This window comes from Allobosea sp. 05T422_2 (genome assembly GCF_056396265.1).
The window spans coordinates 1-53,479 of the sequence record NZ_JBFTLD010000014.1 but is presented as its reverse complement, the minus strand read 5'-3'; the positions used below and the strand labels follow the sequence as shown (position 1 = coordinate 53,479).

Genomic DNA, 53,479 nt, shown 5'->3' with positions numbered 1-53,479 from the left:
AAGGGCCCGGCTGCTCTCTTTCGACCCTTGGAGCTCGGCTCGAACACGCGCCGTCGTGCGGGCGCTGCCATGAAGAACGCTTCCCATAATGCATCCTCCTCCTGACGACTCAGGATCGATGATGCACCATCAGATTTCGGGACTACACACCTAGAAGAGGTCGCCCTGCCCGCTGCGCGGAACGTCCCGGCGCGGCGCACGAGCCGGCCGTGGCGACAGCCCTTCCCCGCCCGCGGTGACGGTGACATCGAAGCTGCCGTCGCTGACCTGAACGCTGAGCGCCAGGCCGGGCTTTGCCTGCTCCACGCCGCGAACGAGCGCTCCCGAACCATCGCGCACCAGCGCATAGCCACGCGCCAGAACAGCCTGGGGGCCCAGCGAGCGGACCAGGCTCCAGGCCGATTCGAGCCTGTCGCGACGGCGCCCCAGACCCTGGACAAAGGCGCGGCTCGCCCTCAGCGACAGCTCGTCGGTGCGCTCATGCGCCCGTTGGAGGCGCAGCCGTTCTGCCCTGAGCAAAGCATCCCGCCCAGCCCGCAGGCGGCTTGAGAGCCCATCAAGCCTTGCCACATAGGTCGCGAGCCGGACTGATGGAGATTGCCGCACGAGCCTCTGCGACAAAGCTGCAAGCCGTTGCTCGTAAGCCCGCGCGTTGCGCGCCAATGCCGGAGCAAGACGCGCCGCGGCCAGATCGAGCCGCTGCCGCGGGCCGGAAAGGACAGCCTCCGGCCCCGGCAAGGCCCGCGCAAGCGCACGCAGATCGCTGCGACGGCGATCCGAGAGACGGCGCATCGCCCCCGCCTGCCGACGGGAGAGATCGGCGATCAGCGCCATCAGATCGGCGCGGACCGGCACGACCTTCTCGGCGGCGCCGGTCGGAGTCGGCGCACGCAGGTCGGCGGCGTGGTCGATCAGGGTCCAGTCGGTTTCGTGGCCGACTGCCGAGACGAGCGGGATCAGCGAGGCGGCAGCGGCGCGCACCACGACCTCCTCGTTGAAGCCCATCAGATCCTCGAGCGAACCGCCACCGCGCGCGACGATGATCACGTCGGGGCGCGGGATTCGTCCGCCTTCCGGCAATGCGTTGAAACCGGCAATGGCGGCCGCCACCTCGGCCGCACTGGTCTCGCCCTGGACGCGGACCGGCCAGACCAGGACATGGCGAGGAAAGCGGTCCTCGAGACGGTGCAGGATGTCGCGGATGACAGCACCGGTCKGCGAGGTCACCACGCCGACGACGCGCGGCAGATAGGGAATGAGCTGCTTGCGCCCCTCGTCGAACAGGCCTTCGGCAGCGAGCCTCTTGCGACGCTCCTCAAGCAACGCCATCAGCGCGCCGACACCGGCCGGCTCGAGCGAATCGATGACGATCTGGTAGCTCGATTTGCCGGGGAAGGTGGTGATCTTGCCGGTGGCGATGACCTCCAGCCCTTCCTGAGGCCGTGTCTTCAACCGCCCGAAGACGCCCTTCCAGATCACCGCGTCGATCTTGGCGTTCTGGTCCTTCAGCGAGAAATAGACATGGCCCGAGGCGACCGGGCCGCGATAGCCCGAAATCTCGCCACGCACCCTGACAAAGCCGAAGGCGTCCTCCAGCGTACGTTTGAGCGCACCAGACAGGTCGGAAACCGACCATTCCGGCGCATTGGAGGGCTTGGTGTCGGGCGATTCGATATCCATTGCGCGACCATAACGGTCGCAGCGACGGAGCAGAAGCGTTGCCCCGCGCCGCTGCGAAGGCTATTGCGCGCGGAGCAAGCGGAGACGGCGCGATGAACATCCTTCTGATCGGTTCCGGCGGACGCGAACATGCGCTCGCCTGGGCGATATCCGGCTCGCCGCTCTGCGACCGGCTCCTTGTCGCACCCGGCAATCCCGGCACCGCGCAATGCGGCGAGAACGTCGCGCTCGACATCGCCGATCACGCCGCAGTCGTCGCCTTCTGCAAGCGGGAGAAGGTCGACCTCGTCGTGGTCGGGCCGGAAGGGCCGCTCGTCGCCGGCATCKCCGATGATCTCGTCGCGGCCGGCATCAAGACCTTCGGCCCCTCGAAGACGGCAGCCCAGCTCGAGGGCTCGAAAGGCTTCACCAAGGAACTCTGTGCCGAGTTCAACATCCCGACGGCCGCCTTCGGACGCTTCGGGGATGCAGCATCGGCCAAGGCCTATGTCAGGGCTCAGGGCGCGCCGATCGTGATCAAGGCCGACGGGCTCGCCGCCGGCAAGGGCGTGGTGATGGCACAGACCCTCGACGAGGCCGATGCCGCCATCGAGATGATGTTCTCGGGCGGCTTCGGCGCAGCAGGCGCCGAGGTGGTGATCGAGGAATGGATGATCGGCGAGGAGGCGAGTTTCTTCGCACTCTGCGACGGTAGCCATGCCCTGCCGCTTGCCTCGGCTCAGGACCATAAGCGCGTCGGCGACGGCGACACCGGCCCGAATACCGGCGGCATGGGCGCCTATTCGCCCGCCCCGGTGATGACCAAGGCCCTGGAAGACCGGGTCATGGCGGAGATCATCGCACCGACGCTCGCGGGAATGCAGAAGCGGGGCGCACCGTTCAAGGGCGTGCTTTTCGCCGGATTGATGATCACGGCGCAGGGGCCGAAGCTGATCGAGTACAATGTCCGCTTCGGCGACCCGGAATGCGAGGTGCTGATGCCGCGCCTGAAGAGCGATATCGTGCCGGCCTTCCTCGCCGCCTGCGACGGTGTGCTCAGCTCGTTCGACCTGCGCTGGCTGGACGAAGCCGCGCTGACCGTCGTTCTGGCGGCGCGGGGTTATCCCGCCACGCCCGAGAAGGGCAGCATCATTCGCGGCATCGAGAAGGCCGAGGCTATGGACAATGTCCTCGTCTTCCATGCCGGGACGAAGCAGTCCGGGACCGACATCGTTGCCGATGGTGGTCGCGTGCTCAATGTCGTTGGCCTCGGCAAGACTGTCAGCGAGGCCCAGCAACGCGCCTATGCCGCCGTCGACGCGATCGACTGGCCGGAGGGSTTCTGCCGCCGCGACATCGGATGGCAGGCGGTCAAACGGGAGCAGGAAGGCTGAACATCCGCGCTCGTCGGGGGTTAGGATTTCAGCCAGACTGATATCAGGCCAGCGGTTACGCCAGGAGCGCTCCTCCATGAGCAATCTCGATTCACTCTTTCCCGGCTTCACAGCCCATTGGGTCGACGGGCCCGTCGGCAAGATCTTTGCGCGTTCCGGCGGTGAAGGGCCGCCGCTCGTGCTCATTCACGGTTTCCCGCAGACCCACGCCGAATGGCACAAGATCGCGCCCGAACTGGCGAAGACCCATCGTGTCGTCTGCCTGGACTTGCGCGGCTATGGCTGGTCGGCGGCTCCCCATGGCGATGGCGGCAAGGAGACCTACACCAAGCGCGCCATGGGCGAGGACRTCGTCGCCGTSATGSARGCGCTCGGCCATATCCGCTTTGCCGTGATCGGCCATGACCGCGGCGCGCGTGTCGCCTATCGCCTCGCTCTCGACCATCCCGGCAGGGTCGAGCGGCTTGCCGTGCTCGACATCCTGCCGACGCTCTCGATGTGGGACGGCATGGACGCCGCCCGCGCCATGCAGGTCTATCACTGGACCTTCCTGGCCCAGCCCGAACCCGTGCCGGAAAACCTGATCAAGGCCAATCCCCAGGCCTGGCTCGATCATACGATCGCGAGCTGGACACGGGCCAAGGCGCTCGACGTATTCAACCCGCTCGCGCTCCGATCCTATGGGGAATCATTCGACGACCCGCATCGCATCCATGCGGCCTGCGAGGACTATCGCGCTGGCGCCACCACGGATCTCGCCCAGGACAGGGCCGATCTCGCGGCGGGAAAGACCATCCTCTGCCCGGTGCTGGCACTCTGGGGCGAAGCCGGAATACCCGCCAAGGGCGAAAGCCCGCTCGCGATCTGGCGCTCGACCTTCGCGCCCAAGGCCGAGGGGAAAGCGATCATCAGCGGCCATTTCCTGCCGGAGGAAAACCCTGCAGCAACGCTGGAGGCCTTGAAGCCGTTCCTTGCTGGCTCGGTTGCCTGAGCAGGGTTCAGGCCGCAGCATCGCACCATGCCAAGCTTCACGACGCCTGCCGAGCAACGATCCGACAGCGCCGAGCCCAGGCTCGCGCTCGTGCTGGGGGCCGGAGGGGCACGGGGCCTGAGCCATATCGCGGTACTGGAGGCGCTGGACGAACTCGGCGTGAGGCCCGGCCTCATCGTCGGTTGCTCGATCGGGGCGATCATCGGCGCGGCCTATGCGGCCGGCCTCTCTGGCAGCGAGCTGCGGGAGCATGTGTCACTGACATTCCGTGACCGGGCCAAGGTGATCGCGCGGCTGCTCGACGCCCGCGTCGGCAAATTCACCGATCTCATGCGCGGGCTCGGCAATCCCGTGCTGATCGACGGCGAGCGGCTGCTCGACCTGTTCTGGCCGCAAGCCGTGCCCGACCGGTTCGAGGAGCTCAGATTTCCCTTCGCCGCGATTGCGACCGACTACCATCTCCATGCAGAGGTCTCGTTGACGAGCGGGCCGCTGACGCCGGCCGTCGCCGCCTCGCTGGCTATTCCGGGTCTCGTACGCCCGGTGGTGCTCGGCGGCCGCGTGCTGATCGATGGCGGAGCGATCAACCCCCTGCCCTATGACAGGTTGCTGGCGCCGGGGCGCATCGTCATGGCGGTCGACACCAGCGCGCCGGCAACGATCAGCGACACGCGCGTGCCCGAGCCGCTCGAAGCGATGGTCGGCGTCTCGCAAATCCTGACGCGCACCATCGTACAGCGCATGATCGAGCGCCACCCGCCAGATATCCTGATCAGGGCCGGCATCGACGGCTATGGCGGGCTCGACTTCTTCCGGGCGCAAGCCATCCTCGACGCCTCCGAGCCGCTCAAGGACGAGGTCAAGCGAAGGCTGTCTCAGGCACTCCGGCAGGGCTGAGCGCCTCCGGTTCGTCGCAGCGAAAACCCGGCAATACCGAGATCAACGCGTCACGCCCCTCATCGGTCAGGATTACGGCACGACTGTCCTTCTTGCGCAGGACCCAGCCCGTCTCGAAGCAGCGGCATGCGAGGGCTGCGGCCAGGCTTCCCGCCAGATGCGGACGGCGCTCGCTCCAGTCGAGGCATGGCCGCAACGACGCGCGCCGGCTCCTGGCCGCCTGAGCGATGTCGATGCCGAGCGCCGCGAAAACGCCTTCCCCCGATGTCGCCAGGCCGTAGCCGCCATCGGCAACCGTCAGGTGCCCGCCCGCGACCAGCGCATCATGCAGGCCGATGCCGAGGCGCCCGGCGAAATGATCGTAGCAGGTGCGGGCCCGGCTGAGGTCGGCGCCGACCCGGGACGGCAAGCGGCGACTGGAGGACTGGCTTCCGGCGAGGACCATCAGCCCTTCGAGCGCCGTGGCGACCTCAGGCCCGGCGAGCCTGTAATAGCGGTGGCGCCCCTGGACGGCGACCGCGAGCAGGCCGCCCGCCATCAGGCGGGCGAGATGGCCGCTCGCCGTCTGCGGCGCGACGCCGGCAATATAGGCGAGTTCCTTGGCGGTCAGCGCGCGCCCGTCCATCAGGGCGTGCAGCATGTTGGCGCGGGCTGGATCCCCCATCAGATGGGCGATCTCGGCGAGATAGGGGCCATGCGTGCTCATGCAGCCATCTTGCTCCCTTGCTCAGCCGAGGCAACCTGGAACAGTACGCTCCCCACCGTAGCGTTCGGGCGCGACAGTCCGCATCGACACTGCCACAAACAGCCTCATGGAAAACGCAGATCTCATCCTCTTCATCGCCGCCACCTTTCTTCTGGCCGGCTTCGTCAAGGGCGTCATAGGGCTCGGCCTCCCGACCATCGCAGTCGGCATCCTCGGCGTGGTGATGGCACCGGCGCAGGCCGCGGCGTTGCTCGTCGTGCCCAATATCGTCACCAACAGCTGGCAGGTCGCAACCGGCCCGGGGCTGAAGGCGATCATGATCAGGCTCTGGCCGATGCTTGCCGGCATCTGCGCGGGGACTTGGGCGGGCGCCGGGTTGCTGCAACAGAGCAAGGGCGGCTCGGCCACCTTCTGGCTCGGCTGTGCGCTGGTGCTCTATGCACTGGTCGGGCTGAAGGCGGCGAAGCTGCGCGTCCCTTCCAGTGCTGAGGGTTGGCTCGGCCCCGTCATCGGCATCACGACGGGCATCGCCACCGCTGCGACCGGTGTCTTCGTATTGCCGGCCGTGCCCTATCTGCAGGCGCTCGGCCTGGACAAGGACGAGCTGGTGCAGGCGCTGGGCGTCTCCTTCATCACTTCGACGCTGGCCTTGTCGGTCGGCCTGATCGGAGCAGGCGCCCTGGATGTCGGCGTGGCGCAATCCTCGCTGCTGGCGCTGCTGCCTGCGCTTGCCGGCATGTCGGTCGGCCAGGCGATCCGCACGCGCATCTCCGCGGCCACCTTCAAGCTCAGCTTCTTCGCGGGGCTGYTGATGCTGGGATGCTATCTGGTGATCAGGACGCTCGCCTGAACGTCCTGCCAGCACCTTGGGGGTACGGCGCCAATTCGTTTGGGCGCGCCCTCAGCTTGCAAAGTCGAGCAGCGCTGAACGGCGCCGTTCGGCGTTCGCCAGATCCGCGATCGGCGACAGGATGCATTTGTCGAACGGCTCCAGCGCCCGCCCCTCGCGGAAACGCGTCGGCCAGTCGGCATGGGTCAGCGCGCCACGCCCGAGCGACACGAAGTCCGCCTCGTCGCCCTCGATCATGGCCGCAGCACGTTGCGGATCGTGCAGCGACCCATTCGCCAGAACCGGAAGCCGGGCATGCATCCGCGCCAAGGCCGCCAGACTTGGCCCGGTATCGCCGAAGGCCGGGCGCCACCCCTCGAATTCGGTCGTATGGATGTAGTCGAGGGGAAGCGTGCCCAATGCGCTGAACACCATCTCCGCTTCGCGGACACCTCCGACCCATTTGTGGAGGAAGTCATTCACCTTGGCCTGCGAGATTCGCATGCCGACGACATGATCCGCTCCCACGGCCGAGCGAACGGCTTCGGCAACTTCGACGAGGAGCTGAAGGCGGCCCGCAATGCTCCCGCCATAGCGATCCTGGCGTCGATTGATGCCCTCGGTCAGGAACTGGTCGAGGAGGTAGCCGTTGGCTCCGTGGATCTCGACACCGTCGAAGCCAGTCTCCCTTGCGAGCGCGGCCGCGCTGGCAAAGCCTGCCACCGCTTCACCGAGATCCACCTCCGACATCGCACGAGGAATGCGGTAGGGGCCATTGCCGCGATAGAACGCCATTTGCTCGCCCTTGGGACGCAGGGCGGAAGGGCCGATGCTATGGTCCCGATGGATGTTGCCTTGCGCCAGGGCTCCGGCGTGCATCAGCTGCGCAACAATCCGCCCGCCTGCGTCATGAACCGTGCTGACGACCTGTCGCCACGCCTCGACCTGTTCGGCATCAGCGAGGCCGGGCTGGTACTGGTAGCCMTGCGAGAATGCCTTGTCGGTGTAGATGCCCTCCGTCACGATCAGGCCGAAGCCGCCTTCCGCGAATGAACGGTAATAGGCGGCCATACCTTCGGTGGCACGGCCATCGACGGTTGCACTCACGCGCGTCATGGGCGCAACGACAAGCCGGTTGGATAGAGCGAGCCTGCCGATCCGGACGGGGGAGAAGAGACTCTCCTCCGCCCTCTGGCGAGGCAGGCCGGAAGCGGGGTTGCCAGTCATCTTACCGGCCCTCCCCTGGCACTGCCGCAATCGCCTCGATCTCGATCATCACCCTGGAATCGTAGAGGCCCTTGACCTCAGCGATCGTGTCGGCGGGATAAGGCGCGCTCCAGAACCTGCGGCGAAGCTCGACCACGTCCTTGAACTGAGCCTGCATGTCGGTGACGAAAATCGTCACCTTGACGACATCCTTCAGGCTGGCACCGCCCGCTTCGAGGGCACGCCGCAAATTGGAGAAGGCCTGCTCGCCCTGGGCTAGGAATCCGCCCTCCACGACCTTGCCCTCGTCATCATAGCCGGCCTGGCCCGATACGAAGAGAAGGTTGCCGACCTTGATGGCCTGCGACAACAGATACGGCTCGTAGGGGTCGGGCCGCGTGACAACTTGCTCGAACATCTTTTCATCTCATCTGTGAATGGACTGGCCGCGTCGCGAGATGAATTTCATTCATCCAATCGGTGTGCCCGTCCGGCGATGAGATGAATGTGTGCGTTCACGCCCAGGACAACAAACGCGAAATCCTCACTCGATAACTGAATCAAACTCACTCATAATCAGGCAAGTTGTGAGCTCAATCATTGGACCTCCGTGATGCGACGCCTGCCGCCCTTATCCTCGCTGCGGGCATTCGAAGCTGCGGCGCGTCATGGCAGCTTCAAACGAGCCGCCTCCGAGCTGCTGGTCACGGCCACTGCGGTCAGCCACCAGATCCGGACGCTCGAGGAGCACCTCGATGTGCGCCTGTTCGACCGCCAGACGCGGCGTGTCAGTCTGACCGAACAAGGCCGGGCGCTCTATCTCGTGCTGCGCGATGGCTTCGACGCCTTCGCCGCAGCGATCGAGCGCATTCGGTCAGAGCGGAAACGGCCGGTCATCACGATCTCGGCGACCGTAGCCTTCTCTGCGAAATGGCTGGTGCCGCGCGTCGCCGGCTTCCAGAAAGCCCACCCCGGCGTCGATCTGCGGCTGCACGCATCAGACGATGTTGTCGATCTGCACTCGGGCCAGGTCGACCTGGCGATCCGATATGGCCATGGCAGCTATCCCAATCTCGACGCGCGCCAACTCATCGCAGACCGGTTCGCCCCGGTGGTCAATCCGGTGCTGGACGTCCACCAGCCCGCCGATCTCGCGAAGGTGCCGCTCATCCATTTCGAATGGCGCAGCGCAGATCCCGATCATCCGACCTGGCCGATCTGGTTCGAGCGGACAGATATGCGGCCCGATGCGAAATCGGCCTTGCGCTTCACCGATGAAAGCCAGGCGATCCAGGCTRCAGTCGCCGGCCAGGGAGCGGCGCTGCTCAGCCTGGCGCTCGTGAGGGAGGAACTCGATGCAGGCCGGCTCATCCAGCCATTCGGCCCAACGCTACAGGGACTGACGTATTCCGTGGTGACCCTGCCGAGCCGCTCCAAGGAGGCGCTTGTGCACGCGGTTCGCGACTGGCTGATTGCGGAAGCAGCGCGTTAGCTCAATCACCCGGCTTCTTCTTGCCCGTGAGCAGGGCATAGATCGCCATGGCGTGGMCATGGCCGAGATCGAAATCCGATTTCAGCCAATCCACGACCTGCCCTGCCTTGACGCCCGGCCTGAGCCTGCCCGCTTCCGAGAGGCCCTTCGCGTCGGCAAGCGCCTGCAGCTCCTCAGGCCCCTTGCCGGTTTTCTGCTTGATGGTGTCGAGATAGGCCTGAAAGGACATTGCGCCTCGCGATGTTCATTTGTCGGGAGCGGAACCGTAGCGACGCTGGATGCATCCGCAATCCCCAGGGCGGGACGAGCGCATAATCCCCCCTAACGCCGCGCCTTGAAGAACCCGCGCAACAGATCCGCCGCCTCGCTTTCAGCGATGCCGCCATAGACATCCGGCGCATGGTGGCATGTCGGGCTGGCATAAAGCCTGACACCGTTCTCGACCGCGCCTCCCTTGGGATCGGAGGCGCCGAAATAGAGCCGCCTGATCCGGGCGAAGGAAATCGCGGCAGCGCACATCGGGCAGGGTTCGAGCGTGACGTAGAGATCGCAGCCGATCAGCCGTTCGCTGCCGATTTCTTCGCAGGCGCGCCGCAAGGCCAGCATCTCGGCGTGTGCGGTCGGATCCTTCAGCTCGAGCGTGCGGTTGCCGGCACTGGCCAGGATGGTTCCGTCCCTGACGACCACGGCTCCGACCGGCACCTCGCCCCTGGCACCTGCCGCCCGGGCCTCCGCGAGGGCGAGATCCATCCCCTCCAGCTCGGCACGCTTCGATTGCAGCATGAAACCTCTGCTTTGGCGCTCGCGAGGCATGATACGCTCTGCTACAAGCGCCGGCTGTGCAGGAGCGATGATGAGCGACGACAACAACCAGAAAAGCCGTGGTCCACGCAAGGGCGGTGGAGCTGGCGGCAAAGGCGGCGGGTTTGGCGGAGGCGACGGCAAAGGCCGTGGCCCGTCACGCGGCCGCCCACCTTCGGGCGGAGATCGCCCGCCATTCCGTGGCCGTTCGGGCGATGACAGGCCGCGCCGCGATGCCGGGAGCGAGGGCGAACGCCCCGCCCGTCGCTTCGACAGGCCCGCAGGCCAGCGTGACGGCGCACCGCGCCCGCCGCGCGAGGGCGGCGAACGGCCGTTCCGCAGCAGGACCGAGGGCGAACGCGCTCCGTTTCGTGCGCGTTCGGGAGATGATCGCCCTTCGCACAGGACATCCGAAGGCGGCGAACGCCCCGCCCGGCGCTTCGACAAGCCGGCCGGCCGACGCGACGACGCCCCGCGCCCGCCGCGCGAGGGCGGCGAAAGACCGTTCCGCAGCAGGACCGAAGGCGAACGCGCCCCGTTTCGTGGTCGCTCGGGAGATGATCGCCCTTCCCACAGGACATCCGAAGGCGGCGAACGCCCCGCCCGGCGCTTCGACAAGCCGGCTGGCCGACGCGACGACGCCCCGCGCCCACCGCGCGAGGGTGGTGAAAGGCCGTTCCGAGCCCGCTCCGAGGGCGAGCGCAGCACGAGCCGTCCGCCCCGCGAAGGTGCGGCCCCCCGCGGCAGGAGCTTCGGCGACCGGGATGCTGGCGCACCGCGCTTCGACAGGCCACGCGCCGAGCGGCACGACCGTCCGCGCGGCGACGACCGGGTTCATCGTCCGCGCCGCGAGGATGCCGAGCCCCAGGCACCGGGCGCAGTCCTCCTGCCCTCGATCGAGCCGGAGCGCATCGCCAAGGTGATGGCGCGCGCCGGCGTCGCCTCGCGCCGCGATTGCGAGGCGATGATCGCCGAAGGCCGCGTCAGCGTGAACGGCAAGGTGATCGAAAGCCCGGCACTCGATGTCGGACCGAGCGACGTGATCCTCGTCGATGGCGAGCCATTGCCGGCGCGCGAGCGCACTCGGCTCTGGCTCTATCACAAGCCGCGCGGGCTGGTGACGACGAACCATGATCCCGAAGGCCGCCCGACCGTATTCGAGGCCCTGCCCGAGGACCTGCCGCGCGTTCTCTCGATCGGCCGCCTCGACATCAACACCGAGGGGTTGCTGCTGCTGACCAATGACGGCGGACTGGCACGCGTGCTCGAGCTGCCGGAAACCGGCTGGCTCCGGCGCTATCGTGTGCGCGCCTTCGGCAGCATCACGCAGGACAAGCTCGACACACTGCGCGATGGCGTCACCATCGACGGCATCAGCTACGGGCCCGTCCTGGCACGTTTCGAACGCGAGCAGGGCTCGAACACCTGGCTCGTGGTCGACCTGAGAGAGGGCAAGAACCGCGAGGTCAAGACCGTCCTCGAGCATCTCGGCCTTGCCGTGAACCGGCTGATCCGGGTCTCCTTCGGGCCGTTCCAGCTCGGCGATCTGCCGGAGGGTGAGATCGACGAGATCCGCTCCCGCGTGATCAAGGACCAGCTCGGCGAAGAGCTAATGGCCAAGGCCGGCGTCGATTTCGAGGCACCGCGCCGCGATGAGCTGCCGGCGGCGCCCAAGCGCGCGCCTGCGGGCGAGGATCGCCCGCGCCGCCGCGAGGGTGGCGAGGAGCGTGGGGCGCGCGGCAGTGGACGTCCGGTTTCGCAGGACACCCGCAGCGAGAAGCCTTGGAAGCGCACCGTCTGGCGCGATGAGGAGGCCGAGCCGCAACGTGAGCGCCGCTCGGCCCCAAGGCGTGGCGCCGATCCGAAGGAGGCGCGGCAGGCCCGCGAGGCGACCGGCCAGATCGAACGCAAACGCGACAAGGCGATTGCCGATCCGAAGGGACGCCGCGTGCTGGTCGAGCGCGTCAGCGCGCCGGCACGAGAAGAAGCGCCCGCCCGCCCGGCTCGTGCCGAGCGTACCGGGCCGGGAGCCCGCGGAGCGCGCCCGCAGGAGCGCGGCGCGTCACCTCGCGGCCTTGGTGACCGGCCTCAGCGCCGTCCACGCGATGAGGGGGCCGGCGGACAGGATCGCAGCGACGAGCGTCCATGGCAGGAGCGCGCGCCACGCGGCGAACGCCCTGAGCGCGCCCCTCGTGAGGGACGCGAGCGACCCGCCCGACCTTTTGCCGAGCGTCAGGGCGATGACCGTCCGCGCGGTCGCAGCTTCGGCGACAGGCCAAGCGGCGGCAGACCGTCCGGCGACCGCCCGCACGGGCGCGGCGCTGGCGGCAAGCCCGGCGGCGGACGTCCCTTTGGCGGCAAGCCCGGCGGCAAGGGACCGCGTCCCGGTGGCGGCGGCCGCGGCAAGCGTGACTGAGAGTAGCGCCTGATGAGAATCGTCGGCGGCCGCTTCGGCGGCCGGCCCCTGGCCGGCCCCAAGCCGGGTATCGGCACGATCCGCCCGACCTCCGACCGGTTGCGCGAATCGCTCTTCAACGTGCTCGCCCATGCCTATGACGACGTGGTCGAGGGCGCGCGCGTGCTCGATCTCTTCGCCGGAACCGGCGCGATGGCGTTCGAAGCGCTCTCGCGCGGTGCCGGCTTTGCACTGCTGGTCGATGACGGCACCGAGGCACGCGGCCTGATCCGCGAGAACCAGATGACGCTCGGGCTCGCCGGCCTGAGCCGTATCTTCCGCCGCGATGCGACCAAGCTCGGCCCGATCGGGCCGATGGCGCCTTTCCAGCTCGTCTTTTGCGATCCGCCCTATCGCAAGAATCTTGGCGAGAAGGCGCTCATCTCGGCACGCGATGGCGGCTGGCTGGCCGCTGGTGCGCTGATCGTGCTTGAGGAAGCGGCGGGGGTCGAGATCGCCCTGCCCGGCGACTTCGAGGAGCTGGAGCGACGCGACTATGGTGAAACCCAGGTCTGGATCCTGCGGGCGCCCTGAGGGCTTCACCGCCGCCCGAACAGCTTCTCGATATCGTTCAGCTTGAGCTCGACATAGGTCGGGCGGCCATGGTTGCACTGGCCGGAATTGGGCGTGACTTCCATCTCGCGCAGGAGCGCATCCATCTCCTCGGGCCGCAGGCGCCGGCCGGCACGCACCGAGTTGTGGCAGGCCATCGTCGCCAGCACATGGTCGAGGCGCCGTTCGAGCGACCCTGAATCGCCATGCTCGGCGAGCGTATCGGCGACGTCGCGAACTAGCTTCTGCAGATTGCCGCCAGCCAACGCGCTCGGCGCCTCGCGCACCAGCACGGCACCGGATCCAAAGGATTCGATGGTCAGGCCGAGCGAAGCAAGGTCACCGGCGACAGCGATCAGGCGGTCGGCGTCGACCGGATCGAGCTCGACCACTTCCGGCAGCAGCAGAGCCTGGCGGGCAATACCCGTCCTGGCCCTCTCGGCCTTCAGCCGTTCATAGACCAACCGCTCATGCGCCGCGTGCTGGTCGACGATGACCATGCCGTCACGTGTCTGGGCGAGGATATAGGTTTCATGGACCTGCGCCCGCGCGGCGCCAAGCGGGCGGTCGAGGGCATCCTGCGCCGGCTCGGCGACATGGGCTCGCGCATCGGCCGATGGCGTCACGAAACCCGTGAAATCGGCCTGCCGCGCCTCGCCGAACCCGGCCGATGGCGACGCCCAGGCAGGTGCGGACGGCAGCATTGGACGCTGCACTGACGGCTGCTGCCCGGCCCCAGAGAAGACCGCGCGGAAGGCTTCCAGCGTCCGGGCGCCACCTGTCGTCGTGGCGCGGTGCCCGGCCTCGGCCAAGGCGGCCTTCAGGCCGGATACCACGAGGCCGCGGACCAGGGCCGGATCGCGGAAGCGGACTTCGCTCTTGGCCGGATGGACGTTGACGTCGACGAAGCGCGGATCGCAGATCACATCGAGAAACAGCATCGGGTGCCGGTCGGAGGGCACCACATCGGCATAGGCGCCGCGCACCGCCGACAGCAGCAGCTTGTCCCGCACCGGCCGGCCATTGACCGCCAGATGCACGCCGGCCGAGGTCCCTCGATGGAAGGTGGGCAGCCCGGCGAAACCGATGACCCGAATGCCCTCGCGCGCCACGTCGAGCCGCAGCGCATTCTCGGGAAAATCACGGCCGAGCGCCCGCGACAACCGGCGCAGCAGCCCTTCCTCGCCGATCGCCTCGGCTGGCCAGTCGAAGCCGGTGACATGGTCACCTTCGAGGGAGAAGCGGATGGTCGGATGGGCGATGGCATGTCGCCGCAACATCTCGGAGACGGCCTGCGCCTCCGCCCGATCGCTCTTCAGGAACTTGAGGCGGGCCGGGGTGAAGATGAACAGATCGCTGACCTCGATGCGCGTGCCGGGCGCAGCAGCGGCCGGACGAACCACGCCCTTCTCACCGGCCTCGACGACGAGGCCGTGGCCCTGCGAAGCCTCGCGTTGGCGCGTGGTGATCGCAAGCCGCGCCACCGAGCCGATCGACGGCAGCGCCTCGCCGCGGAAACCGAGAGACTGGATCGCGAAGAGATCGCCATCCGGCAGCTTCGAGGTGGCGTGGCGCTCGACCGACAGCGCCAGATCCTCGGGCGACATGCCGGAGCCGTCATCGACGACGCGGATCAGCTCGCGGCCGCCGGCCGCAATGGTCACGGYGATCGCGCGCGCACCGGCATCGATGGCGTTCTCGACCAACTCCTTCACGGCAGCAGCCGGCCGTTCGATCACCTCGCCGGCGGCGATGCGATCGACCAGGATGGGATCGAGACGGCGAACGGTCATGCTGAGCCCGGCAAAAAGGGAGCGAGCGCGGAAACCCGAATCGTCAGCCGCGCCCTTCGGCAAGATAGCGCTTGGCGAGGAGTTTCGCCTCTTCGACCGCCGGCTGATCGAACGGATCGACGCCCATGGCGTAGCCCGTCAGGATCGTTTCCAGCATGAAGTGCATCAGGATCTCGCCATGCACCGTCTCGTCGACATGATCGACATGGAGGCGGCGCACCGCGCGGCCGTTCTTGGCGAAGGTATCGATCATGGCGACGCCCTGCGCCGCGACGAGATCGCCGATCGTCTTGCCGGCGAAACCGTCCTCGCCGATCTTCTTCGCCAGAGCAGCATCGATCCCCGGGCCCCTGCCCTTGGTGCTGAGGGTCAGAACGGTGAAGAACTTGTCCTTCGGCCCGGCGAGATAGAGTTGCTGCTGCGAATGCTGGTCGACGGGCCCGAGCGCCGCGACCGGCTGGGTGCCCTGTCCGTCCTTGCCGAGGCTCTCGGCCCAGAGCTGGACCCACCAGCGCGTCAACAGGGCGAGCTTGTCGGCATAGGGCATCAGCACTGCGATGCCCTTGCCAGAGCGCATGGCGGCGAGGTGCAGGGCCGCACCCAGCGCAGCCGGGACCTCGCGGACGCCCTTGCCCGCCAGCAGGGGAGCAAGTGCCTTTGCCGCACCGTTGCGCAGGGCTTCGATATCGAGGCCGAGGATCGCGGCCGGCAGCAGACCGCAATTGGTCAGGACCGAGTAGCGCCCACCCACGCCGGTATGATGGTCGAGGAAGGGCGTACCGAACGGCTCCAGCAGGGCACGCAGCGGGTGCAGCTTGCCGGGCTTGGCCGGCTCGGAGAGCCCCTGGAAGTGCCGGCCAATCTCACCATCGGGGATACCGGCGGCGCGCAGCGCGGTGATCGCCGCGATGCTCTGCAGCAGGGTTTCTCCGGTGCCGCCTGATTTGGAGATGGCCACGAACCTGGTCGACTTGAGCGGCAGTTTCGTGAGCAGGGAGGCAAATGTCTCAGGATCGAGATTGTCGATGAAATGCACGCGCGGCGTRGGCGCGAAGCTCGACAGGCCGGCAATGCCGGAGCCGGCGAGCTGGGCCAGCGTCTGGCCACCGAGGCTGGAGCCGCCCGTGCCGAGGATCAGGATATCGGTCGCGCCTTMGCGCAGGCGTTTTGCGGCAGCATGGACCGGTGCCAGATCGGCCGTATCGGCCGGCAATCCCAGCAGGGGCAGCGACTTCGCGTCCGCCTCGCCCTTCAGCCGCGCCAGCGCGGGCGCGAGAGCGGCCAATGCCTTCTCGAAGGCAGCATCGGGGATGCCACCGGCGCCGACACCGGATTCGAGCGCGAGGTCGAAGCTTTGCTGCAGCATGGCCTGGTATCCGTATGGGGTCGGTGGAAAAGCGGGTGGGCGGCGCGCCGTCAAACGAGGCCGACCGGCCGGCCGACGGCCTGCACCAGCAGGCGCGGGTCGCCGAAGAGCCGTTGCGCAACGCGCTTGATGTCGGCGAGCGTCACGGCGGCGAAGAGCTGGTTGCGCTCGGCGAGGAATTCCGGGCCGAAGCCGTTCACCGCCAGGCCCAGCAGCTCGGCAGCGATCTTCGGCGAGGTATCGAAGCGCAGGGGATACGAGCCGATGATGTAGCGCTTGGCCTCTTCGACCTCGTGCTCGGTCGGCCCCTCGGAGGCAAGCTTCATCATCTCCTCGCGAATGACGGCAAGCGATTCGGCCGCGCGATCGTTGCGCGTCGCAGTGCCGCCGACCAGCATCGCGCTCTCGCGCAGCGGCAGCAGGCTCGACGACACGCCATAGGCAAGGCCGCGCTTCTCGCGCACTTCAAGGAACAGGCGCGAGGTGAAAGCGGAGCCACCCAGGATATGGTTCAACACGCTGGCGGTGATGAAATCCGGATCGCGGCGCATCAGGCCCGGGCCGACGAAGCGCAGCACGGTCTGCGGCACATCGAGATCGATGACATGCGTCTCGCCAAGCCCCTGCACGGGAACGGGGTCGGTCGGGACCGGTCGAGCCGTGCCGATCGGGAGCGCGGCAAAGAGCTGATCGAGCCGCTGCGCCAGTTCTTCCGCCGTGATGTCACCGACCACGACGATCTTGAGGCCGGCGCGGGTCAGCAACTCGCGCGAGAGCGCCTTCAATCCGGCGGGCTCCGTGCGCGAGACGCTGTCGATATCGCCCTTCTCCGGACGGCCATAGGCGTGACCGGGATAGGCCGCCGCATAGAGTGCATTGCGGCAGAGCGTCTCCGGATTCTGCGCCTGACGCTGCAGGCCAGCGACGACCTGCGACTTCACGCGCTCCACGGCATCAGCATCGAAGCGCGGCGCGTTCAGCGCCAAAGCCAGCAGCGAGAACGCCTCGTCGCGATGGCGCGACAGGGTCTGCAAATGGCCGTGGAAATCGTCGCGACGGGCATCGAAGCCGAGGCTGATGGCGTGGTCGGCAAGCCGGCCGTGGAACGCTTCCGCGTCGAGATCGCCGGCCCCCTCATCGAGCAGACCCGAGACGAGGTAGGCGCTGCCGGCGGCATTGTCGGGATCGCGTGTCGCACCACCGTCGAAGGCGAAATCGATCGCGATCAACGGCAGGCTGTGCTCCTCGACCAGCCAGGCCTCGATACCGGAGGTCGAGCGGACCTGCTGGACCGCCACCGAGGGGCCGGCAAGCGTGGAACCCGGGGTGGGGATGGGCGCGTTCATGTCGCTTCCTGACGGTGGGACGATGTCATCCCACCCGCATGAGAAAGGGGGCGCGGACTCAAGCTGCCGGCAAGAGCAGCCCGGTGACCGAACGGTCGGGCCGCAGATAGCGGCGCGCGGCCTCGATGACGGCCTCGCGCGTCACGGCTTCGATCCGTTCCGGCCAGGCCAGGACGTCCTCGACGGTTTCGCCGACGGCCAGCGAGGCACCGAAGATACGAGCGAGCGAAGATTGGCTGTCCCGGGCGAAGATGGTCTCCGCCACCAGCCGCGTGCGGGCGCGGCTCAACTCGATCTCGCTCGGCCCATCGGCAAGGAAGGTCGCGAGCGCCGCATCCAGGCCAGCTTCGAGCGCAGCCATGTCGATGCCCGGGCGTGGGCTGGTCGACATCTGAAAGGCAGCGCGATCGACCATCGAGCCCATGAAATAGGCGCTGGCACCGGCCGCGAGCTCCTGCTCGACGCAAAGCTGGCGATAAAGCCGCGACGTGGTGCCGCCGCCGAGGATATCGGCCACCAGTTCGAGCGCGAATGCCTCGCTGCGATCGCCGCTGAGATAGGTCGGCGTGAGCCAGCCCCGCCGCAGGGACGGCTGGCGCACACGCGGGTCGCTGAGCGAGACCCGGCGCGCTGCGCGCGGAGCGGGCTCGGCCGGGCGCTTGCGCACCGGGGCCTGTCCACGCGGCGCGATCTGGCCATAGGTCGCCTCGGCAAGCGTGCGCACCTCGTCGAGATCGGTGTCGCCGGCGACGACCAGGATCGCGTTCTCCGGCGTGTAGAAGCGCTGATAGTAGGTGAAGGCGTCGTCGCGCGTCAGGCCCTCGATCTCGTGCTCCCAGCCGATGATCGGCGTGCCATAGGGATGATGCACGAAGAGCGCGGAAGAGAACTCCTCCCCCAGCTGTGCAGCCGGGTCGGCATCGACGCGCATGCGTCGCTCTTCGAGCACGACATCGCGCTCGGGCGCGACCACGCTCTCATCGAAGGCGAGCCCGGTCATCCGGTCCGCCTCGTAGTCCATCATGGCGCGCAGATGTTCCTTCGGCACGCGCTGGAAATAGGCGGTGTAATCGAAGGAGGTGAAGGCGTTCTCCTGGCCGCCATAGCCCGCGACGATCTTGGAGAACTCGCCGGCCGGCCAGCGCGCCGTGCCCTTGAACATCAGGTGCTCGAGAAAATGCGCGATGCCGGACTTGCCGGCCGGATCATCGGCCGAGCCGTTGCGGTACCAGACCATATGAGTGACGACCGGCGCGCGCCTGTCCGGGACGACCACGACGTCAAGCCCGTTGGCGAGCCTGAAGGCTTCGACTGGAACCGACAAGCGTGCAGTCGGAGTATGAACCGTCATTTCAGGGTGGCACCTTCGCGGCAGGAGTGACCTTCGATATAGGCGCGATTACGCGCCGCGCCAGCGCGCGGCGCTCGCCATCACGGTTTTTCAGCGAAGGGTCAGGGCGTGCTCGGCGACGGCAGACCCTGCACGAATTCCTTCTGGCCCGTGCTGTTGGTGTCTTCACGCGGCCCGCCCCGACCGGGTCCGAGCGGCGCCGTACCAGCCGGCTTGCGGTAGCCGGTCGGCGGATCGCTCAGCAAGCGGCGCTGCGGCTCCTGGCCATGAACCAGGTTCGAGGTGTCGGTGGCAGCCTGGCGCGCCGCCAATTCACGACCGGCACGGATCGGGCCAATATTCTCCTCGAAGGTCTTGCTCTGGGTTTCCGGTGGTGCCTGAACCTGTCCGCCGGTCACGCGACCGCGACGCAGTTCCTGCTGGCTGAGCAGCGGGGTCTGGTTCAGCTTGTATTTCTCGCGCTCGGTCGCCGGAATCAGGGCGTCCTTGGCGTCCGCACGGCGGGCTGCRACATCGGGATCATTCGGCCATGCAGCCGTACGCTGCGAGGCCGGATCTTGCGGACGCGGCAAGGCGGAAGACGGCGGCACCACCAGCGGCGGGCGCTGGCGATACTCGATATCGGGCCCCTCCCCCGGCATCAGTCCAAAGGTCCGCATGGCGTTCTGGAAAAACATGCCTTCCTGAGCCGAGGCGGGAAGCGCGGCCGCGATCATGCTCCCAGCGAGCAGGATGCGGATTGCGCGAGCGCGATTGGCCATCTCAAAACCTCCGTGAAGGAACCTGCGTTCCTGTCCGTGTTTCGCCGTGTTGCACCAAGGGAAGGGCAAAAGCATGGCGACGCGCCTCAAGCCTGTGCAGACTTTGAGGCGTCAGGGCGGAAGGACTCATACAGGAGACCGAGCACACCGACAACGATAGCCGCATCGGCAATGTTGAAGATGTACCAACTGAAGCTGCCATAATGCAGGTGAACGAAGTCGACGACGGCACCGTACACAGCCCGGTCGACGCCGTTACCAAGCGCGCCGCCGACGATGAGTGCGAGACTTGCGACCGTCAGCCGGTCCGTTGCCCGCCACATCCAGCGGCTAAGCCAGATCGCCGCGACGACGGAAAGCAGCACCAGCAGCCAGGGCCCGAGATTCCCCTCCTGCTGGAACAGCCCATAGGAAATGCCGCGGTTCCAGGCCAGCACGATGGTCATGAAGGACGTTAGGTCATAGGGACCGGTTTCACCGAGATGCAAACCGAAGACCAGCCAGAGCTTCAACGCCTGGTCCAGCACGAAGACCAGCGCGACGATCCAGATCCCGAAGCGGCGCAGCGACGTCATCGCCCGGCCGCCTTGCCGAGCTCCCGCAAGGCCCTGGCGTCGCGCGGAGTGACATCGGGATGGTCGCGCTCGGCGGTCGCMGAATCGAAATACTTCCAGGAACGGGCGCATTTCACGCCGCTGGCCCGGACCGGGACGACCGCGACGCCGGGCACCTCCGGAAGCCGGAAGCCATCCTCGGGCCCCTCGCCCGCAACAATCTTGACACCCGACGTGATGCAGATCTCGGCGAGATCGACCCCCGACAGCGCCGCCAGCAGGTCGGGATCGGCGATGTGAACCTCCGGCGCGGCTTCGAGCGACGAGCCGATGCGCTTGGCCGCACGTTCCAGTTCGAGTGCGCCGGTGACGACACGCCGAACGCGGCGGATCTTGCTCCAGCGCTCGGCCAGCTCCGGATCGAGCCAGCTCTGCGGAGCCTCGGCAAAGGCTTCGAGATGCACGGAGCCACCCAGCGCCTTCTGCTCCGGATAACGCTCGAGCCAGGCTTCCTCGGTGGTGAAGACCAGGATCGGCGCCAGCCAGGTTGCGAGACAGCGCAGGAGATGGTCGACCACTGTCAGCGCACTCTTGCGGACATGGCTCGAGAGCGGGTCGCAATAGAGCGCGTCCTTGCGGACGTCGAAATAGAAGGCGGACAGCTCCGTGTTCATGAACTGCGAGAGCAGCGTCACGACCCGCTTGTAATCATAGGTCCGATAGGCCTCCTCGACCTGCGGCCCGAGCTCCGCAAGGCGGTGCAGCATCAAACGCTCGAGCTCGGGCATCGACGCAGGCGAGGCGACGCGGATGTCCTCGCTGAAATGCGCGAGCGTGCCGAGCATCCAGCGCATGGTGTTGCGCAGCTTGCGGTAGGTCTCGACGAAGGTCTTGAGGATTTCCTTGCCGATGCGCAGATCGTCGGAATAGTCCGCCGCCGCGACCCAGAGGCGCAGGATGTCGGCGCCGGATTCCTTGATGACGTCCTGCGGCGCCGTGACATTGCCCTTCGACTTCGACATCTTCTCGCCCTTCTCGTCGAGACAGAAGCCGTGGGTCAGCACGATGTCATAGGGCGCCCGGCCGCGCGTGCCGCAGCTTTCGAGCAGGCTAGAATGGAACCAGCCGCGGTGCTGGTCAGACCCTTCCAGATACATCACCCGGTCATTGCCGCCCTCGCCGCGCCGGCGAGCCCGCAGGTCCGGCCGCTTCTCCAGCGTGAAGGCGTGGGTCGAGCCTGAATCAAACCAGACATCGAGCACGTCGGTGACGCGCTCATACATCTGCGGCTCGTAGCCGAAGGGCTTCAGGAAGCGCGCGCCGTCGACATCGGTGAACCAGGCATCGGCCCCCTCGCTCTCGAAGGCATCGGCGATGGCAGCGTTGACCCTCGGATCGACGAGGATCGTGCCGCTGTCCTTCTCGACGAAGACGGTGATCGKCACGCCCCAGGCGCGCTGGCGCGAGACAACCCAGTCAGGGCGGTTGGCGATCATGCCGGTGATGCGGTTCTCGCCAGCCGCGGGAACCCATTCGGTTTCCTTGATCGCCCTCAGAGCGCGGTTGCGCAACGTATCGACATTGCCACCCGGCGTGGACGGGACATCGGGGCCACCCAGCGCTTCGCCGAGCGGCTTGTCCATGGCGATGAACCATTGCGGCGTGTTGCGGAAGATGACCGGCTTCTTCGAGCGCCAGCTATGCGGGTACTGATGCTTCAACCGGCCGCGCGCGATGATGGTGCCGCTCGCCGCCAGCGCCTTGATCACGGCGTCGTTGGCGTCGCCCTTCTCGCCCTTGTCGGTGATGACCTGCCGGCCCTCGAAGCCCGGCGCATCCTTGGTGAAGCGACCATCGGCATCCACGGTGTAGGGGATATGCGTATCGATTCCGCGCTCGGCGAGCTTGCGGCCACTCGCCATCCAGATATCGAAATCCTCGCGACCATGGCCGGGAGCGGTGTGGACGAAGCCCGTACCGGCATCGTCGGTGACATGGTCACCGTCGAGCAACGGCACATCGAAATCGTAGCCGTGGCCGCGCAGCGGATGGGCGGCGGTCAGGCCATTCAGCTCGGCGGCATCGACATCGCGCACCAGTTCGAAGGCGTCGACCTTGGCCGCCTTGAACACGCTCTCGGCGAGAGCCTTCGCCAGCACATAGGTCGCGCCGACCTTCGCCCAGTTGCCCTCGGCCGCCGCGGTCACCCGATAGAGCCCATAGGCGATCTTGTGGTGGAAGGAGATCGCCCTGTTGCCTGGGATCGTCCAGGGGGTCGTCGTCCAGATCACGACCGAGGCGCCGGCCAGAGCATCCGCTCCCGACGCGACGGGAAAGGCCACGAACACCGTATCGCTCGTATGCTCCTCGTACTCGACCTCCGCCTCGGCCAGCGCGGTCTTCTCGACCACCGACCACATCACCGGCTTGGAGCCGCGATAGAGCTGGCCCGTTTCGGCGAACTTCATGATCTCGCGGGCGATCTGCGCCTCGGCCGGGAACGCCATGGTCAGGTAGGGATCGGCCCAGTCGCCCTCGACACCGAGGCGTTTGAACTCCTCGCGCTGAACGTTGACCCAGTGCTCGGCAAAGGCACGGCATTCCTTGCGGAATTCAACGACCGGMACATCGTCCTTGTTCAGGCCCTTGGCCCGGTATTGCTCCTCGATCTTCCACTCGATCGGCAGGCCGTGACAATCCCAGCCCGGGACATAGTTGGCATCATGGCCGAGCATCTGCTGCGAGCGGACGACGAGGTCCTTCAGCACCTTGTTGAGCGCATGGCCGATATGGAGATGGCCGTTCGCATAGGGCGGGCCATCATGCAGGATGAACCGGTCGCGGCCCTTCGCGCTCTCGCGCAGCTTGCGATAGAGCTCGATCGTCTGCCAGCGGGCGAGCAGTTCCGGCTCGCGTTGCGGCAAGCCGGCGCGCATCGGGAATTCGGTCTGAGGCAGGAACAGCGTCTGCGAATAATCAACGCTTTTCGATGGGGCGGAATTGGATTGGTCGTTCATGATCCGGCTCGGGCAGCTGGACTGGCGGGCCATGCATGGCTGGCGCGTCACCGGTCCTTAAGGACAAGGGAAAGCGGCGGTCATCCCGGCTTGCGCGGACGCCTGCGATCAGCGCAGGGCAGCGTCAGCCGGGCCCGTAATTCGCCGGAGCAATTCTATGATCTGGGCGCAATGAGCGAGCATGAACGGCTTCTAACAGGGGCAGGTTAAGGAAGGAAGGGCGGTGTTTGCGCCAGAATGGCGCGGGCCCGGGCACTGTCCTTGTCCATCTGCATGATGAGGGCTTCGAGCGAGTCGAATTTTTCCTCGCCCCGCAGCCAGGCGATCAGTGCGACATCGACGATCTTGCCATAGAGATCGCCTGCGAAATCGAAGAGGAAGGTCTCGAGCCGCGGCGCACCGTCATCGAAGGTCGGGCGACTGCCGAAGCTCGCCACGCCGTCGCGCCAGATGCCGTCGACCTTCATCCTGACGGCATAGATGCCGAATTTCAGGCGGCAATCACGGGCGAGATGCATGTTGGCGGTGGGGTAACCGAGGTCGCGCCCACGCTTGTCGCCATGGGCGATCTCGCCGCGCACGAACCAGGGCCGCCCAAGGAACTCCGCTGCGCGGCCGACATCTCCGGCTTCCAGCGCGGTGCGGATCAAGGTCGAGGAGACCGGCTCCCCCGCCCAGGAATAGGGCGGGACCACCGTGACCGGGACACCGCGCGCGCCCGCCCTCGCCTGCAGCATCTCGGGCGAGCCGGCGCGGCCCTTGCCGAAATGGAAGTCGTAGCCGCAGACGAGCCCCCCGACGCCGAGCCGCTCGAGCAGCAGGTCATCGACGAAACTCTCGGCGCTCACGGCCGCAATGGCGCGATCGAAGGGCAACACGAAGCTTTGCTTCAGCCCGGCCTGGGCGAGCAGCTCCCCCTTGACGTCGGGCGGCGTCAGCCGAAAGACCGGCTGCTCGGGGCTGAAGACCGATCGGGGATGCGGCTCGAAGGTGAAAGCGGCAGCCTCGCGGCCCTGCTTGGCCGCCATGGCGACCGCGACATGAGCGAGTTCGGCATGGCCGCGATGGACACCGTCGAAATTGCCCAGCGCCAGCACCGCTCCGCGCAAGCTGTCCGGAACCGGGCTGTCGCCATCGAGGACGAAAACATGAGGCCGGCCTGAAGAAGGCGCGGCGGCAGGACGGGTCATGGCACGAAGGGTTCCGCCTCGGCGGGGCACGCCCGCGCGCGGCAGTCAATGGCGGTTCAGGCCAGCAGCGTCAAGGACACCGGACGCAAGCCCCCTGCTTCAGCCCTTTGGCTTTGCCGGCGGCAAGGCGACCCAGGCCTCTCCCTCGAGCACGGCCTTGCCGTCGACGACACAGTCGCAGAACAGGCGCGCGCGCCGACGCTCGGCAACGAGTTCGACCACTTMGACCCGCGCCGTGACGACATCTCCGATCTTGACTGGAGCGAGGAAGGTGAGCGTCTGCGACAGGTAGACGGCGCCCGGCCCTGGCAATTTCGTGCCGAGCAGCGCGGACACGAGGCTCGCGGTCAGCATCCCGTGCGCGATGCGCTGGCCGAACTTCGTGCCCGCCGCGTAGCGCTCGCAAAGATGGATCGGATTGGCGTCCCCCGAGAGATCGGCGAAGAGCGAGACATCCCGCTCCATCACCGTGCGCATCAGGCTTTCGCTTTGGCCGATCGCGAGGTCTTCGAAAGCATGAACCTGATAGGAGACTGCGTTCATTGGTCCKGCTGCCGATGCAATTTCGATGCGCCGCCCTTGTTGCGGCRCAACATAGAATGCCACAGCCCCGGCGCCTCGGCCATGCGACTTTGGTGCCGCGGCCGGAGCGATACTTCCCGTACGTCAGTTTTCGTTCAAATTAACCGCTTCGAAACGCCAGTGCCCTATCACTCCCGGCATGGTCGCCACTCACTGAAGGCGGTCCGCGCGCGGGTATTGCCCCGCGCTGCAGTCGTTACGCTTGGAGCACCAGAATGGCTCTCGATCCGTCCATGCCCATCCTCGTGGTCGACGACTACCAGACGATGGTCCGGATCATTCGGAACCTGCTCAAGCAGCTCGGATTCGAGAATGTCGACGATGCGTCGGACGGCTCGACCGCCATCGCCAAGATGCGCGACAAGAAATACGGCCTCGTCATCTCCGACTGGAACATGGAGCCGATGACCGGCTTCGAGCTGCTCCAGCGCGTGCGCGAGGAAGATGCCCTCGCGACGACGCCGTTCATCATGGTCACGGCCGAATCCAAGACCGAGAACGTCATCGCCGCCAAGAAGGCCGGCGTGAACAACTATATCGTCAAGCCGTTCAACGCCCAGACCCTGAAGGTCAAGATGGAAGCGGTCTGCCACGCCTGAGCGTGGCCGAACGTCACCAGACGAGCTGCGGAATCGCGTAATCCGGGCGGGCATGCTGCCCTGCGAACCAGCCGTGGCGCTCTTCCCACGATTTCTCGACAAGATCCTGGGCGTGAATGCCCGCCAGCACCATGACGCTCGCCGCGCCGAAGGCGTTCGCCCCGGCGATGTCGGTTCGAATGGCATCACCAATTGCGCAAATCCGGTCTGGCGGAACGGGCTTGCCACGCCGCGCTTCGGCGATATGCAGCGCCATTTCGTAGATCGGGCGATGCGGCTTGCCGGCATAGATCACCCTGCCGCCGATCTGCTCGTACGCCAGCGCGAGCGAGCCGGCGCAGGGCACGATCTTGCCACCGCGATCGACCACCAGATCGGGATTGGCGCAGATCATCACGAGATCCCGTGCGACGAGATCGGCAAAGAGGCCGGCATAGGTCTCGGCCGTCTCGGTCTCGTCGTCGAACAATCCCGTGCAGAGCACGTAGCGCGCGTCCGCGGGTGAGACGCGCGGCGCATCCAGCCCGGCGATCAGGGGCAGGTCGCGGTCAGGGCCGAGCATGAAGACCGGCTCGCCGGACCGTTCCTCGATCAGCGCCCGGCAGACATCGCCGGAGGTCACGATCGCATCATAGGCAGCCTCCGGCACGGCAAAACGCGCGAGCTGGACCTCGATTTCACGGCGGGGACGGGGAGCGTTGGTCACCAGCACGACGGAAACACCGCGTTCCCGCATCGCAACCAGCGCATCGCAGGCGTCCTGATGAGCTGCCACGCCGTTGTGAACGACACCCCAGATATCGCACAGGCAGAGATCGAACCGGTCGGTGATTTCCGAGAATCCGCTCAATGCGACGGTGGGCGCGGTCTTGGCAGGCTGCAAAGCGGTCAACTCCCCTGAAACCAGTTGGGCTATGCGGCGCGACGGCAGCGCGGCACGGTGCCGGTTTAGGCCGTCGCAACGGGCAGCGATAGGGTTTTGTCAGGCGCTGGCGCGGCGTAGCACGGCGCGGAACGGCAGGCGCTCCGGCGCCGGGCCTTTCTGCGCAGGCCCGCTCGGCGGGGCTGGCAGCGCTGCCGCAGGCGATGTGCCGACGGTGGGATAGCCCAGAATCTCGGCCGAGATCCGCGCGGCGGGCCGCTCGGGCTCGGGCACTGGAGCGGCGGGTTTCGCCGGCTCGGGATCGGCAAAGACCTCCGGCTTGACCGGCCGCGGCGGTGAAATCACCAGCCCCTGGGCATAGGTCACGCCAAGCTCGATCATGTCCGCGACAGTCGGATCATCCTCGATCTTCTCGGCGACGAGGATGATCGAGGCCCGCGCGAGCTGAGCCGCGAGATCGGCGGCGGCGATATCGATCGAGGAACGCTCGGCTTCAGCCTGCAGCAGGGCGGCCGGCACTTTCACGAAGCGAATGCCACGATCATGCAGCGATGCCGGGTCGAACCGAAGATCGCCGACATGGTCGAGCGCGAAGCGCACGCCATTGGCGGACATCGCCCCCAGCAGGCCAAGGCTGGTCGGCTCCAGAGCGCGGAAGACGCGCTGCGGCATCTCGATCACCAGATGGCCGGCGTGCTCGCGATATTTCTCGAGGATACGGGAGAGGGTCACCAGAGCCTGCGACGAGGCCCAGGTTGCGGCGCTGAAATTACAGGCCACGAACAGGCCGCCGTCCTTGGATCCCAGATGGCGCGCGATCGCCAGCGTACGTGTCAGCACCAGTGCATCGAGCGTCGGGCCGAAACCCCGCTCCTCGACGATCGCCAGGAATTCGGCGGGGAGCAGCAAGGTGCTCTCGTCGAGACGCAGACGGACCAGCGCCTCGTAGCCACGTGTCCGGCGGTGCGGCAACTGCACGATCGGCTGGAGATGGACCTCGACCTTGCCCTCGGCCAGCGCGGTGCTGATGATCGCGGCTCGTTCATCGGCAGCGCGCAGCTGCTCGGCCTGAATGGCCTCCGCACGCGCTGCAGCAAGCGCCTCGCGATGCGCAATGCGGGCAAGCTCGGGAGCAGGCGCCGGCGGCGGCGGGGGAGCGGCTTCGGCATTGCGCCGGGCCTGCGCAGCCGAGAGTTGCGTGTCGTGATCTGCCAGCGTCGTTGCGACTTGCTGCAACAGGTCGCCGAGCAATCCGACCTCGGCCGTCAGTTCATTGATCGCAGCACGTGCGGGCGCGGCATCGGCCTCGCTCATCGGCAGTTGCTCGACACGCTGCGCCAAACTGTCAAGCCTGATGGCATTGGTAGCCAGGCGAACCTTGACCTCGCCGATCGCCGCGAAGATCTGCTCGCGCTGCGCAAGGACACGTCGCTCGTAGAAGATCGCGGATGCCGCCAACCCTGCCCCCGCCAGCAGGAGGCCGGMGGCGTTGGCCAGCGCTCCCGGCAAGGCGAGAACCGCGATTGCGCCAGCCGCCACGCCGGTCACGGCACTGGCGAGAGGATGCAAGGCGGTAAGGCGGACAGGGGCCAAGGCGACGACCGCGCGAAAGAGGTTGCTGGGGAATGAAAGCGACGAATCACTCTGCTACCCGACATTAACCGTCTGTTCACGCGCATGCGAGGGCCATGGACGAAAAGCGGCGACGGTCGGGAATTCGCTTAGTGAACGCCGCTGGCTTCAAGCCGACGCGGCCCGAGATCCGACATGATCCGGTCGATGACGGCTTCGCTGAACCCCATCCGCGACAGGTAAAGCCTGGCGTCGATCGCGAAGAGCGGAGCCGCCTGCGCCAGCCGTCGCAGGGCCGCTGAAACGCCCGGCTCATCATGCTTTCCCGCAAAGTGGAGGGCTCGGCCAAGCAAGCTGAGCGGACTGTCATCGGCGACGAAAATGGCKGCATGCGCATCCGCGAGCTTGTCATTGCCCATCAGATGCTCGGCCAGGAAGGCGTAGAAATCGTACCAGGCAGGACGGCCGCTGCTGGATGCCACAGCCCGCTGCAGCAGCGGCAGGCCTTCCGCAGGCTGACCGATCTGAACATAGCGCGCGCCGAGATCGGCCATGATGTCGGGATCGTAGGGATTGCGGACGAGCGCGGCCCGGCCCGCCCTGAAGGCATCTTCATAGGCGCCACGTGCGAAGTAAACGTCCATCATGGCCTGCTGCGCGCGTGCGCTGGACGGCGCCAGCCTGACCGCCGTCAACGCGGCGCTCAAGGCGCGATCGAGCGGCGAACCAGGCAGTGGATTGAGTCCGGCGGTGTATTCGTCGACCGTCAGCAGGGCGAGCTGCGACCAGGCGGGATGGAAGGCAGGGTCGCGCTCCAGAACCGCCTCCAGGCAGTTGCGGGCGGCCAGGTGATCTTCGGCGCGCATGGTGCGGCGGATATTCAGCGCCTGGAAGACACAGCGCATCGGCGACGCCGTCATCGTCTGGCGATAGTCGGCGTGAATGATGCCGAAGGGCTCGGCAAGCCTGACTGCGAGCCGTCGGGCGATCTCGCGCAATTCCGGAGCGTCCTCGCCCTTCGGCAATGTCCGGATGGCAGACGTCGTCCAGACCACACGACCGTCCTTGACGGAGCGCAACCGGCCGAAGCCTTCCGTCGCCCCGCCTTGCCGCGTCGCATTCATCTCGAAGACATAGTCGGCGCCGCTATAGAGGTCCGCGCCGGCGGCCGGCGTACGAACGGTAACGAGATCGTCGAATCGAGCCAGGGCATCGACCAGGAGCCGCGTGAAGGCCTGCACCAGCCCGGCCAGCTCCGGATCGTCGGCCGCGCCGCTCAGCGATACGACGACCATCGGCAAATGAGCCGACGCGCTCGATCCCGCGCGACGCGCTGCCTCCTCGATCAGTTGAGCCTGGCGCACCAGCGGGTCGGGTTGCGGTGTCGTCTCGAGCGGCGGGAGGTAGTGCCAAGTGGCGAGAGGCACGATCACGAGGACCAGCGCTAACACGGCGAGCCAGTGCCCGAGCCTGAAACCGTGCCTGCTCGGCCGCTCAGGGACCGGCAGCTGGGCCGCCCTGGCGTCGCCGGGCGCCATGCGCTCCTGCGCCGGCTCGGCCGGCATCCCGGCAGCCCCAAGATGTTCAAAGACAGGGACGTAAGCGCCGACCGGCATGGAAATGCGGATCGTGTCGTCGGCGCCATCGCCCTGATAATACTGGCMTAGCGCCCTGCGCAGACGACCGGCCTCGACCCTGACGATGGGGTCGGACTGCGGGTCGAAATCTGCCGGTCGGCCGAAGGCCTCAACCGCAATGGTGTAACCCTTGAGTTCCGAGCTGCGCCCTTCGATGCGGCGCTCCACGATGAAGTTCAGAAATGCGGAGAGCTGCGGTGCACTGCGAAACGCATCCGATGTCAGGATGCGTTCAAGGGCCTCACGGACAGCGAGAGCCTCCGGGTCTGCGAGCCGGTCGGTATCCTGACTGCTCTCGACCATTGGGGTTTGGTCCAGTTTGTTCCCCCCTTCATCCAAACTACGCCAAAACCGACGTTACGTCATTCGCAACGTCGAAGCGACCGGGCGACCGCGGCGCGCAGTGGTGCCCCGCCTCGCCCGCAATTTACAGCCCGCTTTGCGCTGTTAGGTTGAGAGAAGCTTAATTGTACAGGATGCGGCCGACAGCCTTCGTCTCGCAGCCGGGCGAAAACCCCCGTGATTTCGAAGCATTCTGCATGCCATTCGGCGTGTGCCGGCTCGTCAAGCAGACCCGGCGCATGGTCGCGTGCCGAAGCGTGTTTTACTAGGGCCGCGTAGGTAAGCCGGTAATGGGTGGCCCGGCCAGATGGCGGCGCTCAATGCGAAGCCTGCAGGCAGGCCGATCATCCCGGCGTTCAAGCCCCTGCCGACCAGCCGGACTACACCCCTTCCGTTCCGTTCGATCGCCTCGAGGTCTTTGCCGCGGAGCCCTGCTCGCTGTGCTGCCTCCAGGAGGTCTCGACCACGTCTTCTTCGCAGGCCAGCCTACCGAAGGGGTAGACACCCTGATGAAGAGCGCGCGGCCCCGCCGGAACGTCTCCCGGGAGGGAGCTGGGACGCACCTGAGCGGCTGCAGGCTCGGCCATCGCGGCGTCGGATCTGGCGGGATTTCGGTCAGCGGCATCGTCCGCAAGCACCCATTTTTCGGTGGATTGCTCTCAGATTCCGGCCATCCCCGTCGCAGCCGCGCTCGCGAAAAGCAGGCACTTGCGAAGGGCGAATCGGAATGTCGCGCGCGTTTCGCGCGCTTGAGCGAATCGTCACGTTTCGGTCGTCGTGTCCGGTTCCGGGCCAGTCAGGGGTTCGGCCGACCCATCACCGCCCAAAGGCTGCCGCAGGCGCCTGCGAGAGGCTGCGCCAGGCTCCGGTTCTGCCAAGGGCCGGCGAGCGGCAAGATCACGCACGCCGCAGCTTGTTGTAGCGGGCGATCAGCCTGTCGCGCTTCAGGCGTGACAGGCGATCGACCCAGAAAATGCCGTCGAGCTGATCGATCTCGTGCTGGTGGCAAACGGCGAGCAGGCCATCTGCCTCTTCGAACTGTTCCGCACCGTCCAGGTCCCGATAGGTGACATGGACGCGGGCATGACGCTCGATCTCGTCTGCAACCCCCGCCATCGAAACGCTGCCCTCGTGGTGGCGGATCATGTCAGGTGAAGCCCAGGCGATCGCCGGGTTCACATAGGTCCGAACCTCACCCGGCGACAGCTCCAGCACGACCAGCCGCTGGAGAAGACCGATATGCGGCGCCGTTATGCCGATGCCGGGAGCCGCCCGCATCGTTTCCAGCAAATCGGCCGCGAGCGAGCGAAGCACCGCATCGAAACGCGTCACCGGCTCGGCTGCCATGCGCAGCCGAGAATCGGGAAAGCCAATGATCGGCCGAATCGTCACGCGGTGGCCTCAGGGGATTATGCGGCAGCCTTCTTCTCCGCATTGCCATAGTAGCTCTCGCCCGTCTTCGCCATGCGCTTGAGCTGCCGGTTCGGCCTGAAGCGCTCTCCATGGGTCCTGGCGAGCTTCTCGCAGAGCTTCACGAAGACGGCCGCGCCCATGTTGTCGATGTAGGAGAGCGTGCCGCCCGAATAGGGCGCGAAACCGAAGCCGATGATCGAGCCGACATCCGCCTCGCGAGGATCGGTCACGACACCTTCCTCATAGGTGCGGGCAGCTTCCAGGGCCTGGGTGACGAGCAGGCGTTCCTTGAGCTCCTGCATGTCGATGAGCTCGGGGTCGAGCCGGTTCTTCGTCAGCTCGGCAAGCCCCGGCCAAAGCCGCTTCGGGCCGGCTTCCGGATAGTCGTAGAAGCCTTTCCTGTTCTTGCGGCCGAGGCGGCCATGCGTCTCGACCATCTCGGTGAGCAGTCTTTCCTGCGCCGGATCGACCGCCTGTTCGCCGAGTTGGGCCTTGGTCGCCTTCAGCACCTTGTAGGCGAGATCGACCGCGACCTCGTCATTGAGGGACAGCGGACCGACCGGCATGCCGGCCTGCTTGCCGGCGGCCTCGATCATCGCCGGGGGCACGCCCTCCATCAGCATCAGATGGCCTTCGCGGATGTAGTTGCCGACACAGCGGTTGGCATAGAAGCCGCGCGTGTCGTTGACGACGATCGGCGTCTTCCTGATGGCGCGGACGAAATCGAGCGCCATGGCGAGCGCCTTCTTGCCGGTCTTCTTGGCCATGATGATCTCGACCAGGAGCATCTTCTCGACCGGCGAGAAGAAATGCACGCCGATGAAATTCTTCGGGCGCTGCGAGTGCTGGGCGAGCCCGGTGATCGGAAGCGTCGATGTATTGGAGCCGAAGATCGTCCTTGGTCCGACCACCGCCTCGACCTTGGCGATGACCTCGGCCTTGACCTTCGGATCCTCGAACACGGCCTCGATGACGAGATCGCAGCCCTTGAGATCGGCATAGTCCGCCGAGGCGATGATCCGGCCGAGCAGCGCGTCGCGGTCGGCCGTCTTGGCGCGCCCCTTCATGATCTGGTCGGAAACCAGCTTATGCGAATAGGCCTTGCCCTTCTCGGCCGCCTCGATGTCGCGGTCGATCAGGATGACGTCCAGGCCTGCCTGGGCGGTGACATAGGCGATGCCCGCGCCCATGAAGCCTGCGCCGACAACGCCGACCTTCTTCAGCCTGCTCGCCGGGACATCGGCCGGGCGGCGAGCCCCCTTGTTCAGCTCCTGCATCGAGACGAAGAGCGTGCGGATCATCGAGGCCGCCTCMTTCGTCCGCAGAATTTTTGCGAAATAGCGGCTCTCGACCCTGAGGCCGAGATCGATCGGCAACTGCAGGCCCTCATAGACTGCGCTCAGGATGGCGCGTGCGGCCGGGTAGTTGTCATTCGTCTCGCGGCGATAGATCGCGTTGGCCGGTGGCCAGATCTGCATGCCGGCGGGCGAATAGACCTTGTTGGAAGGCAGCTTGAACTTGGGATCGTCCCAGGGCGCCTTGGCCTGCGGATTGGCCTTCAGCCACTCCCGGGCGTTCTGAAGCATCTGATCCCGCGGCACGGCCGCATGGACGAGGCCGCTGTTTCGGGCCGGCAGCGCCTTGATCTGCTCGCCCTTGAACATCATCTGCAGCGCGTCGCCGGTCTGCATCAGGCGCGAGACACGCTGCGTACCGCCGGCGCCGGGGAAGAGCCCGACCTTGATCTCGGGCAGGCCGACGCGGGTTGAGGCATCGTCCGAGGCGACACGATACTGGCAGGCGAGCGCAAGTTCGAAGGCACCACCGAGGCAGACGCCATGGATGGCGGCTGCGAACGGCTTCCCGCAGGTTTCGAGCTTGCGATAGAGCAGCGAGAGCTTGCGGCTTTCGTCGAAGAAGGTCTGCATCGCAGCCGCTTCGCCCTTCTCCCTGGCAAGCCCGACATAGAGGTCGCGCAGCCCCTGGAGCATGGTCAGGTCCGCACCGCCCGAGAAGGCTTCCTTGCCGGAGGTAATGACGCAGCCCTTGATCGCCTCGCTCGAGACGACATGGTCGATGACCTGGTTCAACTCGGCCATGACCTCGGGGGTGATGACGTTCATCGAACGGCCGGGCATGTCCCAGATCAGGGTCGCAATGCCGTCGGCGTCGGTCTCGAAGCGGAAATTGGTGAGGTTCATAGGTTCTCTCCCCTTCGTGCCGATCAGACGCGTTCGATGATGGTCGCGACGCCCATGCCGGCGGCGACGCAAAGCGTGACGAGTGCGGTCTGCTTGTTCGTGCGCTCGAGTTCGTCGAGCACAGTGCCGAGGATCATCGCGCCCGTGGCGCCGAGCGGATGGCCCATCGCAATGGCGCCGCCATTGACGTTGAGGATGGCGTCGTCGATGTCGAAGGCCTGCTGATAGCGCAGCACCACCGAGGAGAAGGCCTCGTTCAGCTCGAACAGGTCGATATCCCCTGTGGTCATGCCGGCCTTTTTCAGAACCAGCTCCGTGACGTCGACCGGCCCGGTCAGCATCAGCGCCAGATCGGAACCGACAGTGGCGAAGGCCCGGATGCGGGCGCGCGGCTTCAGGCCAGCCGCCTTGCCGCCCTTCTTCGAGCCGACGAGCACGGCAGCCGCACCATCGACGATACCGGAGGAATTGCCGGCGTGATGCACGTGATTGACGAACTCCACATCGGGGTGAGCCGCCGTCGCGACGGCATCGAAACCACCCATCTCGCCCATCTGGACGAAGGATGCCTTGAGCGCTGCCAAGGCCTGCATGTCCGTATTCGGACGAATGGTCTCGTCGCGGTCGAGGAGAATCAGCCCGTTAACGTCGGTGACCGGGATGACCGAATTCCTGAAGCGGCCTTCAGCCCAGGCGGCGGCGGCCTTCTTGTGCGAGCGCACGGCAAAGGCGTCGACATCGTCACGCGAGAAGCCGTATTTCGTGGCGATCAGATCGGCCGAGACGCCTTGCGGCATGAAATAGGTGTCGATCGCGACGGACGGATCGACCGCAATGCCGAAGCCCGAGGCGCCCATGCCGACGCGGCTCATGCTCTCGACGCCGCCACCGATCGCCATCTCCTTCTGGCCGGCCATGACCTGCGCCGCGGCAAGGTTCACCGCGTCGAGGCCCGAGGCGCAGAAGCGGTTGATCTGCACGCCCGGCACTTCCTTGCCGTACCCCGCCTTGAGCGCGACGGTCCGCGCGATATCGGCGCCGGCCTCGCCGACCGGATCGACGCAGCCAAAGACGACATCCTCGACCAGCTTGGGCTCGAGCTTGTTGCGGTCCTTGATCGCACGCAGCACCTGCGTGCCGAGTTCGATCGCCGTGACCTCGTGCAGGGAGCCGTCGGCCTTGCCCTTGCCGCGCGGCGTCCGAACGTGATCGTAGATGAATGCGTCAGCCATCAAGGCCTCCCGGGCTCGCCGCAATGGCGGCTCGTTGTTGGGACTTCGCCAACATGGCCGGGCATGTCCCGGCCATCTGGAAGCGAAGGCAATCTGCAAGCGATGCCCGGGTCAAGCCCGGGCATGACCTTTGGTCTGCTCAGAACTGCTCTGCCGAGAGCGCCATGGTGGAATCGGCGCCGGCCGTGATCCGTGCCAGATGCGCGGCCGTCTCCGGCAGGGTGCGCTCCATGAAGAAGCGCGCGGTGACGAGCTTGGTGTTCATCCGCTCGGTCGCGCCATTGGCACCGGCTTTGAGCTTGTCCTGCGCAGCCTTGGCGATCTTCACCCACATATAGCCGAGCGAGACGAGGCCGAGCAGGTGCATGTAGTCGGTTGCGCCGGCACCGGCATTGTCAGGCTTGGCGAGGGCGTTGTTCATGAACCACATCGTCGCCTGCTGGAGATGACCGAGCGAGGCCAGCAGGGGAGCGAGCAGCGGCTTCAGCCCCTCGTCCTCGCCATGTTCCTTGATGAAGCCGCCGACCTCGTTGAAGAAGGCCATGATGGCGCGGCCGCCGTCTCGGCCGAGCTTGCGGCCGATCAGGTCCATGGCCTGCACGCCATTGGCGCCCTCGTAGATCATGGCGATGCGCGCGTCGCGCACGAACTGCTCCATGCCCCATTCGGCGATGTAGCCATGGCCGCCATACATCTGCTGGGCCTTCACCGCGTTGTCGAAACCGACATCGGTCAGGACACCCTTGAGCACGGGGGTCATCAGTCCAAGCTGATCGTCGGCGGCCTGGCGTTCGGCGGCATCGGCAGAACGGTGGGCGACATCGGATTTCAGCGCGTTCCACAGCACGAAGGCGCGCGCAGCCTCGTTGAAGGCCTTGATCGACATCAGCGTGCGACGGACATCGGGATGGACGATGATCGGATCGGCAGCCTTGTCCGGCTCCTTGGCGCCGGTCAGCGCCCGTCCCTGGAGGCGGTCCTTGGCATAGGCAACAGCGTTCTGATAGGCGACCTCGGACTGGGCGAGCCCCTGGATCGCGACGCCGAGGCGGGCCTCGTTCATCATCACGAACATGACGTTGAGGCCCTTGTTCTCGGTGCCGATGAGCCAGCCCCTGGCACCGTCATAGTTCATGACGCAGGTCGAATTGCCGTGGATGCCCATCTTGTGCTCGATCGAGCCGCAGGAGACGCCGTTGCGCTCGCCGACCGCGCCGTCGGCGCCGACCACGTTGCGCGGCACCACGAAGAGCGAGATGCCCTTGACGCCGGCGGGAGCCCCCTCGATGCGGGCGAGCACGAGATGGATGATGTTCTCGGTGATGTCCTGCTCGCCGGCCGAGATGAAGATCTTGGTGCCGGAGATCGCATAGGAACCATCGCCATTCGGCACGGCCTTGGTCTTGATCAGGCCGAGATCGGTGCCGCAATGCGGCTCCGTCAGGTTCATCGTGCCCGACCAGACACCCTCGACCATCTTCGGGATATAGGTGCGCTTCTGCTCCTCAGTGCCGTGCACGTAGAGTGCGGCGATCGCGCCCATGGTCAGGCCGGGATACATCGAGAACGCCATGTTCGCCGCCGAGGCATATTCGTTCATCACGGCGCCGAGCGTATAGGGCAGGCCCTGGCCGCCATATTCGGGATCCATGGCAAGTCCGATCCAGCCGCCCTCGGCATAGGCCTTGTGCGCCTCCTTGAAGCCCTTTGGCGTCGTCACGGATCCGTCAGGGTTGCGCTTGCAGCCCTCCTGGTCGCCGGAATGGTTCAACGGCTGGAGCACTTCCTCGCAGAGCTTGGCACCCTCGCCCAGCACCGCCGCGACCACATCGGGCGTCGCATCCGCGAAACCCGGCAGGTTGTTGTAGCGTTCGATGTTGAAGACGTCGTTGAGCAGGAACAGGGTGTCTTCGACGGGCGCCTTGTAGACCGGCATGGTGTCCTCCCTCTCGCGCAGCGCGGCCGCCTGCAGAATGCGATCCGGGGCAGCCATTCATCAGATAGTTTATATATAAACAATCTATGGGTGACTTGTGAAGAGGGCTGGGCCATTTTGTTGCCGCACCCTGTCGCGTTTCCCATCCGCAGCGCATGACAAAACGGCCCCGGACACAAGTCCGGAGCCGTCAATCCCGATCAAATGATCGATAATCCGTGCCGTGAGGCGCTCAGGCCTTGTCGAGGCCCGCAAGCGTCGCTTCGAGCTCGGCGATCGCGCCTTCGATCTCGACCTGCTGCGAGCGCAGCAATTCGAGCTGCTCGGCAATCTGCCCGCGGGTGAGCTGCAGCCCGCCGACCGAAGCCGACTTCTCTGCGCCGGCCTCGCCCTTCTTTTCCTCATTGGCGAGCATGGCGCGGATTTCAACCAGCGTGAAACCGAGCTGCTTGCCCTTGAGGATCAGCGCAAGCCGCGAGCGATCGCGGCCGGAATAGATGCGCGTCATGCCCGAGCGGGCCGGAGCAAGGAGACCGCGCGATTCATRGAAGCGAAGCGTGCGCAGGGTCACCGCGAAATCGCGGGCAAGGTCGCTGATGGTGAAACCACCAGCCGAGTCGGCTTCACTGGAAGTAGGCGTGGACGATGTGCGGCCGGTATCTGAAGAGCCGGCCGCCATAGCATTGCTGTGGCGCGACATGGAGTTCCTTAAAAAGTTTGGACGCAGGGAACCGCCGGCATCGGTGGCGACGAAGTTCCGTTGGGTAGGGGGAATAGCTCGCCCCATCTCCTAGCGTCAGGTAATATCGGCCAATTGGGGGTAAATTACGGTTACGAGCCCGGCATTCGTGCTGCCCCTGTCCGGGCGTTTGCAAAAAATTAACGGCCGGCCCCCGGATATTAAMCGTCCGTTTACCGTGACGGCCAAAAGTCGGGTCTGCGAGCCAGGCCGTCGTCAGCGGCAACTGAATCTTCACGATCGCCTGTTTCGCGCGGGGAAGCTGCGGCGCCAGGGGGCTGCGCATCCCGACTGAAGACCGGTCCCCTTAGGCGAGCGAGATCATGGCCAATAGCTTGCCCTGGAGCGTCAAGGGCGTTGATCCGCGCACCCGCGATGCCGCAAAGGCCGCGGCGCGGCGCGCCGGAATGACCCTGGGTGAATGGCTGGACCACAAGATTCGCGTCGAGGCGGAAGAGAGCGAGYCGACAGCCGCCCCTCTGGAGCAGCTCGACATCGCAGCGCTGTCCGAGCGCCTCGCCAAGCTCTCCCAAGGGCAGATGGAAACCTCCTCGCAGGCCGCAGCAAGCGCTGCGGCGCCGCAGTTTGCTCCCGAGATGTCGCGGGGCCAGATCGAGGCCGCGTTGTCGCAGGCCGCCCTCGCCGAGCGCATGACCCGGGAATCGAGCGCCAAGACGGCCGGCGCCCTGGATTCGATCGCGCGCTGGATCGAGAAGACCGAGAACCGTCTCGTCAGCGGCGAGCGCAGTAACGCCGAGCGTCAGGAACGCGCCACCAACGTCATCGCCGACGCGATCAAGACCATGGGCGAGCGCATTGCCGAGATCGAGCGCAAGGCGGTTGATGCCCAGAGCAAGGCTGCCGCCGCCCGCCCGGCCCTGAATCGCGATGGCCTGKCCGCAGCGGTGACGGATATCCGCACGCGCCAGCGCATGCTGGATACCGATCCCGAAGCCGCCGCCTCGGGCCGGACAGGCCTGAGCGAGAGCCGGGTCGCGGCCTTGCGGCAGGATCTCCGATCGTTGGGCGAGAGGGTCGGCGCCAGGGGCGACCATCCCTCTCTCATGTCCGAGCGCCTCTCCCCGGCTGCGGCGTCACGCCAGGTCGAAACGCCCGCACTGGAAAGGCTGATTGCCGATCTCGGTTCGAAGCTGGAGCGGCTGGACCGGAACGACCGTATCGAGCCTATCCTGAAGCCTCTGGCGCGGATCGAAACCGAAGTCGCCCGCCTCGCCCGCGAGAATTCCGGCGAGAGCTATGCCCGTTTCGAGCTGGAGCTCGCGCATCTCGCCGCCAAGGTCGACGCACTCGCGGCGCGCGGCAGCGACCGCGCTGCACTGACCCCTGTGCTTCGCGACATCGCAGAATTGCGTGAACTGCTCGCCACGAGCACCGGCGATAACCGCCTCGGCGATCTTTCGCATCAGGTTTCGGCTCTGGCGGGCGAAGTCGCCCGGCTGCGCGACGGGCAGCCTGATGCACTCTCGATGCGTGGCCTGTCCCAGGCGATCGAGGACGTGCGCGACGCCCTGCTCACCGACCGTTTCGGCGATCCCGCCCCGCTGCTTTCGCTGTCGCGGCAGGTCGAGGCGCTAGCTGACAAGGTCGATTCGCTGCCCGTGATGCGCCCCGAGGTGATCACGTCTCAGACCGAGCAACTCTTCGCGCGGCTCAACGAGATCGGCGCCTCCGGCTCTCCGGCATCGAACGAGCTGTCGCGCCGGATTGAGGCCCTCATCATCAAGCTCGAGGATGTCTCCGATCGGCAGCCGAACCAGCTCGCGGACCGGATCGACAGCCTGCAGCACCAGATCGAGACGCTGGCGGATCACGGCCCGGCAGCAGTCATGAAGCAGATCGAAGGGTTGGCTGCCCGGATCGAGAGTCTCGCAGCCTCCAGCAACCTGACCCAGATGGTCCATGACGGCGGCAACGTACAGGTCGCGCGCGTCGACATGCGCCCGGTTGAGGACATGTTGCGCAGCCTCGCCGAGAAGATCGACGAGGCGGGACGCCCTGGCGCCGAATCCGATTCCTTCGATGCACTCGAACAGCAGATCGCCGGCCTCGCCAGCCGGCTCGACGAGGCCGTCGCGACGCGTTCGGCCGAGACCGGGATCGAGCGCACGCTGCAGGACCTCGTGCGACACCTCCAGACCGTGCGCGAGGACACCGCAGCCGCGGCCGAACGTGCCGCACGCACCGCCATAGCCGATATGGCGAGCAAGCCCCCCGCTCAGGCGGGAGGCTTTGCTGAGCTGAGCACCCTGGTTTCCGGACTGCGCGAGAGCAACGCCGCCTCCGGCCGGGAGACGCAGGACGCGATCGGCGCCGTCCATCAGACCCTCGAGACGATCATCTCGCGCCTCGCCAGCCTCGAAGCCGAGCTCGGCCTCGAGCGGAAGGAGGTCGCGCTCGCACCGGCCCCGGCGGCCGCGGCGCGCCCCTCCACCATGCCGTCGACGCGTGGCCTTGCACTTCCTGCCAGCATGAGCGCCGCGATCGAGGATCGCTTTGGCGCCCGGCTGGAGACGACCCGGCCGGCGGAACGCGCAGCAGAAGCGCCTGCCGCCAGGTCCCATGACCTGCCGCTCGAACCGGGCTCGGGCCGGCCGCGCCAGGACACACCGGCCGCTCCGGCCGCGGCAGCCCAGGATCCTCAATCGGTCCGCCAGAACCTGATCGCTGCGGCACGGCGTTCGGCAAAGGCGGCCTCCGAAGCCGCAGCCTCTGTGCCCGCGGCGGAAGCCGAGCGCAGCGGCACCAGCACCTCCAAGGGCGGCAAGCTCAAGGAGATCATGGAGAAGCGTCGCCGCCCGCTCCTGCTCGGGCTGGCCGCTGTCGTTCTTGCCATGGGCACCGCCCATGTCGTCACCGGCGCACTGCAAAGCCCGAAGACGAAGGCCGCCGGCAACGAAACCGTTCAGACTCCTGCCTCCGCTCCCGCCGTCGCTGCCCCGGAACCCGCCGCCCCGGAAGCTCCAGCCAAGCCCACGAAGGATCAGAGCTCGGTGCTTTCGCCGGTCGAACTCGGCCCGGCCGCCGCCTTCGCGGGACCGGCAGCCCCGATTCTCGGCTCTCCCGAAACCACCAGCTCGACCACCCAACCGACGGCAACCGCCGCGCTGCCGCCAGCGACCGCGCCCGACCCGGTTCAGGCCGTCACCGGGCTCGGCGACCTGCCTGCCGGATTTGGAACGCCAGGCCTGCGCAAGGCCGCCCAGGCAGGTGATGCCCGTGCCGTCTACGAGCTCGCCAGCCGCGCGGCCGATGGCAGCAACGCGACACGCGATCCGAAACTGGCCTTGCGCCTGTTCGAACGCGCCGCGGTCGCCGGGCTGGCGCCAGCGCAGTTCCGACTGGCCAACATGTTCGAGAAGGGCGTGGGCACCCAGCGCGACATCGCACTGGCGCGGGTCTGGTACTCCCGTGCCGCAGAGCGCGGGAATGCCAAGGCCATGCACAATCTCGCCGTGCTTTATGCCGAGGGCGTCGACGGCAAGGCGGACTATGCGACGGCGACGGAATGGTTCCGCCGCGCCGCGGACGCAGGCGTGCGCGACAGCCAATACAATCTCGCCGTTCTGCTGGGCCGCGGCCTCGGCGTGCCAGCCGATCTCAGCCAGTCCTATCTCTGGTTCGCCATCGCCGCCAAGCAGGGCGACGACGATGCGGCCCGCAAGCGTGACGAAGTCGCCGGACGCCTCAACCMCAACGACCTGGCAGCGGCGAAGCTCGCTGTCGATTCCTGGAAGGCAAAGGTGCTCGAGCCTGGCGCCAACGAGGTTGCGGCACCGGCACAGGGTTGGGAAGACAATACAAGCGCGGCCGTCAGGAAGCCCGCAAAGCCAGCTCGCAGCTAATGCATGACAGGCAGGCCCCTGGCCTGCCTGTCATGGTTTCGACGCGTTACGCAGCCATCAGAGGTTGATCGCGACTTCAGCCGATCCGGCCGCAACACCTTCTTCGTCCACGATAAGGATTTGCCTAACCGGATTGGTGCAATCTGGGACGAGCCGGCGCCGAATCTCATGCCGCGCCGGCACACGAGGGCAAAGGTGCAGATTTATCTCCCGATCGCGGAACTGCCGATCARCATCCTGATGGTGCTGGGTCTGAGCGGTGCCGTCGGCTTCATCTCCGGCCTGTTCGGGGTCGGCGGTGGCTTCCTGCTGACCCCTCTTCTGATCTTCCTCGATATCCCTCCGGCAGTTGCCGTGGCGACCGTGGCCGCCCAGGTCGCCGGCTCGTCGATGACCGGCGTCCTGACCTACTGGCGCCGCAAGGCGCTCGACCTCAAGCTCGGCAGCGTCCTGGTCGGCGGGGGCATCATCGGCACCATTTTCGGCGTTCTGTTCTTCAACTCGATGCGCCGGCTCGGTCAGCTCGATCTGGTCATCACCCTGTCCTATGTGACGCTGTTCACCATCATTGGCGGATTGATGCTCTATGACGCGCTGCGCTCGGCGCTGCGCGCCAAGGCGGGCAAGCCGGCACGCCGGCGCCGTCAGGCCGGCACACATCCGCAATGGATGAAGCTGCCCTGGCGCATGCGTTTTCACAGTTCGCAGCTCTACGCCAKCGTCATCCCGATCGCCGCGCTCGCCATCGTCATCGGCTTCATCGGCGCCGTGCTCGGCGTGGGCGGTGGTTTCATCCTGGTGCCGGCGCTGATTTACTTCTTCCGCATCCCGCCGGCGGTCGTCGTCGGCACCTCCTTGTTCCAGATCCTGGTGACGAGGACGGGCGCAACCATGCTGCACGCCCTCACAAACCAGTCGGTCGACCTGATCCTGGCGGCACTGCTCCTGGTCGGCGGCGTGATCGGGGCCCAGTTCGGCGGCCGCGCGGCGCGCAACCTGAATGTCGACTCCTTCCGTCTGCTGCTTGCGCTGCTGATCCTGTCGGTGGGCCTGCGCTTCGCGATCGAGCTGTTCATCCCGCCCAGCGACCCCTTCTCGGTAGTCCTGCCGGAGAGCGCGCGATGAAGGGCTTCAGGTCCCTGGCCGCTGCGTTGCTGCTGACCTCCATCGCGGCCACTGCCCCGCGTGCCGAAACGCTGATCGCATCCGTGTCTAGCCATCAGATCCAGATCTCCTCGAACTATACCGGCGATCAACTGACGGTCTTCGGCCTGGTCGAACGCGGCGGGCGGACGGTGGCGCGCGGCGACCCTTACGACATCGTGGTGACGGTGCGTGGGCCACAGCGCATGCTGATCGTCCGCGAGAAGGAACGGCTCGGGCCGATCTGGATCAACCGGACGCAGCGGCGCTTCGTCGATCGCCCGATATTCCTGATGGTGTCGAGCAACCGGCCCCTGAACGAGATCGTCAACGAGGATGCGGCGCGGCGCGACAGGATCGGGCTGGCCAACACCCAGCGCAACTTGCCGCCGGAGCTCTATTATGAGGAGAGCACTGTGCGCTTTCGCCAGGCGCTGATCCGAATCCTCGAAGACAAGGGTCTCTATGCGCAGGACGAGCGCGGCGTCACCTTCCTGTCGGAAACATTGTTCAGCGCGCCGATCGATGTGCCCGCCACCGCACCGACCGGCTCCTACGAGATCGAGATCGCGCTCTATTCAGGCGGCGCCATGCTGGCGCGCCAGACCACCAATTTCGAGGTGATCAAGACCGGCATCGAGCAGCGGCTGGCGACCGGCGCACATGACCATCCGCTCCTCTACGGACTGGCCACGGCGGCCATGGCGCTGCTTCTGGGCTGGCTCTCCAGCGTCATTTTCCGGCGCGACTGAGCATTGGCCCGAAAAGCTAGGCCATCGGACCGGATACGATTTCCGGTCCGATGATCTAAACCCGGCGCTACGCGACCAGGAGATCATAGGCGAGGAACGGCACGAGGGTTCCGGACTCGAGGTATGTCAGGTCCTCCGCGAGCTCTACCAGCCCGTGCGTGCGCGTCAGCGAGGTCATGACCCCGGCCCCGTCCAGAGGATGCTTGGACGCGATCATGACACCGTCCGCTCCAGGAGCGAGCGAAACACCGACATACTCACGCCGCCCGGGCTTCTTCCGATAGGGGAAGCCGAGCCTTACAGGCAGCGGCACCGGGGCAACATGGGCCGAGCCGGCAAGCCGTGCCAGGACCGGGCGTGCGACAAAGGCGAAGGTGACGAACACGGCAACCGGATTTCCCGGCAGGCCAATAAACGGCACGCCTTCGATGACGCCCATGGCCACCGGCCGGCCCGGCTTGATGCCGATACGCCAGAAGACCAGCGCGCCGACCTGTTCGACCGCCGCCTTGACGTGATCCTCCTCTCCGATCGAGACGCCGCCGGAAGTCAGGATCAGGTCGCAACTCCGGGCCGCGCCGCTCAGGCGCGCAGCCAGGCTGCCCGGCTCGTCACGCAGGATGCCGAGATCGACCACATCCGCCCCCGCCCGCGCCACCATGGCACGCAGCGCAGCGCGGTTGGCGTCGTAGATCGCGGCCGGCGGCAGGGGCAGGCCCGGCTCCGCCAGCTCATCGCCCGTCGAAAAGATCGCGACACGCGGCCGGCGGCGAACGTCGACAGAGGCATKACCGAGCGCAGCCAGCAGCGCGAGATCCTGCGGCCGCAGGCGCCGGCCTGCCGACAGGGCGGTCTCTCCACGCGCGATATCCTCGCCGGCCGGTCGGGCATTGGCACCGCGTTTGAGGCCTCCGGGCAGACGGACGAAGCCTTCTTCCGCTGTCACATCCTCCTGCATGAAGACGGTATCGGCTCCTTCCGGTATCGGCGCGCCCGTAAAGACCCGGACGGCCACGCCTGCAGTTGCAATGCCCGCCGCGTCAGTGCCGGCGGCAAGCCGGCCTGAGAGCGCGAGGCGGGTCTCTCCTGCCGACGCCAGATCGACGAAGCGGACCGCATAGCCATCCACGGCAGAATTGGCGAAGGGCGGGAGATCGAGGCCGGCCACGACATCGCTGGCGAGAACCCGACCATCGGCGTCGGCCAAGGCGACCTGCTCCGTGCCCTCCACCGGCCGAATCCGCTGGCCCGCAAGGTCAGCCGCTTGCTCGATGCTCATCAAGGGGCCACCGAAGGCGAAAGTATCCTCGCTGAGTTGCGCCATTCTGCCCTCAACCCTGTTGCTGCACGCGAGCCAGAATGGCGGTGAGCGGCTCGGCGCAAGAAAGCACAATCTCTGCGATTGCGCCGATGTCGTCGAGATCCACGACAGGGCAGCCCGCCTCGGGAAATGCGCTGTCGCAGGCGATCGCGACGATCATGGGGTCGCCCGGGTGCAGCGGCGGCTTGCCGTTGGCTGCGCGATGCACCTCGATCTTGAGATGCGGCTCGCGCTTGAACCCCTCGATGATCACCAGATCGACCGGGGATAGTCGCCGGAGCAGATCCGGCAGATGCGCTTCCGGCTCGCCGCGCAGTTCATGCATCAGCGCCCAGCGGCGCTCGGACGAGATCAGCACCTCATGCGCGCCCGCCTGACGGTGTTCGTAGGAATCCTTGCCGGGCTTATCGAGGTCAAAGCCATGGTGCGCGTGCTTGACCGTGGAGACCGAGACACCGCGGCGTGCAAGTTCCGGGATCAGGCGCGTCAGCAAGGTCGTCTTGCCGGCACCGCTCCACCCTGCCAGGCCGATCACACGCATCAAAGCTGAATCCCCCAAAACACGATCGGGCACAAAGGCACCCTGTTGTCATCTGGCACGCCCCCTCCCCGGTCAAGCCAAGTGGATGGGACCGCCACGGCTCATGCCCGCGATCATCGCGCCCCGTGCGATGCCGACAGGGCAGCAAGGCCTCTCGCGCTCCGCTGCGGCGAAGGGCCGGTGGTTGCTCCCGCGCAAGAAGCCATCATATGAAGCACTGCGTATTCGACAGGCTCGGCCCATGATCTCGATCCCCCTCAATCTGCGCGGCTTGAAATGCCCCTTGCCGACACTGCGCGTGCGCAAGGCGCTGAGGAGCGCCGACGCCGGAGCCTTGTTCGTCGTCGAGTGCACCGATCCCATGGCGGCGATCGACATTCCCAACCTGATGCGCGAGACGGGCGACGCAATCGAGCTCAGCCGTTCCGAGGGCGAACTTCTCGTCTTCCACATTCGCAAAGCTGCGGCCTGACGCCGCGCCAGCCGGAGTACGCCTTCGTGGCCCTGACCGAATCCGACATTCTGCGCGCGCTCGAGCTGGTGAAACTGCCCGCGAGCGGCCAATCGCTGCGCGCTTCCGGCCGTATCGCGGAAATCCTGATCGACGGCGGCAAGGTGATCTTTGCGATCGGCATCGATCCGACCGAGGCTGAAGCGATGGAACCCGTGCGAAGGGCCGCGGAAAGCGCGGTCGGCGGTATTCCGGGCGTCACCCAGGTTCTGGTCGGGCTCACGGCAGACAAGGCGCCGTCGCGACCGGCGCCCTCTGCCGCCGCGCAGGCACGCCAGCAGGCGCACGGCCAGCCAGGTCCCGGCGGGCCGATGCCAAAGGCCGCCGGCGTGCCCGGCGTGAAGCAGATCATCGCGGTGGCCAGCGGCAAGGGCGGCGTCGGCAAGTCGACGACCACGGCCAATCTCGCGGTCGCGCTCGCGATGCTCGGCCTCAAGGTCGGCGTACTCGACGCCGATATCTACGGTCCCTCCGTGCCCAAGATCTTCGGCATCACCGGTAAGCCGCGCCTGGTCTCCGGCCGGACGCTGGCACCGATGGAGGCCTATGGGCTGAAGATCATGTCGATCGGCTTCCTGATCGACGAGGAGACGCCGATGATCTGGCGTGGGCCGATGGTGATCTCGGCCATCACCCAGATGTTGCGCGAGGTCGCCTGGGGCGAACTCGACGTGCTGGTCGTCGACATGCCGCCCGGCACGGGTGACGCGCAGCTCACCATGGCGCAGCAGACACCGCTCGCGGGCGCAGTGATCGTCTCGACGCCTCAGGATCTGGCTCTGCTCGATGCCCGTCGCGGCGTCGCCATGTTCAAGCGCGTCGAGGTGCCGATCCTCGGTATCGTTGAGAACATGAGCTATTTCGTCTGCCCGGAATGCGGCCACCGCTCCGACATCTTCGCCMATGGYGGGGCGCGRCACGAGGCAGAGCGGCTGGGCGTGCCCTTCCTTGGCGAGATCCCGCTTGCCATGCCGATCCGCGAGACCTCGGACGCCGGCCGGCCGATCGTGGCAAGCGACCCAGAAAGCGCCCATGCCAAGGCCTATCTGGCCATTGCGAGGCAGGTTCAGGCGGGCCTGAGTGGCAAGACCCGGGCCGCGCCCCGCATCGTCATCGAATAGAGGCACCCCCCCCGGCCCGAAATCAGAACTCGGCGGCGAGCGGACACTCGCCTCCGGCCTCATGCCGCGAGCGTGGAGGCGGCCAGACATCGCGAGCGCGTTGTTGACCCGGCCCCTGGGACCGCCCCGATAAGGGCAGCGGTCAGCCGGTAACGAGGTGATTCGTGAGCTCTTGCACTCCTTTCCTGAACCCGGCCGAGGCGGCCAGGCGGCTTGGTGTTTCCGCCAAGGCGTTGCGCATCTACGAGCAGCGCGGACTGGTCGCCCCGGTCCGCACCATGGCCGGGTGGCGCGCCTATGGCCCCGCCGAGATGGCTCGTGCCGCCGAGATTGCCGCATTGCGCGCGCTTGGGCTGAGCCTCGTCCAGGTGGCGCGCGTGCTTGGAGGCGATGCCCAGGAGCTGGAACCGGCCCTGGCGGCTCACCAGGCTTCGCTCGAGGAGCGTGCCCGTCAGCTCGCAGGAACGCTGGAGAAGGTCCGCAGCCTGCGGACTGACCTTGCCAGAGGTCAGGCACCCGCGGCCGGAGAACTGGTGCGCCTGCTGGAGCCCGCAATCGAACGCGGCGTCGCCTTCGATCTGCCCTGGCCCTGGGGCGGCGAACGGTTTGAGCTGCGCGAAATCCTGCCGCTGACCTACATTGTCGGCCCGCTCGGCAGCGGCAAGACGCGGCTGGCCCGGCGCCTGGCCGAGGTCTTGCCCGATGCGGCCTTCCTCGGGCTCGATCGGATCGCGGCTGACGGCGCAATCGGCCGGGCAGACATGGATTCCGATCCGGCATTGAAGTCTCGGGTCGCCAGGACCCTGGCCCGGCTCGTCGACGACGGCGCCCGGATGTCTGGTGCGCTGGCCGCCCTGGTCGCCGAACTGGAAGCGGAGGGTCCCGCGGTCCTGGTCGTCGACATGATCGAGGACKGGTTGGATCAGGCCACACAGCAAGCCTTGATCGCCCATCTGCGCGGCCGCGGGCCGCATGGACGGCCGCTCTTCATGCTCACGCGCTCCTGCGCGATTCTGGATCTGGCAGCCGTTGGGTCCGACGAGGCGATCATCCTCTGCCCTGCCAATCACAGCCCACCGGTCCGTGTCTCCCCCTACCCCGGCACTCCCGGCTACGAGGCCGTCGCCACCTGCCTCGCCTCACCCCAGGTGCGGGCGCGGATCGCATGCCCACCCCGGCTGGCGTAATCAATCGGCCCTCCGCACCGGCGCCCAGCCGCCCCGGCCGGATACCGGGGCGGCTCCAGGCATTTGCCAATGTTCTTCTTTTGTTCTAGGTTGACCGAAAGGAGGTCGTTCCATGCCCGTTCAGCCCGCGCGCCATATCAGCATCTCGATCGGCAGGCCGATCGAGCAGGTCTACGGCTTTCTGGCAGAGCCCCGTAACTTCCCGAAATGGGCCGAAGGGCTGGGCCATAGTTTCAGGCATATCGAAGGCATGACCTGGGCTGCCGAGACCCCATTGGGCCTGATGCGCATCCTGTTCAGCGAACCCAATCCTTACGGTGTGCTCGACCATGCCGTGATCCCCGATCACGGGGAGCCGATGCACAACCCGATGCGCGCCCTCGCCAATGGCGATGGCAGCGAGGTGATCTTCACTCTCTACAAGCGGGCCGAGATGAGCGACGACGATTTCGCCCGCGATGCCGACTGGGTCACGAGCGATCTGAGGCGTCTCAAAGCGCTGCTGGAAGGCTGACGAGAGCGATTGGCCCGTGCTGACGCCATCGGGCGCAGAAACCTGAGATCCATGCCTCGGCGCGCCTGTTTGACGCTGTTCGATGGTTTCCAATGCACCTTCGCGCTTCCGTAGCGAAGCCGGCACGCGCCCTCAGAGCCGGGCTCTGCGGCAAGCTGGTACAGCGGGCGCCCCAACCCACCATCACGCATCGCTCAGCCGCGCGTGAAGCTGCTCGGCCTCGACCAGGTCATCAGGGCGATTGGCATTGAAGAACGGGTCGACCGGATCGACCGGCCACTCCGCCGCCGCAACACCATGGCGCGCCGTCCAGCGGCCGATCTTTCGCTCATCCTCGACCGTGAGTGCATGCCGCAAGTCGTCACGCAGCGCGACCGGCCACAGCCCGATCACCGGATGGTCCCAGCCGCCCGATGCAGCGCAGGCCAGCGGAACATTGCCCGCTGCGCGCGCCACATGGAGCCGTTGCACAAGATCACGCGGGATGAAGGGGGTGTCTGCCGCAACGCTGACCATCCAGGCATGTCCGGGGCGGTTCGCGGCCATCCAGTCGAGCCCGGCCAGGATGCCGGCCAGCGGCCCGGCGAAACCGGGCACGCTGTCGGCGACCACCGGCAGGCCGAATTCAGCGAAGCGCGACAGGTCGCCATTGGCATTGATCAGAAGTCCGTCGCATTGCGGCCCCAGGCGATCGACGACATGGGCGAGAATGCTGCGCCCGGCGATCAGCCGAAGCGGCTTGTCGCCACCGCCCATGCGGCGCGCGAGCCCGCCGGCGAGGAGGAGACCAAGCGTTGGAGGGATGGTCATGCCATGGCCCGCAAGCGTCGCATCTCGCGTTCGCGATCGGCGGCGCCGGGCCTCACGCCGGCACACCGAGCCGATCCGCAGCCCAGGTCTCCACCGCTCGGCCCTCAGGCGGCAATGGGGTCCAGTCATCGCCGGCAAACTCACGCCAGGCCGAAACGAAATCCTCGCGAACGGCGATCAGCACGGGCAGGCCCGATAGCGCCGCGGCCGCGATCTCCTGGCGCAGGCCCTGACCAAGCTGCTCCTGCCGCCCGAACTTGTTGACGATCACGAGATCGATGTTTCCCGTCAGAGCGGCCGCGACCGCTCCTCCCGCTGCCGCAAGGCCGGCGACGTCGAGCCGGCAACCCGACGCGCCCGCACCACGATCCTCGCTGATCGGAAAGCGCCGGCCATTCGCGAGGTCCTCCAGCGCCATGGCGTGACAGCCATCCCCGCAATCATCGCCGTTGTGCTGGACGACACCGCCGAGCTTCAACCCCTGCCGCTTCATCTGGCTGGCAAGGCCAACCATGAATGCATCGATCTGGAAACCGGAGGAATAGACGATTGCGGCAAGCGTGTTCATCGTCCCTCCATCCCACGAAATATCATCCGCAGCCAGAACCGTGACCGCAAGGTGCTATGATGGCGTCATGGCCCTGCGTCAGATGCCGGCTCACTGTTGCAGCGCACCTACAGTCGCGCGGGCCGCCACAAGCTAGGGTGCTGCGGGGCTGACGTCCGGCGTGTTCTCCGGTCAAAGCCGTTTGTTCGGTTGCCGTCCATGATCCGCCACAACGCCAATGCCCCGATTGACCCCGCCGCGGACGCAGCCTTGCTGCTGCGTCGCATCGGCTTCGCCACGCTTGCGCTGGCGCTACCGATAGCGTCGCTGGTGTCGCGTCGCGCGGCCGTCGTGCTCGCGCCGATCGGGGTTGCGTTGCTCATCATTTCCTCGCTGATCGAGGAGCGTGGCCAGTTCGGCAGGAATCTGAGGGATTCCCTGCTGAGCCGGCCAGGCATGATCCTGATGGGGCTCGTGGCCTGGGCCCTGCTCTCGCTGGTCTGGAGCCCCTACACGCTTTCGGCGACCGAGAAGGCCACCAATCTGGTTCTTGCCGTCGCGCTCGGCTTTTGCGGTGCCGCGGCGCTCCCGGAACGCATGCGCGCCTCGAACCTCAATCTCGTGCCGCTCGGCACCGGCATCGCCGCGCTGTTTGCTCTCGCGCTGCTGGTCGCCGGGAACATGAGCGCCGCTGGCGTCTCTCCGGGCGTCGAACGCGGCGTCAGCGTCGTGCTGATCATGTCGTGGCCCGCCTTCGCCTGGCTCCTCTCGCGTGCGCGCGGCTTGAGCGCACTGGGCCTCGCTCTCGCCGTCGGCCTGCTTGCCATGACCCGCTTCGAGGATGGCGAGGCGGTGGCGATGATCTGCGGCACGGTGGCCTTCGGAGCGATCAGCGCCAATCGGGTCGTCGCCGCTCGCGCCATCGCCATTATCGTTGCCGGGCTGATGTTGCTGGCGCCGCTCCTGCCCTTCCTGCTGATGCCGATCGCATCGCGCTTGCCCGACGATCTCGCCCTCACCCTCGGCATCTGGGCCGACATCGTCAGCCGCGAACCGGTTCAGCTGATCACCGGGCACGGCCTCGACACCGTGCTGCGCGGCCGCCTGACGGGTGGCCTGCCTCAAGACACGCCGACGACCATTCTGTTCGAGTTCTGGTTCGAGCTCGGCCTTGTCGGAGCCGCTTCGGCCGCGATCTGCCTGTACTTTGCGATCAAGGCCGCGGGCCAGATGGCGGGAGCGCTCGCCGCCGGCGTCACTGCTGCCTATGTCACGGCCTTCGCGCTTGCCGTTCTGGGCTTTGCCACCTTCCAGACCTGGTGGCTGATGACGCTCGCCTCCGTCGCCCTGATGTTCACGGCGATTGCCCGCGGGCAATACCGGACCGAGCGACCGCTCGCGCCATTGATGCCGCAGCCTGCAGCGAACAGCAGGCCAAAGGCCGGCGGGCCTGCTTCCTCCTGATCGCCCCCTGAGCGGCGCGGCTCAGGCCGCCGCCGCCCGGTCGCCGTTCACGGCATGGCAGGCGACACCGTCGATCACCGGCGGATTCTCGATCTTGCAGCGGTCGAACGCCAGCGGACAGCGCGGATGGAAGGTGCAGCCGGAGGGCGGGTTGATCGGGTTCGGGATTTCCCCCTTCACGCCCTCGCGCGCCTTGCCGACCATGGCGAGATCCGGAACCGCATCGAGCAGCATGCGGGTATAGGGATGGCGCGGGGCCGAGAAGAGCTGCTTGCCCTCCGAAACTTCCACAAGCCGGCCGAGATACATCACGCCGATGCGCGTCGCCATATGCCGGACCACGGCGAGGTTGTGCGAGATGAAGAGATAGGTCAGCCCGAATTTCTGCTGCAGATCGCGCATCAGGTTGAGGATTTGCGCCTGCACGGAGACATCAAGCGCCGATGTCGGCTCGTCGCAGACGATGAACTCGGCATTCGAGGCGAGCGCGCGTGCGATCGCGATGCGCTGGCGCTGCCCCCCGGAGAACTCGTGCGGGAACTTCTTGGCGTCATCGGGATGCAGGCCGACCAGCGTCAGCAATTCGCCGATGCGGGCATTGATGTCGCCTTCGCCCTCGATGATGTCGAAGGCGCGGATCGGCTCGGCGATGATCCGGCCGACACGCCAGCGCGGATTCAGGCTGGCATAGGGATCCTGGAAGATCATCTGGATGCGCCGACGCATCCGCTGACGCTCCTGCGCGACCGCAACGTCGTTCATCGAGATGCCGGCGATGCTGACAGTACCGCCCGAGGGTGGCAGCAGGCCGACCACCATGCGCGCGACGGTGGACTTGCCCGAGCCGGATTCACCGACGAGCGCGAAGGTCTCGCCCTTGCGGATATCGAAGGAAACCCCGTCGACGGCCTTCAGATACTGCTTCGGCGCGCGTTCGAGCATGCGGTTGAGCCAGGGCTTCGACACGTCGAAGACGCGCTTCAGGTCGCGGACCTGGACGAAGGCGGCGTTAGGCGGAGGGAGCTGGCTCACGCTGCGATCTCCGCATTGGGCTGGTCGTAGAGATGGCAGGCGACCTGCCGGTCGCCGACCCTGGTCAGCTCGGGCCGCTCGACATGGCAGCGGGCGAAGGCATGAGCGCAGCGCGGATTGAAGGCACATCCCCGCGGAATGGCCGAAAGCCGGGGCATCGCGCCGGGAATCTGCACGAGGCGGTCGGCATCACCCTCGATCGACGGGATCGCGCCCATCAGCCCCTTCGCATAGGGGTGGAGCGGGTCCTTGACGACATCGCGGACCGGGCCGATCTCGGCGATCCGGCCGGCATACATCACCGCGACCCGGTCGGCCGTTTCGGCGATGACGCCCATATCATGGGTCACCAGCATCACCGAAGTGCCGCGCTCACTGCAGAGGCGTTTGATCAGCGCGATGATCTGGGCCTGGACCGAGACGTCGAGCGCAGTCGTCGGCTCGTCGGCGATAATGAACTCGGGCTCGGCGCAGAGCGCGAGCGCGATCACGACACGCTGGCGCATGCCGCCGGAGAATTCGTGCGGATAGCCGTCGATCCGCCGCTCCGGCGCCGGGATGCCGACCTCGTCGAGCAGGGCGATGGCGCGCGCGCGGGCATCCGCTGCGCTCAGGCTGGTATGAGTCCGGATCGTCTCGATCAACTGCTCGCCGACCCGGTAGAGCGGGTTCAGGCTGGTCAGCGGATCCTGGAAGATCATGCCGATCCGCTTGCCGCGGATCCTGCGCATCGCCTCGGGCGGCAGATTGTCGACGCGCTCGCCCGACAGCACGACCTCCCCGCCGGCGATGCGCCCCGGCGGATCGATCAGGCCGATGATCGCGGAACCGGTKACGGACTTGCCCGCGCCGGATTCGCCGACGACACCGAGCACTTCGCCGCGTGCGATATCGAAGGAGATCTTGTCGAGCGCGCGCAAGGTACCGCGCCGCGTCACGAACTCGACGGTCAGGTCACGGACGGAAAGAACGGGGACGGTCATCGGGTCACCTCAGCCGCGGATTGAGCGCATCGCGCAGCCAGTCGCCGAGCAGGTTCACCGCCAGCACCAGGATCGCCAGGGTCACGCCGGGAAAGGCGACGATCCACCAGTCGCCGGAGAACAGGTAGCGGTTGCCTATGCTGATCAGAGTGCCGAGCGAGGGCTGCGTCGGCGGCAGGCCGACACCCAGGAAG

At 66.7% G+C, this 53,479-nt stretch carries 45 protein-coding genes and 1 pseudogene; 16 read left to right on the top strand and 30 right to left on the bottom strand.

Features of this window, described 5'->3' with window-relative positions:
- Positions 1-150 precede the first annotated feature (150 nt).
- Positions 151-1,680 carry an exodeoxyribonuclease VII large subunit gene (xseA, locus tag AC1DJT_RS04775; protein ID WP_476833632.1) on the bottom strand — a complete coding sequence of 510 codons (1,530 nt, stop codon included), beginning with the start codon at positions 1,678-1,680 and terminating at the stop codon, positions 151-153.
- 92 nt (positions 1,681-1,772) lie between these two features.
- On the opposite strand from xseA, the gene purD reads away from it, so the two are divergent.
- From purD to AC1DJT_RS04760, 3 genes are all read left to right on the top strand, one after another.
- Positions 1,773-3,053: a phosphoribosylamine--glycine ligase gene (gene purD / locus AC1DJT_RS04770; protein WP_476833631.1), complete on the top strand. Its 1,281-nt coding sequence runs from the start codon at positions 1,773-1,775 to the stop codon at positions 3,051-3,053.
- A gap of 76 nt (positions 3,054-3,129) precedes the next feature.
- Positions 3,130-4,044, top strand: a complete 915-nt coding sequence (locus tag AC1DJT_RS04765) for an alpha/beta fold hydrolase (protein WP_476833630.1) — start codon at positions 3,130-3,132, stop codon at positions 4,042-4,044.
- A gap of 27 nt (positions 4,045-4,071) precedes the next feature.
- On the top strand, positions 4,072-4,941 hold the full coding sequence (locus AC1DJT_RS04760) for a patatin-like phospholipase family protein (RefSeq protein WP_441506130.1): 870 nt from the start codon (positions 4,072-4,074) through the stop codon (positions 4,939-4,941).
- Here AC1DJT_RS04760 and AC1DJT_RS04755 read toward each other — a convergent pair.
- The gene (locus AC1DJT_RS04755; RefSeq protein ID WP_441506129.1) at positions 4,904-5,647 is read right to left on the bottom strand and encodes an ArsR/SmtB family transcription factor; all 744 of its coding nucleotides are present in this window, start codon (positions 5,645-5,647) and stop codon (positions 4,904-4,906) included. The genes AC1DJT_RS04760 and AC1DJT_RS04755 overlap by 38 nt on opposite strands.
- Before the next feature lie 106 nt (positions 5,648-5,753).
- Here AC1DJT_RS04755 and AC1DJT_RS04750 point away from each other — a divergent pair, with 106 nt between their 5' ends.
- Complete coding sequence (locus AC1DJT_RS04750) at positions 5,754-6,497, top strand: sulfite exporter TauE/SafE family protein (protein WP_441506128.1); 744 nt, start codon at positions 5,754-5,756, stop codon at positions 6,495-6,497.
- Between the two features lie 51 nt (positions 6,498-6,548).
- On the opposite strand, the gene AC1DJT_RS04745 is transcribed toward AC1DJT_RS04750, so the two are convergent.
- A complete protein-coding gene (locus AC1DJT_RS04745; RefSeq protein ID WP_476833629.1) occupies positions 6,549-7,703 on the bottom strand; it encodes an oxidoreductase in 1,155 nt (384 codons plus the stop codon).
- Between the two features lies 1 nt (position 7,704).
- On the bottom strand, positions 7,705-8,100 hold the full coding sequence (locus AC1DJT_RS04740) for a RidA family protein (protein ID WP_441488873.1): 396 nt from the start codon (positions 8,098-8,100) through the stop codon (positions 7,705-7,707).
- 195 nt (positions 8,101-8,295) lie between these two features.
- Between AC1DJT_RS04740 and gcvA the strand changes: the two genes are divergently transcribed.
- Positions 8,296-9,174 carry a transcriptional regulator GcvA gene (gene gcvA, locus AC1DJT_RS04735; protein ID WP_476833628.1) on the top strand — a complete coding sequence of 293 codons (879 nt, stop codon included), beginning with the start codon at positions 8,296-8,298 and terminating at the stop codon, positions 9,172-9,174.
- A 1-nt stretch (position 9,175) separates the two neighbouring features.
- Here the strand turns inward: gcvA and AC1DJT_RS04730 are convergent, their stop codons facing one another.
- Complete coding sequence (locus AC1DJT_RS04730; protein ID WP_476833627.1) at positions 9,176-9,403, bottom strand: DUF4287 domain-containing protein; 228 nt, start codon at positions 9,401-9,403, stop codon at positions 9,176-9,178.
- 92 nt (positions 9,404-9,495) lie between these two features.
- Positions 9,496-9,924 carry a nucleoside deaminase gene (locus AC1DJT_RS04725; protein WP_441489224.1) on the bottom strand — a complete coding sequence of 143 codons (429 nt, stop codon included), beginning with the start codon at positions 9,922-9,924 and terminating at the stop codon, positions 9,496-9,498.
- Positions 9,925-10,027: 103 nt separating this feature from the next.
- On the opposite strand from AC1DJT_RS04725, the gene AC1DJT_RS04720 reads away from it, so the two are divergent.
- Together AC1DJT_RS04720 and AC1DJT_RS04715 are read left to right on the top strand one after the other, a co-directional pair.
- Positions 10,028-12,391, top strand: coding sequence for a pseudouridine synthase (locus AC1DJT_RS04720; protein ID WP_441506125.1), 2,364 nt, complete (start codon positions 10,028-10,030; stop codon positions 12,389-12,391).
- Between the two features lie 12 nt (positions 12,392-12,403).
- The gene (locus tag AC1DJT_RS04715; protein WP_441488869.1) at positions 12,404-12,964 is read left to right on the top strand and encodes an RsmD family RNA methyltransferase; all 561 of its coding nucleotides are present in this window, start codon (positions 12,404-12,406) and stop codon (positions 12,962-12,964) included.
- Positions 12,965-12,969: 5 nt separating this feature from the next.
- Here the strand turns inward: AC1DJT_RS04715 and mutL are convergent, their stop codons facing one another.
- The 9 genes from mutL to AC1DJT_RS04670 form a co-directional block, all read right to left on the bottom strand.
- On the bottom strand, positions 12,970-14,775 hold the full coding sequence (gene mutL, locus AC1DJT_RS04710; protein ID WP_476833626.1) for a DNA mismatch repair endonuclease MutL: 1,806 nt from the start codon (positions 14,773-14,775) through the stop codon (positions 12,970-12,972).
- A gap of 43 nt (positions 14,776-14,818) precedes the next feature.
- Positions 14,819-16,141: a glucose-6-phosphate isomerase gene (locus AC1DJT_RS04705; protein WP_476833625.1), complete on the bottom strand. Its 1,323-nt coding sequence runs from the start codon at positions 16,139-16,141 to the stop codon at positions 14,819-14,821.
- 50 nt (positions 16,142-16,191) lie between these two features.
- Positions 16,192-17,487: a M16 family metallopeptidase gene (locus AC1DJT_RS04700; protein ID WP_441506122.1), complete on the bottom strand. Its 1,296-nt coding sequence runs from the start codon at positions 17,485-17,487 to the stop codon at positions 16,192-16,194.
- A 58-nt stretch (positions 17,488-17,545) separates the two neighbouring features.
- A complete protein-coding gene (locus AC1DJT_RS04695; protein ID WP_441488865.1) occupies positions 17,546-18,838 on the bottom strand; it encodes a M16 family metallopeptidase in 1,293 nt (430 codons plus the stop codon).
- Between the two features lie 101 nt (positions 18,839-18,939).
- Entirely contained in the window at positions 18,940-19,599 is a 660-nt protein-coding gene (locus tag AC1DJT_RS04690) for a hypothetical protein (RefSeq protein ID WP_441488864.1), read from the bottom strand.
- 86 nt (positions 19,600-19,685) lie between these two features.
- Positions 19,686-20,174 carry a signal peptidase II gene (gene lspA / locus AC1DJT_RS04685; protein ID WP_441488863.1) on the bottom strand — a complete coding sequence of 163 codons (489 nt, stop codon included), beginning with the start codon at positions 20,172-20,174 and terminating at the stop codon, positions 19,686-19,688.
- Positions 20,171-23,170: an isoleucine--tRNA ligase gene (ileS, locus tag AC1DJT_RS04680; RefSeq protein ID WP_476833624.1), complete on the bottom strand. Its 3,000-nt coding sequence runs from the start codon at positions 23,168-23,170 to the stop codon at positions 20,171-20,173. Before ileS ends, lspA begins: the two co-directional genes overlap by 4 nt.
- 206 nt (positions 23,171-23,376) lie before the next feature.
- On the bottom strand, positions 23,377-24,360 hold the full coding sequence (locus AC1DJT_RS04675) for a bifunctional riboflavin kinase/FAD synthetase (protein WP_441506120.1): 984 nt from the start codon (positions 24,358-24,360) through the stop codon (positions 23,377-23,379).
- 99 nt (positions 24,361-24,459) lie between these two features.
- Positions 24,460-24,903, bottom strand: a complete 444-nt coding sequence (locus AC1DJT_RS04670) for a MaoC family dehydratase (RefSeq protein WP_476833623.1) — start codon at positions 24,901-24,903, stop codon at positions 24,460-24,462.
- Positions 24,904-25,157: 254 nt separating this feature from the next.
- Between AC1DJT_RS04670 and AC1DJT_RS04665 the strand changes: the two genes are divergently transcribed.
- A complete protein-coding gene (locus tag AC1DJT_RS04665; protein WP_043231142.1) occupies positions 25,158-25,541 on the top strand; it encodes a response regulator in 384 nt (127 codons plus the stop codon).
- Positions 25,542-25,554: 13 nt separating this feature from the next.
- On the opposite strand, the gene AC1DJT_RS04660 is transcribed toward AC1DJT_RS04665, so the two are convergent.
- The 8 genes from AC1DJT_RS04660 to AC1DJT_RS04625 all read right to left on the bottom strand — a co-directional run bounded on the left by AC1DJT_RS04660 (position 25,555) and on the right by AC1DJT_RS04625 (position 37,457).
- Positions 25,555-26,424: a TIGR01459 family HAD-type hydrolase gene (locus tag AC1DJT_RS04660; RefSeq protein WP_441488860.1), complete on the bottom strand. Its 870-nt coding sequence runs from the start codon at positions 26,422-26,424 to the stop codon at positions 25,555-25,557.
- Positions 26,425-26,523: 99 nt separating this feature from the next.
- Positions 26,524-28,017 carry an EAL domain-containing protein gene (locus AC1DJT_RS04655; protein WP_476833622.1) on the bottom strand — a complete coding sequence of 498 codons (1,494 nt, stop codon included), beginning with the start codon at positions 28,015-28,017 and terminating at the stop codon, positions 26,524-26,526.
- Between the two features lie 128 nt (positions 28,018-28,145).
- The gene (locus tag AC1DJT_RS04650; RefSeq protein ID WP_476833621.1) at positions 28,146-29,936 is read right to left on the bottom strand and encodes a hypothetical protein; all 1,791 of its coding nucleotides are present in this window, start codon (positions 29,934-29,936) and stop codon (positions 28,146-28,148) included.
- Between the two features lie 936 nt (positions 29,937-30,872).
- On the bottom strand, positions 30,873-31,367 hold the full coding sequence (locus AC1DJT_RS04645) for a peptide deformylase (protein ID WP_441506116.1): 495 nt from the start codon (positions 31,365-31,367) through the stop codon (positions 30,873-30,875).
- Positions 31,368-31,384: 17 nt separating this feature from the next.
- The gene (locus tag AC1DJT_RS04640; protein WP_476833620.1) at positions 31,385-33,589 is read right to left on the bottom strand and encodes a 3-hydroxyacyl-CoA dehydrogenase NAD-binding domain-containing protein; all 2,205 of its coding nucleotides are present in this window, start codon (positions 33,587-33,589) and stop codon (positions 31,385-31,387) included.
- A 23-nt stretch (positions 33,590-33,612) separates the two neighbouring features.
- On the bottom strand, positions 33,613-34,821 hold the full coding sequence (locus AC1DJT_RS04635) for an acetyl-CoA C-acetyltransferase (RefSeq protein ID WP_441506114.1): 1,209 nt from the start codon (positions 34,819-34,821) through the stop codon (positions 33,613-33,615).
- Positions 34,822-34,960: 139 nt separating this feature from the next.
- Positions 34,961-36,757, bottom strand: a complete 1,797-nt coding sequence (locus AC1DJT_RS04630) for an acyl-CoA dehydrogenase C-terminal domain-containing protein (protein ID WP_441506140.1) — start codon at positions 36,755-36,757, stop codon at positions 34,961-34,963.
- A 232-nt stretch (positions 36,758-36,989) separates the two neighbouring features.
- On the bottom strand, positions 36,990-37,457 hold the full coding sequence (locus AC1DJT_RS04625) for a MerR family transcriptional regulator (protein WP_476833619.1): 468 nt from the start codon (positions 37,455-37,457) through the stop codon (positions 36,990-36,992).
- A gap of 362 nt (positions 37,458-37,819) precedes the next feature.
- Here AC1DJT_RS04625 and AC1DJT_RS04620 point away from each other — a divergent pair, with 362 nt between their 5' ends.
- The 3 genes from AC1DJT_RS04620 to AC1DJT_RS04610 all read left to right on the top strand — a co-directional run bounded on the left by AC1DJT_RS04620 (position 37,820) and on the right by AC1DJT_RS04610 (position 43,254).
- Positions 37,820-41,359 (top strand): hypothetical protein, encoded by a 3,540-nt coding sequence (locus tag AC1DJT_RS04620; protein ID WP_476833618.1) that lies wholly within the window; start codon positions 37,820-37,822, stop codon positions 41,357-41,359.
- A gap of 195 nt (positions 41,360-41,554) precedes the next feature.
- Complete coding sequence (locus tag AC1DJT_RS04615; protein ID WP_476833617.1) at positions 41,555-42,484, top strand: sulfite exporter TauE/SafE family protein; 930 nt, start codon at positions 41,555-41,557, stop codon at positions 42,482-42,484.
- Complete coding sequence (locus AC1DJT_RS04610) at positions 42,481-43,254, top strand: TIGR02186 family protein (protein ID WP_441488850.1); 774 nt, start codon at positions 42,481-42,483, stop codon at positions 43,252-43,254. The genes AC1DJT_RS04615 and AC1DJT_RS04610 overlap by 4 nt, the downstream gene beginning before the upstream one ends.
- A 67-nt stretch (positions 43,255-43,321) precedes the next feature.
- Here the strand turns inward: AC1DJT_RS04610 and AC1DJT_RS04605 are convergent, their stop codons facing one another.
- On the bottom strand, positions 43,322-44,578 hold the full coding sequence (locus AC1DJT_RS04605) for a molybdopterin molybdotransferase MoeA (RefSeq protein WP_476833616.1): 1,257 nt from the start codon (positions 44,576-44,578) through the stop codon (positions 43,322-43,324).
- 7 nt (positions 44,579-44,585) lie between these two features.
- Positions 44,586-45,116: a molybdopterin-guanine dinucleotide biosynthesis protein B gene (gene mobB / locus AC1DJT_RS04600; RefSeq protein WP_441493552.1), complete on the bottom strand. Its 531-nt coding sequence runs from the start codon at positions 45,114-45,116 to the stop codon at positions 44,586-44,588.
- Positions 45,117-45,357: 241 nt separating this feature from the next.
- Here mobB and AC1DJT_RS04595 point away from each other — a divergent pair, with 241 nt between their 5' ends.
- From AC1DJT_RS04595 to AC1DJT_RS04580, 4 genes are all read left to right on the top strand, one after another.
- Entirely contained in the window at positions 45,358-45,588 is a 231-nt protein-coding gene (locus AC1DJT_RS04595; protein ID WP_441493551.1) for a sulfurtransferase TusA family protein, read from the top strand.
- A 26-nt stretch (positions 45,589-45,614) separates the two neighbouring features.
- Positions 45,615-46,748 carry an Mrp/NBP35 family ATP-binding protein gene (locus AC1DJT_RS04590; RefSeq protein WP_476833615.1) on the top strand — a complete coding sequence of 378 codons (1,134 nt, stop codon included), beginning with the start codon at positions 45,615-45,617 and terminating at the stop codon, positions 46,746-46,748.
- 164 nt (positions 46,749-46,912) lie between these two features.
- Positions 46,913-47,935 carry a MerR family transcriptional regulator gene (locus tag AC1DJT_RS04585; RefSeq protein WP_476833614.1) on the top strand — a complete coding sequence of 341 codons (1,023 nt, stop codon included), beginning with the start codon at positions 46,913-46,915 and terminating at the stop codon, positions 47,933-47,935.
- A 112-nt stretch (positions 47,936-48,047) separates the two neighbouring features.
- Complete coding sequence (locus AC1DJT_RS04580) at positions 48,048-48,449, top strand: SRPBCC family protein (protein WP_441506109.1); 402 nt, start codon at positions 48,048-48,050, stop codon at positions 48,447-48,449.
- 183 nt (positions 48,450-48,632) lie between these two features.
- Here AC1DJT_RS04580 and mobA read toward each other — a convergent pair whose 3' ends face one another.
- Together mobA and AC1DJT_RS04570 are read right to left on the bottom strand one after the other, a co-directional pair.
- On the bottom strand, positions 48,633-49,259 hold the full coding sequence (mobA, locus tag AC1DJT_RS04575; protein ID WP_441493547.1) for a molybdenum cofactor guanylyltransferase MobA: 627 nt from the start codon (positions 49,257-49,259) through the stop codon (positions 48,633-48,635).
- 52 nt (positions 49,260-49,311) lie between these two features.
- The gene (locus AC1DJT_RS04570) at positions 49,312-49,827 is read right to left on the bottom strand and encodes a DUF2478 domain-containing protein (RefSeq protein WP_441506108.1); all 516 of its coding nucleotides are present in this window, start codon (positions 49,825-49,827) and stop codon (positions 49,312-49,314) included.
- Between the two features lie 198 nt (positions 49,828-50,025).
- Between AC1DJT_RS04570 and AC1DJT_RS04565 the strand changes: the two genes are divergently transcribed.
- Complete coding sequence (locus tag AC1DJT_RS04565; RefSeq protein ID WP_441506107.1) at positions 50,026-51,270, top strand: peptide ABC transporter permease; 1,245 nt, start codon at positions 50,026-50,028, stop codon at positions 51,268-51,270.
- A gap of 21 nt (positions 51,271-51,291) precedes the next feature.
- Here the strand turns inward: AC1DJT_RS04565 and AC1DJT_RS04560 are convergent, their stop codons facing one another.
- The 3 genes and pseudogenes from AC1DJT_RS04560 to AC1DJT_RS04550 form a co-directional block, all read right to left on the bottom strand.
- On the bottom strand, positions 51,292-52,212 hold the full coding sequence (locus AC1DJT_RS04560; RefSeq protein WP_441506139.1) for an ABC transporter ATP-binding protein: 921 nt from the start codon (positions 52,210-52,212) through the stop codon (positions 51,292-51,294).
- A gap of 86 nt (positions 52,213-52,298) precedes the next feature.
- Positions 52,299-53,285: an ABC transporter ATP-binding protein gene (locus tag AC1DJT_RS04555; RefSeq protein ID WP_441493544.1), complete on the bottom strand. Its 987-nt coding sequence runs from the start codon at positions 53,283-53,285 to the stop codon at positions 52,299-52,301.
- 4 nt (positions 53,286-53,289) lie between these two features.
- Positions 53,290-53,479 (bottom strand): annotated as a pseudogene (locus AC1DJT_RS04550) (ABC transporter permease); the annotation flags it as partial.

What these genes read in the sequence shown, in the direction of transcription:
- AC1DJT_RS04760 (WP_441506130.1), top strand. Translation starts at nt 4,072, where the DNA reads ATGCCAAGCTTCACGACGCCTGCCGAGCAACGATCCGACAGCGCCGAG.
- AC1DJT_RS04755 (WP_441506129.1), bottom strand. Translation starts at nt 5,647, where the DNA reads ATGAGCACGCATGGCCCCTATCTCGCCGAGATCGCCCATCTGATGGGG.
- AC1DJT_RS04740 (WP_441488873.1), bottom strand. Translation starts at nt 8,100, where the DNA reads ATGTTCGAGCAAGTTGTCACGCGGCCCGACCCCTACGAGCCGTATCTG.
- AC1DJT_RS04725 (WP_441489224.1), bottom strand. Translation starts at nt 9,924, where the DNA reads ATGGATCTCGCCCTCGCGGAGGCCCGGGCGGCAGGTGCCAGGGGCGAG.
- AC1DJT_RS04720 (WP_441506125.1), top strand. Translation starts at nt 10,028, where the DNA reads ATGAGCGACGACAACAACCAGAAAAGCCGTGGTCCACGCAAGGGCGGT.
- AC1DJT_RS04715 (WP_441488869.1), top strand. Translation starts at nt 12,404, where the DNA reads ATGAGAATCGTCGGCGGCCGCTTCGGCGGCCGGCCCCTGGCCGGCCCC.
- AC1DJT_RS04700 (WP_441506122.1), bottom strand. Translation starts at nt 17,487, where the DNA reads ATGAACGCGCCCATCCCCACCCCGGGTTCCACGCTTGCCGGCCCCTCG.
- AC1DJT_RS04695 (WP_441488865.1), bottom strand. Translation starts at nt 18,838, where the DNA reads ATGACGGTTCATACTCCGACTGCACGCTTGTCGGTTCCAGTCGAAGCC.
- lspA (WP_441488863.1), bottom strand. Translation starts at nt 20,174, where the DNA reads ATGACGTCGCTGCGCCGCTTCGGGATCTGGATCGTCGCGCTGGTCTTC.
- AC1DJT_RS04675 (WP_441506120.1), bottom strand. Translation starts at nt 24,360, where the DNA reads ATGACCCGTCCTGCCGCCGCGCCTTCTTCAGGCCGGCCTCATGTTTTC.
- AC1DJT_RS04665 (WP_043231142.1), top strand. Translation starts at nt 25,158, where the DNA reads ATGGCTCTCGATCCGTCCATGCCCATCCTCGTGGTCGACGACTACCAG.
- AC1DJT_RS04635 (WP_441506114.1), bottom strand. Translation starts at nt 34,821, where the DNA reads ATGGCTGACGCATTCATCTACGATCACGTTCGGACGCCGCGCGGCAAG.
- AC1DJT_RS04630 (WP_441506140.1), bottom strand. Translation starts at nt 36,757, where the DNA reads ATGCCGGTCTACAAGGCGCCCGTCGAAGACACCCTGTTCCTGCTCAAC.
- AC1DJT_RS04610 (WP_441488850.1), top strand. Translation starts at nt 42,481, where the DNA reads ATGAAGGGCTTCAGGTCCCTGGCCGCTGCGTTGCTGCTGACCTCCATC.
- mobB (WP_441493552.1), bottom strand. Translation starts at nt 45,116, where the DNA reads ATGCGTGTGATCGGCCTGGCAGGGTGGAGCGGTGCCGGCAAGACGACC.
- AC1DJT_RS04595 (WP_441493551.1), top strand. Translation starts at nt 45,358, where the DNA reads ATGATCTCGATCCCCCTCAATCTGCGCGGCTTGAAATGCCCCTTGCCG.
- AC1DJT_RS04580 (WP_441506109.1), top strand. Translation starts at nt 48,048, where the DNA reads ATGCCCGTTCAGCCCGCGCGCCATATCAGCATCTCGATCGGCAGGCCG.
- mobA (WP_441493547.1), bottom strand. Translation starts at nt 49,259, where the DNA reads ATGACCATCCCTCCAACGCTTGGTCTCCTCCTCGCCGGCGGGCTCGCG.
- AC1DJT_RS04570 (WP_441506108.1), bottom strand. Translation starts at nt 49,827, where the DNA reads ATGAACACGCTTGCCGCAATCGTCTATTCCTCCGGTTTCCAGATCGAT.
- AC1DJT_RS04565 (WP_441506107.1), top strand. Translation starts at nt 50,026, where the DNA reads ATGATCCGCCACAACGCCAATGCCCCGATTGACCCCGCCGCGGACGCA.
- AC1DJT_RS04560 (WP_441506139.1), bottom strand. Translation starts at nt 52,212, where the DNA reads ATGCTCGAACGCGCGCCGAAGCAGTATCTGAAGGCCGTCGACGGGGTT.